General features: G+C 59.0%; 49 protein-coding genes. 25 read left to right on the forward strand and 24 right to left on the reverse strand.

What is annotated here, in order from left to right:
- Positions 1-135 precede the first annotated feature (135 nt).
- From AA309_RS03155 to AA309_RS03170, 4 genes are all read right to left on the reverse strand, one after another.
- Positions 136-1,416 (reverse strand): TRAP transporter large permease, encoded by a 1,281-nt coding sequence (locus AA309_RS03155; RefSeq protein WP_047187546.1) that lies wholly within the window; start codon positions 1,414-1,416, stop codon positions 136-138.
- 4 nt (positions 1,417-1,420) lie between these two features.
- Positions 1,421-1,960 (reverse strand): TRAP transporter small permease, encoded by a 540-nt coding sequence (locus AA309_RS03160; RefSeq protein ID WP_047187547.1) that lies wholly within the window; start codon positions 1,958-1,960, stop codon positions 1,421-1,423.
- Positions 1,961-2,032: 72 nt separating this feature from the next.
- Positions 2,033-3,013 carry a TRAP transporter substrate-binding protein gene (locus AA309_RS03165; protein ID WP_047187548.1) on the reverse strand — a complete coding sequence of 327 codons (981 nt, stop codon included), beginning with the start codon at positions 3,011-3,013 and terminating at the stop codon, positions 2,033-2,035.
- 240 nt (positions 3,014-3,253) lie between these two features.
- Positions 3,254-4,057 carry an NAD-dependent epimerase/dehydratase family protein gene (locus AA309_RS03170; protein WP_047187549.1) on the reverse strand — a complete coding sequence of 268 codons (804 nt, stop codon included), beginning with the start codon at positions 4,055-4,057 and terminating at the stop codon, positions 3,254-3,256.
- Between the two features lie 282 nt (positions 4,058-4,339).
- On the opposite strand from AA309_RS03170, the gene AA309_RS03175 reads away from it, so the two are divergent.
- The 12 genes from AA309_RS03175 to AA309_RS03230 all read left to right on the forward strand — a co-directional run bounded on the left by AA309_RS03175 (position 4,340) and on the right by AA309_RS03230 (position 18,149).
- Positions 4,340-5,062 (forward strand): FadR/GntR family transcriptional regulator, encoded by a 723-nt coding sequence (locus AA309_RS03175; RefSeq protein WP_047187550.1) that lies wholly within the window; start codon positions 4,340-4,342, stop codon positions 5,060-5,062.
- Between the two features lie 89 nt (positions 5,063-5,151).
- A complete protein-coding gene (gene kdgD, locus AA309_RS03180; protein ID WP_047187551.1) occupies positions 5,152-6,057 on the forward strand; it encodes a 5-dehydro-4-deoxyglucarate dehydratase in 906 nt (301 codons plus the stop codon).
- Positions 6,054-7,190 carry a mandelate racemase/muconate lactonizing enzyme family protein gene (locus AA309_RS03185; RefSeq protein WP_047187552.1) on the forward strand — a complete coding sequence of 379 codons (1,137 nt, stop codon included), beginning with the start codon at positions 6,054-6,056 and terminating at the stop codon, positions 7,188-7,190. Before kdgD ends, AA309_RS03185 begins: the two co-directional genes overlap by 4 nt.
- A 2-nt stretch (positions 7,191-7,192) precedes the next feature.
- A complete protein-coding gene (locus AA309_RS03190) occupies positions 7,193-8,056 on the forward strand; it encodes an amidohydrolase family protein (protein ID WP_047187584.1) in 864 nt (287 codons plus the stop codon).
- Positions 8,057-8,164: 108 nt separating this feature from the next.
- The gene (locus AA309_RS03195) at positions 8,165-8,551 is read left to right on the forward strand and encodes an acyl-CoA thioesterase (protein ID WP_047187553.1); all 387 of its coding nucleotides are present in this window, start codon (positions 8,165-8,167) and stop codon (positions 8,549-8,551) included.
- Positions 8,552-9,013: 462 nt separating this feature from the next.
- A complete protein-coding gene (locus AA309_RS03200; protein ID WP_342027923.1) occupies positions 9,014-10,564 on the forward strand; it encodes a UbiA family prenyltransferase in 1,551 nt (516 codons plus the stop codon).
- A 3-nt stretch (positions 10,565-10,567) separates the two neighbouring features.
- A complete protein-coding gene (locus tag AA309_RS03205) occupies positions 10,568-11,035 on the forward strand; it encodes a GtrA family protein (protein WP_084730825.1) in 468 nt (155 codons plus the stop codon).
- Entirely contained in the window at positions 11,032-12,366 is a 1,335-nt protein-coding gene (locus tag AA309_RS03210; RefSeq protein ID WP_200901933.1) for an FAD-binding oxidoreductase, read from the forward strand. The genes AA309_RS03205 and AA309_RS03210 overlap by 4 nt, the downstream gene beginning before the upstream one ends.
- Positions 12,366-13,109, forward strand: a complete 744-nt coding sequence (locus tag AA309_RS03215) for an SDR family oxidoreductase (protein WP_047187555.1) — start codon at positions 12,366-12,368, stop codon at positions 13,107-13,109. The genes AA309_RS03210 and AA309_RS03215 overlap by 1 nt, the downstream gene beginning before the upstream one ends.
- 188 nt (positions 13,110-13,297) lie before the next feature.
- Entirely contained in the window at positions 13,298-14,902 is a 1,605-nt protein-coding gene (locus AA309_RS03220; protein WP_047187587.1) for a hypothetical protein, read from the forward strand.
- Positions 14,899-16,470 (forward strand): hypothetical protein, encoded by a 1,572-nt coding sequence (locus AA309_RS03225; protein WP_047187556.1) that lies wholly within the window; start codon positions 14,899-14,901, stop codon positions 16,468-16,470. Before AA309_RS03220 ends, AA309_RS03225 begins: the two co-directional genes overlap by 4 nt.
- A gap of 50 nt (positions 16,471-16,520) precedes the next feature.
- A complete protein-coding gene (locus tag AA309_RS03230; protein ID WP_047187557.1) occupies positions 16,521-18,149 on the forward strand; it encodes a hypothetical protein in 1,629 nt (542 codons plus the stop codon).
- Between the two features lie 4 nt (positions 18,150-18,153).
- Here AA309_RS03230 and AA309_RS03235 read toward each other — a convergent pair whose 3' ends face one another.
- The gene (locus AA309_RS03235; RefSeq protein WP_047187558.1) at positions 18,154-19,320 is read right to left on the reverse strand and encodes a glycosyltransferase family 87 protein; all 1,167 of its coding nucleotides are present in this window, start codon (positions 19,318-19,320) and stop codon (positions 18,154-18,156) included.
- A 179-nt stretch (positions 19,321-19,499) separates the two neighbouring features.
- Here AA309_RS03235 and AA309_RS03240 point away from each other — a divergent pair, with 179 nt between their 5' ends.
- On the forward strand, positions 19,500-20,681 hold the full coding sequence (locus tag AA309_RS03240; protein ID WP_084730827.1) for a YihY/virulence factor BrkB family protein: 1,182 nt from the start codon (positions 19,500-19,502) through the stop codon (positions 20,679-20,681).
- A 160-nt stretch (positions 20,682-20,841) separates the two neighbouring features.
- On the opposite strand, the gene AA309_RS03245 is transcribed toward AA309_RS03240, so the two are convergent.
- From AA309_RS03245 to AA309_RS03275, 7 genes are all read right to left on the reverse strand, one after another.
- A complete protein-coding gene (locus tag AA309_RS03245) occupies positions 20,842-21,876 on the reverse strand; it encodes a UDP-glucuronic acid decarboxylase family protein (RefSeq protein ID WP_047187560.1) in 1,035 nt (344 codons plus the stop codon).
- 115 nt (positions 21,877-21,991) lie between these two features.
- Positions 21,992-23,101 (reverse strand): CgeB family protein, encoded by a 1,110-nt coding sequence (locus AA309_RS03250; RefSeq protein ID WP_200901934.1) that lies wholly within the window; start codon positions 23,099-23,101, stop codon positions 21,992-21,994.
- Positions 23,098-24,192 carry a CgeB family protein gene (locus AA309_RS03255; RefSeq protein WP_047187561.1) on the reverse strand — a complete coding sequence of 365 codons (1,095 nt, stop codon included), beginning with the start codon at positions 24,190-24,192 and terminating at the stop codon, positions 23,098-23,100. The genes AA309_RS03250 and AA309_RS03255 overlap by 4 nt, the downstream gene beginning before the upstream one ends.
- A complete protein-coding gene (locus tag AA309_RS03260; RefSeq protein ID WP_047187562.1) occupies positions 24,189-25,301 on the reverse strand; it encodes a CgeB family protein in 1,113 nt (370 codons plus the stop codon). Before AA309_RS03260 ends, AA309_RS03255 begins: the two co-directional genes overlap by 4 nt.
- Complete coding sequence (locus AA309_RS03265; protein ID WP_047187563.1) at positions 25,298-26,434, reverse strand: glycosyltransferase family 4 protein; 1,137 nt, start codon at positions 26,432-26,434, stop codon at positions 25,298-25,300. The genes AA309_RS03260 and AA309_RS03265 overlap by 4 nt, the downstream gene beginning before the upstream one ends.
- 69 nt (positions 26,435-26,503) lie before the next feature.
- Positions 26,504-27,622 carry an NAD-dependent epimerase/dehydratase family protein gene (locus AA309_RS03270; protein WP_047187564.1) on the reverse strand — a complete coding sequence of 373 codons (1,119 nt, stop codon included), beginning with the start codon at positions 27,620-27,622 and terminating at the stop codon, positions 26,504-26,506.
- Entirely contained in the window at positions 27,619-28,731 is a 1,113-nt protein-coding gene (locus AA309_RS03275) for an NAD-dependent epimerase/dehydratase family protein (RefSeq protein WP_047187565.1), read from the reverse strand. The genes AA309_RS03270 and AA309_RS03275 overlap by 4 nt, the downstream gene beginning before the upstream one ends.
- Before the next feature lie 425 nt (positions 28,732-29,156).
- On the opposite strand from AA309_RS03275, the gene AA309_RS03280 reads away from it, so the two are divergent.
- From AA309_RS03280 to AA309_RS03305, 6 genes are read left to right on the forward strand one after another with little or no spacing between them, the layout of a single operon-like run.
- A complete protein-coding gene (locus AA309_RS03280) occupies positions 29,157-30,245 on the forward strand; it encodes an inositol-3-phosphate synthase (RefSeq protein ID WP_047187566.1) in 1,089 nt (362 codons plus the stop codon).
- A 13-nt stretch (positions 30,246-30,258) separates the two neighbouring features.
- A complete protein-coding gene (locus AA309_RS03285; RefSeq protein WP_047187567.1) occupies positions 30,259-30,858 on the forward strand; it encodes a histidine phosphatase family protein in 600 nt (199 codons plus the stop codon).
- Entirely contained in the window at positions 30,855-31,964 is a 1,110-nt protein-coding gene (locus AA309_RS03290; RefSeq protein ID WP_047187568.1) for a CgeB family protein, read from the forward strand. The genes AA309_RS03285 and AA309_RS03290 overlap by 4 nt, the downstream gene beginning before the upstream one ends.
- A gap of 1 nt (position 31,965) precedes the next feature.
- Positions 31,966-32,778 (forward strand): sugar phosphate nucleotidyltransferase, encoded by an 813-nt coding sequence (locus AA309_RS03295; RefSeq protein ID WP_047187569.1) that lies wholly within the window; start codon positions 31,966-31,968, stop codon positions 32,776-32,778.
- Positions 32,779-32,786: 8 nt separating this feature from the next.
- Positions 32,787-33,560: a TIGR04290 family methyltransferase gene (locus tag AA309_RS03300; protein WP_084730829.1), complete on the forward strand. Its 774-nt coding sequence runs from the start codon at positions 32,787-32,789 to the stop codon at positions 33,558-33,560.
- A complete protein-coding gene (locus AA309_RS03305) occupies positions 33,557-34,486 on the forward strand; it encodes a glycoside hydrolase 5 family protein (RefSeq protein WP_047187570.1) in 930 nt (309 codons plus the stop codon). Before AA309_RS03300 ends, AA309_RS03305 begins: the two co-directional genes overlap by 4 nt.
- A gap of 98 nt (positions 34,487-34,584) precedes the next feature.
- Here the strand turns inward: AA309_RS03305 and AA309_RS03310 are convergent, their stop codons facing one another.
- The 7 genes from AA309_RS03310 to AA309_RS03340 all read right to left on the reverse strand — a co-directional run bounded on the left by AA309_RS03310 (position 34,585) and on the right by AA309_RS03340 (position 42,508).
- The gene (locus AA309_RS03310) at positions 34,585-35,613 is read right to left on the reverse strand and encodes a Gfo/Idh/MocA family protein (protein WP_047187571.1); all 1,029 of its coding nucleotides are present in this window, start codon (positions 35,611-35,613) and stop codon (positions 34,585-34,587) included.
- Positions 35,613-36,566 (reverse strand): MDR/zinc-dependent alcohol dehydrogenase-like family protein, encoded by a 954-nt coding sequence (locus AA309_RS03315; RefSeq protein WP_047187590.1) that lies wholly within the window; start codon positions 36,564-36,566, stop codon positions 35,613-35,615. The genes AA309_RS03310 and AA309_RS03315 overlap by 1 nt, the downstream gene beginning before the upstream one ends.
- Positions 36,567-36,762: 196 nt before the next feature.
- A complete protein-coding gene (locus AA309_RS03320; RefSeq protein ID WP_047187572.1) occupies positions 36,763-37,056 on the reverse strand; it encodes a hypothetical protein in 294 nt (97 codons plus the stop codon).
- A gap of 77 nt (positions 37,057-37,133) precedes the next feature.
- Entirely contained in the window at positions 37,134-37,595 is a 462-nt protein-coding gene (locus AA309_RS03325; protein ID WP_047187573.1) for a hypothetical protein, read from the reverse strand.
- Between the two features lie 97 nt (positions 37,596-37,692).
- Complete coding sequence (locus AA309_RS03330; RefSeq protein WP_047187574.1) at positions 37,693-39,237, reverse strand: SpoVR family protein; 1,545 nt, start codon at positions 39,235-39,237, stop codon at positions 37,693-37,695.
- Positions 39,234-40,532 carry a YeaH/YhbH family protein gene (locus AA309_RS03335; protein WP_047187575.1) on the reverse strand — a complete coding sequence of 433 codons (1,299 nt, stop codon included), beginning with the start codon at positions 40,530-40,532 and terminating at the stop codon, positions 39,234-39,236. The genes AA309_RS03330 and AA309_RS03335 overlap by 4 nt, the downstream gene beginning before the upstream one ends.
- A 29-nt stretch (positions 40,533-40,561) precedes the next feature.
- Positions 40,562-42,508, reverse strand: coding sequence for a PrkA family serine protein kinase (locus tag AA309_RS03340; RefSeq protein WP_047187576.1), 1,947 nt, complete (start codon positions 42,506-42,508; stop codon positions 40,562-40,564).
- A gap of 537 nt (positions 42,509-43,045) precedes the next feature.
- Between AA309_RS03340 and AA309_RS03345 the strand changes: the two genes are divergently transcribed.
- The 3 genes from AA309_RS03345 to AA309_RS03355 are packed head-to-tail and all read left to right on the forward strand — an operon-like array spanning position 43,046 to position 46,837.
- Positions 43,046-44,110, forward strand: a complete 1,065-nt coding sequence (locus AA309_RS03345) for an NAD(P)-dependent alcohol dehydrogenase (protein WP_047187577.1) — start codon at positions 43,046-43,048, stop codon at positions 44,108-44,110.
- Positions 44,111-44,120: 10 nt separating this feature from the next.
- Positions 44,121-45,914, forward strand: coding sequence for a protein kinase family protein (locus tag AA309_RS03350; RefSeq protein WP_047187578.1), 1,794 nt, complete (start codon positions 44,121-44,123; stop codon positions 45,912-45,914).
- Between the two features lie 59 nt (positions 45,915-45,973).
- On the forward strand, positions 45,974-46,837 hold the full coding sequence (locus AA309_RS03355) for a YihY/virulence factor BrkB family protein (RefSeq protein WP_047187579.1): 864 nt from the start codon (positions 45,974-45,976) through the stop codon (positions 46,835-46,837).
- A 365-nt stretch (positions 46,838-47,202) separates the two neighbouring features.
- Here the strand turns inward: AA309_RS03355 and AA309_RS37165 are convergent, their stop codons facing one another.
- The 4 genes from AA309_RS37165 to AA309_RS03365 all read right to left on the reverse strand — a co-directional run bounded on the left by AA309_RS37165 (position 47,203) and on the right by AA309_RS03365 (position 48,858).
- On the reverse strand, positions 47,203-47,787 hold the full coding sequence (locus AA309_RS37165; protein WP_280136871.1) for a catalase: 585 nt from the start codon (positions 47,785-47,787) through the stop codon (positions 47,203-47,205).
- Positions 47,788-47,962: 175 nt separating this feature from the next.
- The gene (locus AA309_RS37170; protein ID WP_200901935.1) at positions 47,963-48,175 is read right to left on the reverse strand and encodes a catalase; all 213 of its coding nucleotides are present in this window, start codon (positions 48,173-48,175) and stop codon (positions 47,963-47,965) included.
- Positions 48,118-48,336: a catalase gene (locus AA309_RS37565; RefSeq protein WP_425286847.1), complete on the reverse strand. Its 219-nt coding sequence runs from the start codon at positions 48,334-48,336 to the stop codon at positions 48,118-48,120. The genes AA309_RS37170 and AA309_RS37565 overlap by 58 nt, the downstream gene beginning before the upstream one ends.
- Positions 48,337-48,561: 225 nt before the next feature.
- Positions 48,562-48,858, reverse strand: coding sequence for an HlyU family transcriptional regulator (locus AA309_RS03365; RefSeq protein ID WP_047187580.1), 297 nt, complete (start codon positions 48,856-48,858; stop codon positions 48,562-48,564).
- A 220-nt stretch (positions 48,859-49,078) separates the two neighbouring features.
- Between AA309_RS03365 and AA309_RS03370 the strand changes: the two genes are divergently transcribed.
- From AA309_RS03370 to AA309_RS03380, 3 genes are read left to right on the forward strand one after another with little or no spacing between them, the layout of a single operon-like run.
- Positions 49,079-49,432: a DUF6152 family protein gene (locus AA309_RS03370; protein WP_047187581.1), complete on the forward strand. Its 354-nt coding sequence runs from the start codon at positions 49,079-49,081 to the stop codon at positions 49,430-49,432.
- A 4-nt stretch (positions 49,433-49,436) separates the two neighbouring features.
- Positions 49,437-49,904 (forward strand): hypothetical protein, encoded by a 468-nt coding sequence (locus AA309_RS03375; protein ID WP_052954457.1) that lies wholly within the window; start codon positions 49,437-49,439, stop codon positions 49,902-49,904.
- Between the two features lie 48 nt (positions 49,905-49,952).
- Positions 49,953-50,804: a lytic transglycosylase domain-containing protein gene (locus tag AA309_RS03380; RefSeq protein WP_047187582.1), complete on the forward strand. Its 852-nt coding sequence runs from the start codon at positions 49,953-49,955 to the stop codon at positions 50,802-50,804.
- A 41-nt stretch (positions 50,805-50,845) separates the two neighbouring features.
- Here AA309_RS03380 and AA309_RS03385 read toward each other — a convergent pair whose 3' ends face one another.
- A complete protein-coding gene (locus AA309_RS03385) occupies positions 50,846-51,619 on the reverse strand; it encodes a CYTH domain-containing protein (protein WP_047187583.1) in 774 nt (257 codons plus the stop codon).
- Positions 51,620-52,012: the final 393 nt, after the last annotated feature.

Below are 52,012 nucleotides of genomic sequence, written 5' to 3' on the forward strand. Positions count from 1 at the left end.
ATCGCCGCACGCAAGCCCGACCAGGCCGAGACGCTCGCAAGGTCGCATATTCAAGAGGCCCTGCGCTCCCGGTTGAAGCTGATGCAGGGCCGCTAGTTAGTATCGCGGACGTCAGAAAGGCTCCCAACGACACGCTCAGTGGAACAGGGCGGGAAGCCAGAGTGACAGACCCGGGATATAGGTGACGAGCAGCAGGACCAGGATGCTCGCGCCCAAGAAGGGCCAGATCGTCTGCATGGCCTCGCCGATCGAAATCTTGCCGACGGCACAGCCGACAAACAGAACAGATCCGACCGGCGGCGTATTAAGGCCAATGCCGGCATTGAGGATCAGGATGACACCGAAATGCACCGGATCAATGCCGAATGCCTTGATCACCGGCAGGAAGATGGGCGTGCAGATGATGATCATCGGCGCCATATCCATGAAGGTGCCGAGCACCAGCAGGATAACGTTGATCAGCAGGAGGACAACGATCGGATTGTCAGAGACAGCCTTCATCATGTCGATGGTCGCCTGCGGCACCTGCAGGAAGGCCATGAGCCAGCCGAAGGCACTCGCCGTACCGATGACGAGGAGCACCATGGCGGTCGTACGTACAGCGCCGAGCGTCGCCTCCACGAAACCCTGCCAGTTCAGCTCGCGGTAGACGAAGAGCGTGACGAGAAGGGCATAGACGACCGCAATGCAGGAGCTTTCTGTGGCCGTGAAGATGCCTGAGCGAACTCCGCCGAAGATGATGAAGATGAGCAGGATTCCAGGAACGGCCGAAGCGAAGAAATAGGCCAGCATCCGAAAACCGGGGAAGGGATCGGCGGGATAGCCGCGGCGCACCGCAACCCAATAGGCCGTGATCATGAGGGCTGCAGCAAGGAGCAGCCCCGGCACCACGCCGGCCGTGAACAGATCTGCGACCGAAATCGTCCCACCCGCTGCGATCGAATAGATGATCATGTTGTGGGAGGGCGGAATCAGGAGCGCGATGATCGCCGCATTCACAGTGACGTTGACGCTGTAGTCTTTCGCATAACCGCGCTTCTCCATTTGCGGGATCATGATGCCGCCAATCGCCGATGCGTCCGCGATGGCAGAGCCGGAAATTCCGCCGAACAAGGTCGAAGCGACAACATTGACTTGCCCCAGGCCACCGCGAAGATGGCCGACGAACCCGGCCGCAAGGCGAATGAGCCTGTCGGCAATGCCGCCGCGCATCATGAGGTCGCCGGCATAGATGAAGAACGGAATGGCCATCATGGCGAAAGCGTTCATGCCGGAGTTGACCTGCTGGAACACCACGACAGGCGGCAATCCCATGTAAAGCACGGTCGCGAGAGAAGCGATGCCCAAACAGAACGCAACCGGCGTTCCGATCAGCAGCAGCAGGGTGAAGACGCCAAAGAGAACCCAGATCGTCATGGCATCATTCCTTCACGACAACGAGATGAGGCTCGTCGACCCGAACCAGGGGGACGCTTTCTCCAGCGAGCAGAAGCCTGACGAGCTTCTCCAGTGAGAACAGCGCAATCAGGAGTCCACCAACTGCGAGCGGCACATAATCCATGCCTTGCGGGATCGGCAGGCCCGGCATGGCAGCAGACCATGTTTCCATCGCCAGCTGCGTGCCGTACCACGTCATTGCCAAACCGAAGCCTGCAACCAGCACTTCTGTCATGATGAGCATCACTTGACGCAAGAATGCCGGCGCATGGTGAAGCGCGCTTTCGAAACCCAGATGATTGGCTTCCCGAACGCCGACTGCCGAGCCCAGAAGAATGAACCAGCTCATGAGCAGAAGCGACGCCGGTTCCGTCCAGCTCGGCGACTGGTTCAACACATAACGGCCGAACACCTGCCAGCCGATAAAGGCTGTCATCAGGATTAGGCCGATCCCCGCCAACCAGAGTGCCGCCCTGTTGACGATGGAGAGGATGCGAGACAAAGCGGCAAGGTGGGCGCGCATCGGTTGGAATCTCCCTCGAGAGAAGAGGTGGGCTGGCCTTCCGCCAGCCCGACGGTGCGTTCACAATCGAGATCAGTTCGTCGCCTGGATCCGCGAGACGAGATCCTTCACCTTCTCGCCCTTCACGTATTTGTCATAGACGGGCTTCATCGCATCGATGAAGGGCTGCTTGTCGACCGTGTTGATCTGGCTGCCGCCGGCCCGGATCTTCTTCTCGGCTTCCTTTTCGCGGGCCTCCCAGAGTTCACGCATCTTCGCAACCGACTCCTTGGCCGATTCCCGCACGGCCTTCTGGTCTTCGGGAGAGAGCTTGTCGAAGGCCTTCTTCGACATCACCAGCACTTCTGGAGACATGGAATGCTCGGTCAGAGAGTAGAACTTCGCCACCTCGGCGTGACGGAACGAGTCGTAGCTCGGCCAATTGTTCTCGGCGCCGTCCACGACACCGGTCTGGATGGCCGAGTACACCTCGCCGGGCGGCATCGGTGTCGCGTTGGCACCGAGCGCATTCACCATGTCGAGAAAGAGATCCGACTGGATCACGCGAACCTTCATGCCTTTAAGATCTGCAGGCGTGTTGATGGGGCGCTTGGAATTGTAGAAGGAGCGCGCACCGGAATCATAGAAGGCGAGAGCCACGAGGCCGTGCGGCTCGAAGGCCTTCAGAATCTCGTCGCCGACCGGCCCATCCATGGTCTTGCGCATATGTTCGACCGACCGGAAGATGAAGGGAAGCGATGGAACGACGGTTTCGGGGATCAGATTGTTGAACGGCCCCATGTTGATCCGGTTGAGTTCGATCACACCGAACCGCGTCTGCTCGATCGTGTCCTTCTCACCTCCCAACTGGGACGAGTGGAAAACCTGCACTTTGTAGCGGCCGTTGGTTCTCTTTTCGAGCAGAGAGCCGAAATATTTGACCGCCTCGACGGTGGGATATCCATCAGGATGGACATCTGCCGATTTCAGGACCGTCTGCGCGCTCGCAGCACCGCCGGCGAATGCGGCCAACAAGCCTAAAGCGGCGGCCGCCAGAGTTCTTCTCGTGACCATAGAGCTCTCCTTGGTTTCCTCATGATGTTATTCGCCGTGTCGTGTTGGTCCGACTTGGGCTTTGGAGGCGAGAGCACGATTTGAATCGTTGCCGTCCCGCCCATTGAGCAACCAGGCGCCTCTTGTCGCGTCGCTCTGGTGCAATTCGTCGTCACTCCAGCCTCGAAGAAACGGGACGCTTCGGAAGATGAAGGCTTCTGAAACATGCTGGAGAATTGTCCCGTCATGGCAGAGCGATCCTTACGCCTCGTCCGACGGGTGGCCGATCGTCACGAAGGCGCCGCCTTGATAGATCACTGCCGGATCCTTTGGATCCTGCGCGCCCGCCTCGGCAAGGACTTCGGCCCGCCACTGAGCCGAACTGTGCTTCGGCTTCCAACCCAGGAAAGCTGCATGGCGATTGTCCCACCAGGTTTCGTCGTTGCCGGATGCGCCATAGATGATCGTGTGGCCCAGGCGCGGAGCCTCGAATGCGCGGGCGCAGAGATCGAGAAGATCTTCCACATGAAGCCATGTCGCGAGCATGCGCGGGTTCGCAGGCTTCGGAAAACAGGACCCGATGCGGACCGATAGACATTCCTGCCCGAACTTGTCGAAGTAGAAGCTTGCCATGTTCTCGCCGAAGGCCTTGGAAACGCCGTAGAGCGAATCCGGCCGGGGCACCGCGGTGCTGTCGAGATACTGATCGCGCCGGTAATACCCGACGACATGGTTGGAACTGGCGAAGATGATACGCGGCTTTCCGTGGTGACGGGCCGCCTCGAACAGATTGTACACACCGACGATATTGCCGTTGAGAATAAGGTCGAACGACTTCTCGACCGAAATCCCGCCGAGATGGATGATGCCATCCACCCCGTCCACAAGTTCGTCCACGGCGTGACGATCACCGAGATCGCAGCGCCGGAAGCTCTCGTGAACCGCCACATCCTGAATGTCGTTGATATCCGAAAGCAGGACCGTTTGCGCGATCCGCGGCAGCAGCGGCCGAAGAGCTTTGCCAACTCCGCCGGCTGCGCCGGTCAAAAGAAGCTTTCCTAGCATGCGTATCCACTCGCCTCATTCGGCCGAATGAGGCCGCTTGAAGAACGAGGAACCGCTGCGCACGAGCCTTGGCGAGCCATGAACCTCCCCCCAGTTGTCGTCATCTGGAACTTGTATTATGTTTGTATTAAGTCATCATACAATGGCAAGACGACCCGTCAACAGTTTTTGTCTAACCAGCATTGCGCAGCCTCAAGGCGCTCGGATAGAGCAAGGAGCATCAGCGTGGGACGCCCGGAGTCTTCGATGCGAAGCCCATCCAGCCAGAACCAGAGTCAACCCATGCAAAGCGGTGACACCCTTGCACGCGGCCGCAAGAATCTTGTCGAGACGGTCAGCGAACATCTTCGACATTCTATCTTGAGCGGAGACCTCCGGCCGGGAGACAAACTGCCGAGCGAGGCGGGCCTGACCCAGCAATACGATGTGAGCCGAACCGTGGTCCGGGAGGCGATCGCGTCCCTACGCGCCGATGGGCTGGTCGAAGCACGACATGGGGTCGGCGTCTTCGTCCGCACGCCCCCGACCCAGCCGGCTCTTCCCTTTCAAGCCATTGAACTTTCTAAGATTTCCTCCATCATCGAGATGCTCGAGCTGCGTATGGGGGTCGAAACGGAGGCTGCGGGCTTGGCCGCGACCCGGCGCTCCCCGGCCCAGGAGGAGGCGATCTGGGAGCGATATGATGACCTGAGCCGCCTGATTGCCAGCGGACAACCGACGACAGCGGCGGATTTTGCGTTCCATCTTGCCATCGCAGATGCCGCCAACAACCCACGTTTCCGGGAGTTCCTGGAGATGATGGGCCGCCCGATGATCCCGCGGGCCCAGCTGGAGGACAGCAACCCGGAGCCCACGCCCGCCGACTACCTCAGGCAGCTTCAGGCCGAGCACAAGCAGATCGCCGAGGCGATTTCGGCCCGAGACGAGGAAGGCGCGCGCCAAGCGATCCGGACCCATCTCAGGCACGGCCAGGAGCGGTATCGCCGGCTTATCAGGGGCAGCTGATATTCAAGTCATCATATCTCTTGTTGACAGAGATATGATGTTGTCTATGATCCTTCGCATATTCTCATCAGCGAAGGACCCCACCGCCCATGGAACCGAATGCTCTTAAGGCGGCTCTTGGAGCCGGCCTCCTGTCGTTTCCCGTGACTCCGTTCGACAGGGATGGCGCCTTCAACGAGCGGGCCTATTCCGGGCATGTCGGCTGGCTGTCGGGATTTGACGCGAGCGTTCTCTTTGCTGCCGGCGGGACGGGAGAATTCTTCTCGCTCGCGCCCGAGGAAGTCCCCATCATCATCCGGACCGCGAAGGCTTCTGCCAGCAAGACGCCGATCGTGTCAGGCTGCGGCTATGGCACTCGCATTGCCGTGCCATTGGCGAAGGCTGCCGAGGAAGCGGGCGCGGACGGCATCCTTCTTCTGCCCCACTACCTCATCGATGCAGGACAAGAAGGGCTCTATGCCCATGTGAAGGCGGTCTGCGATGCGGTGAAGATTGGTGTCATCGTCTACAACCGCGACAACTCCATTCTCTCGGTCGAGACGCTGGCTCGCCTTTGCGAGGCTTGCCCCAACCTCGTCGGGTTCAAGGACGGCTCCGGCGATATCGGGCTCGTCCGCCAGATCACGGCCACCATGGGCGACCGCCTCACCTATGTCGGCGGCATGCCGACGGCAGAGCTTTTTGCAGAGGCCTATCTCGGCGCGGGCTTCTCCACTTACTCGTCCGCCGTGTTCAACTTCGTGCCGAAGCTCGCTCAGGAGTTCTACACGGCTCTGAGAGCCAACAACCGCGAGCACACTGAAGCCATCCTGAAGGATTTCTTCTATCCCTTCATGAAGATCCGCAATCGCGGCAAGGGCTATGCCGTCTCCGCCATCAAAGCCGGCGTCCGCCTCGCCGGCTTCGATGCCGGCCCCGTCCGCGCACCTTTGACGGATCTCACCGAAGTAGAAGTTGAAATGCTGGCCAATCTGATTGCACCCTACCGCACATGAAGATCGAAGCTGTCAGAACCCATATCCTCGATCATCGTCTCGATCAGTCCTTCGAGAGCGCATCCATGCGCTTCGACCGCAGGCAGCATTGCCTAGTCGAGATCATTTGCGAGGACGGCACTGTCGGCTGGGGCGAGTGCCTCGGCCCGGCGCTGCCCAATGCCGCTGTCGTTAGGGCCTATGCCTCCGCGCTCATCGGACGAAACCCGCTGGAAACGGAGGTCATCTGGAGCGAGCTCTACAATCTTCTGCGGGATCAGGGGCAGCGAGGATTGACGGTAACCGCGCTCAGCGGCATCGACATCGCGCTTTGGGACATCAAGGGCAAGCACCTGGGCGTCCCCGTCTCGCTTCTTCTCGGCGGACGTTTTCGCGAATCGGTGCGAGCCTATGCGACAGGCTTCTTTCGAAAGGACGGCGTTGATCGCGCCGCCGATGTTGCGCAGGAAGCGGCCCGTTATGTGGACGAGGGCTTTCACGCAGTCAAAATCAAGATCGGCTTCAATGTCGAGGAAGACTTGAGGGCCATCGAGGCTTTGCGCGAAGCGCTCGGTCCCGACATTCGCCTGATGATCGATGCCAACCATGGCTACGATGTGCTGGAGGCGATCGAGCTCGGCAAGCGCGCGGCTGCCTGCAAGGTCGATTGGTTCGAGGAGCCTGTCGTTCCGGAGCAGCTCGGCGCCTACAGAGCCGTGCGCGAAGGCCAACCGATTCCCGTCGCTGGCGGCGAAACCTGGCATGGTCGCCATGGCATGCTGGAGCCGCTGGCCACGCGCGCTGTCGATATCATTCAGCCGGATATCTGCGGTACCGGCGGCTTTACGGAGATGCGGCGCATCGCCGATCTTGCCGCTCTCTATGGCGTGCGGTGCGTGCCGCATGTCTGGGGAACCGGCATCGCGATTGCGGCAGGTCTGCAATTCATCGCAGCGCTTCCGCCCAACCCCCAGCGGGTCAACCCGATTGAACCGATCCTCGAATTCGACCGCACACACAATCCCTTCCGGCAAGCAGTGCTGACTCGAGCAATCGAACATCAATCCGGCGTGGTGCGCATTCCAGATGGGCCCGGGCTCGGTATCGAGATCAACCGTTCAGCTCTCGAAGAATACGCTCTGAAGGATACATGATCATGGGATCGATCCCAGCCAATACGAGACCTCTCACCGGGCCAGCCCCCGCGCTGAAGGCTCCAGCCGGTGCAACGGATTGCCATATTCATCTTTACCTCCCAGGATTCGAGCCGCAGCCCGGAGGCCCTCCGGTTGCAGAACTGGCGACGGTGGAGGATTACGCTGTCGTCCAAAAACGGCTGGGGCTGGAACGCGTCATCCTCACACAATCGAACGCATACCAATTCGACAACGGATCGACCTTGGCGGCTCTCGAACAGATCGGACCGGAGCGAGCAAGAGCGGTCATTGCCGTCTCGCCCAACATGACAGTGTCGGAGCTGGAGCGCCTTCATGCACGTGGCGTTCGTGGCGCACGTATCATGAACCTGCCCGGTGGAGCGGTGAAGATCGCCGATATGAAACCTGTTGAGCGGCTCTGTCGATCTGTCGGCTGGAGCATGATCGTGCAGTTCAATGGGCGGGAGATTGACCGACACATCGATGCACTTCGCTCGATTGAGGCTGATTACGTAATCGACCATATCGGCAAATTCATCGACCCCGTTCCCGCCGACGATCCACGCCTGGACGAGATCCTCCGCCTGATTGACCGTGGCAATGCGTGGTTCAAGATCTGCGGATGCTATGAGACCAGTCTCACGGGAGCGCCGGACTTTGCGGATGTTGCGGCCATTGCCACGCGTGTCGTCAATCATGCGCCGGAGCGTATCATCTGGGGGTCGAACTGGCCGCATGTAGGTGTTCCGCGAGAACGCTATCCAGACGACGCCGTTCTTCTGGACATTCTCCTCGGCTGGGCCACCCCCGATCAGCGCCAGAAGATCCTAGTCGATAACCCGGCACGCCTCTACGGCTTCTGAGCACCCAGCCTTCTCAGCTGCGACGATCCTCAAGTCTATTGAAATCCGCACGAAACTCAGGCTCACTGGGCGTAGATCCTGGGGCCTGTTCAAGGATTGAGGGTGTTCATGAGTGCTGATCAGCCTGAAGGACGCGAGGCCGTTATTCGGACGATTGCCATGCCGTCCGACACGAACCCCGCAGGGGATATCTTCGGCGGCTGGTTGATGTCCCAAATGGATCTGGCGGCCGGAAATGCAGCGGCCCGGCGCGCCAGGGGGCGCTGCGTGACGGTTGCCGTTGACGCCATGACTTTTCACAGCCCGGTCCATGTAGGCGACGAGGTCTCCGTCTATGCTGACTTGACCTCGACAGGGCGGACATCCATGAAGTTCCAGGTCGAAGCCTGGCGTCGCTCCCGCGACGGGGATGAGCAGATCAAGGTTACCGAAGCCGTGTTCACGTTCGTCGCTATCGACAGCGGCTCCCGCCCGCGCCCGTTGCCGCCGGAATAGCCATTGCATCAGAGCAGCAAGGTCTAAATCCTTAGCGGAACCCCGCCCGTTCCGTAGGATAAACCTTAACAATATCTATATCAGCTCTCGCCTGAAGCGTTGCAGTTTCTAGATTTGCAGCGGCTGTCTTCACGCAACAAGATATTATTTAGAGTTGCCTGACCGAAGACTTATCAATAGCCAACATATCAATGGGATCATGAGACTTGGAGTTGCGCTCGACAGAAACAGAGTTACAGCGCTTATGCCGTAAGCGGAGGCATCGTTTCATGGCCGACATGCTCTTGTGCCACCCCATTCATCTCACTCGGTAGGACTTCATCTCGCCAATAGGAGTTTGTAGTAGATTTGATGACCCTGAGCGCTAACTGAGAACGTTCGGATTGCATTCATGTCTTATGGCTAATCTACCGGTACGCTTGCTGGAAAATCGCTCACGTTCGTTTGAAGGAGCATGGAGTCTTGGCTCGATTTGATACCCAATCTCAGCTCCAGAGCGGCACGACTCTTGATGACAGCGCCCCACGGCAACCGGCAAAAGTACACCAGTCTTCCAGCGCTCTGATAGAGACGTACGCCGACAAGGCCGTTCTGGAAGGCAAAAAACGGCCATTGGTTGTCGATCTCGACGGCACGCTCATTGCATCCGATCTCCTGATTGAGACCGCCTTCTCGGAGTTGGGCCAGCGCCCCCATTCTCTGGTCGAGATACTGGCGGCCCTCAAGCGCGGCAAGGCTGCAGTCAAGCATCGGCTGTGCGAACCGATCGATTTCGATCCGAGCACCCTACCCTACGATCCCGAGGTTCTCGCCCTCATCCAGCAGGCCAAGGCAGAGGGCCGCCAAGTCTATCTAGCCTCTGCCAGCCACGAGAAACTCGTTGGCCGTATTGCGGACCATCTCGGGGCATTCGACGGCTGGTTCGCGACGAATGCGACCGCCAATTTGGCAGGCGAAAAGAAGGCCAAGAAATTGGTCGAAGTCTTCGGGGAAAAGAGCTTCGACTACGTCGGCAATGACGCGGCCGACCTACCGGTCTGGCAGAAAGCAGCCAAGGCCTTCGCTATTCGTGCACCTGCCGGCGTACGAAAGAAGCTCGTTGGCAGAGACGGTGAAATCGAGCATTTACCCCATACGCGCCCGACGTGGCGCACCTGGGCAAGGATGCTCCGCGTGCACCAATATGCGAAGAACGCTCTGATCTTCGTGCCGCTGCTGACCTCCCATCTGTTGACTGCCGGCGCGATTGCTCATGCCCTGATGGCCTTCGTCGCGTTCTCGCTCTGCGCATCGAGCGTCTATATCCTCAATGACCTGGTCGACTTGCAGGATGACCGGCGGCATCGGACAAAGTGCAACCGTCCCCTGGCCTGCGGCGCCATCCCCCTCATGCACGGTCTGATTGCGATCCCGCTCCTGTTCCTGAGCGCCATCGCCCTCGCGTCCGCGGTCTCCCTTTCTTTTCTGGGGGTACTGCTTGGATATTTCGCTCTCACGACGGCGTATTCGTTTGCTCTCAAACGCATGATGATCGTCGATGTGATCACCTTGGCCGGGCTCTACTCTGCCCGAGTCTTCGGTGGTGCGGTTGCCACGAGCGTCGTGATCTCGGAATGGCTCTTGGCGTTCTGCATGATGATCTTCATGTCGCTGGCTCTGATCAAACGCTATGTAGAACTTGCAGGTCGGCGCGATGCCAATCTGCCCGACCCGACGAGCCGCGACTACAAGAACAGCGATCTCGACATCGTCGCGGCGCTCGCAGCCGGGGCCGGTTTCAACGCCGTGACGATCTTCACGCTCTACATCTCAAGCGATGCCGTGAACCAGCTCTACACGCGTCCACAGATCCTGTGGCTCGTGGGGCCGCTCCTGATGTATTGGATCGCGCGGATCCTGATGCTGGCCAGCCGCCGCTTGGTGGATGACGACCCCGTGGTCTTTGCCATCAAGGACAAGGTGAGCTTAGGCATCGTCGGCCTCACGGCTCTTTTCATTGTCGCGGCGATCTGATCCATGGCGTCGCAACACAATGAACGTGATGCGGCTCGTGTGAGCCCCTCCTCTCGGTCAGCCGGCAATACGGCTGGAATGTTCGTTCGGTACGTCCTCTTTGCAATCCTCGCGACGCTCGCCAACCTGCTGACGCAAGAGGTGACAGTACGCCTGGCCCCGGTGGCCCCTTTGGCGTTGTCGATCCTCATGGGCACGGTGGCAGGCTTCGTTCTCAAGTACCTGCTCGACAAAAAATGGGTCTTTGACGACGGTTACGACGGGCATAAGCAGGAACTGCAGAAGATCACCCTTTATGGGGCCTTCAGCGTTCTGACGACTCTGGTCTTCTGGGGTTTCGAGATTGCCTTCTGGGCTATCTGGCGGACAGATTTCGCCAAATATAGCGGTGCCGTGCTGGGGCTCGCCGTCGGCTATGCGGCGAAGTTCATGCTCGACCGGAGCTTTGTGTTCAAGGAGCGACAGGCATGACGGAACTGTTCGGCTGGGGGCGCTATCCCCGCCATCCGTCAGAGGTGCTCAATCCCGCCTCTCCGACGGCGTTGCCGTCCCTCATGGCCTCGCATTCGGGAATCGTCACCCGCGGGAATGGGCGCGCCTATGGTGATGCGGCGATCGGTGCGCGGGCGACCCTCGTCACCCGAGGGCTCGACCGGATCCGCGCCTTCGACCCCATGACGGGCCGCGTTCGCGTCGAAGCGGGCCTTCTTCTCGCGGATCTCTTGGACGTGATGGTGCCAAGAGGGTTCTTTCCGCCCGTCGTACCCGGCACGAAATTCGTGACCGTCGGCGGCATGATCGCCTCGGATGTGCACGGCAAGAATCATCACCGCGATGGCGGCTTCGGCGATCACGTGGAATCGCTGACTCTCGCATTGCCCGATGGCAGCCTCCTCACATGCTCGCGGACAGAGAATGCCGATCTCCTCTCCGCCACCATTGGCGGCATGGGCCTGACGGGCACGATCATCGACGCCACATTCCAGCTCCGCCCCATTGAAACCGGATGGATGCGCCAGCAGACGATTGTTGCTCCCAACCTCAAGAACGCCCTTGATGCATTGCAGGCGAGCCGCGAAGCAACCTATTCGGTCGCATGGATCGATTGCCTGGCCCGGGGCAAATCCATGGGCCGCTCCCTGGTTTTCGCAGCCGAGCACGCCACGCAGAAGGATGTCGAGGCGCTTCGCCCCGGAGGAGAGCACTTTCCGTCCTTGCAGACCGGTCGGCTGTCCGTGCCTATGGACTTACCGTCGTTCATCCTCAATCGGCACTCGGTCGCGGCTTTCAACGAGATGTACTTCCGCGCAGGTGCCATGAAGGCGGGATATCCGTTCCTCGTGCACTGGAACCCTTACTTCTTCCCTCTCGATGGAATTGGGAATTGGAACCGCATCTACGGACGTCGTGGCCTTCTGCAATATCAATGCGTCATCCCGACGGCTCACGCGAGCTCTGCGTTGAGCAGCATCCTCGATCGCATTTCGCACCGGGGCATCGCCTCCTTCCTTGCCGTTCTCAAGCAGATGGGCCCCAGCCACGGCGACATCGCCTTTCCCATGGAAGGCTTCACGCTTGCCCTCGACATGCCCGTCAGCAATGCGGCGTTTCCCTTGCTCGACGAACTCGACAAGACGGTGGTTGAGGCCGGCGGCCGGCTCTATCTCGCCAAGGACGCGCGTCAATCCCCTTCCACGTTTGAAGCCGGCTATTCCGGATTGACCCGTTTCCGCGATCTGCGGCGGGCGATCGGGGCAACCGGCCGGATCTCTTCTCGTCTCTCGATCAGGCTCGGCATCTGATGACCTCCTCCAAAACTCTTCTTCTCGTCGGCGGCACATCCGATATTGGGCGCGCAACCGCGCTCTGCTACGCAAAAGCCGGATGGCGCGTGCTGCTGGCGGCCCGCAAGGAGGATGAAGCGCGCCGCAATGCGGACGATATTTCCGCTCGCACTGGTACCGAAGTTACGACTCATCGGCTCGACGTTCTCGAGACGAACAGCTTCGATGCCTTCATCAACGGACTGCCCCAGCTTCCCGATACAGTCGTGTGCGTGGTCGGCGAATTGGGCGATCAGGCAAAGGGGCAGAAGGATCCCGCCCATGCCACACAACTCCTGCGCACCAATTTCGAAGGCCCTGCCCTGCTTCTCGGCCTTTTCGCCGAGCGCTTCCTGGAGCGCGGGTCCGGCACCATCGTCGGCGTGAGCTCGGTGGCTGGCGATCGCGGGCGTGGTTCCAATTATCTCTACGGTGCTGCCAAGGCCGGCTTCTCGGCCTTCTTGTCGGGGCTTCGCAACCGGCTCGCCGCTGCAGGACTGCGGGTGATCACCGTCAAACCCGGTTTCGTACGCACGCAGATGACCGCAGGCATGAAACTGCCGCCCGTTCTCACGGCAGAGGCCGAAGAAGTCGGACGCGCCATCTTCACGGCAGCCGAAAAAGGGGGCGGCGATATAATTTACGTTCGCCGCATCTGGCGGCCGGTCATGATGATTATAGGTAGTATCCCGGAGCGCATCTTCAAACGTCTGCGCCTCTAGCGGATCGTGCGGAAAAGGGACCCGGTTATTCGCTGGCGCGGCCCTTCGGGTCTCTGACACCGACCTTCGGTTCGCAGCCAACGATGAGCCGCTTGAAGAGACAAGCATCGGGTGATCGCAAAAGTGTATTCCACTTTTCGGTCCGATGCTCTAGCCACAGGAGCACAGTGGAGCCGATGGAAGCCCTGATGCATCGACGCATACCGGTGAGGGCTCTCCTGTTCGTTGTAGCCGCTTCATGCGCGCTCCTGCTCATTCTTCCGGGACAAACCGTTACGACACGCTACCTGAATGACCTGTTCGTCATTCTCGACGGCGCCTACCGCGTTGTCTCGGGCCAGGTTCCAAGCCGCGACTTTCATACGCCTCTGGGGCCTCTGGCCTATTACCTTCCGGCCGCAGGATATGCCCTCTCCGGTACCTTGGGCGGCGCCATGCCTGCTGCCATGGCGCTCGCGATTCTCGCATTCTCTGTGCCGTTACTCCATATCCTCGGCTCGCGGCTGCATCCTGTCCTTGCGCTCCTCTTTGGTGTTTTTCTTCTGCTCATTCTCGCTGTGCCGATCAATCTTGGCGAGGGTATCACCGCTCTGTCCTTCGCGAAGTTCTATAACCGGATCGGGTGGATAGCGTTGAGCATTCTTATCATCATGTATCTGCGCCCCATACGCATGCAGGAGCAGCAGGACCTGTTGGATACGCTCTGCGCAACAGGTCTAGCCCTAGTGATGATCTATACGAAGCTCACCTATGGCATCGCTGCCGTCGCCTTTCTCATTTTCATGCTCACGGATCGGCATCAAAGGCGCTGGGTCGTCGCAACCCTAGGGCTTCTCGTCATCACATGCATCGCGGTCGAAATAATCTGGCAATCGTCCCGAGCCTATCTCGACGATCTTCGTCTGGCTCTTAATGTCGGCGGGCGCTTGCGTGGCACGTGGGGGCAGATTACGGATCACATCCTGGGCAACCTGACCGATTACGTGCTTCTCACCATATTCGCGGGGCTCGCTCTCGCGCGCACCCGCAGTATGCGCGATGGTCTGTTTTATCTCTTCTGCGCCCTCGCAGGCTTCCTTATCATCAATCAGAACTTTCAGGTCTGGGGAATCATCATTCTGCATGCTGCCTCGGCAGTCGCGGCAGAAACCATCCTGCGTTTCGAGGACAAAGACGTCGCGAATCCTATCGAGCGGCACTGGTCTATTCGTGGAGGCACCAAGCTCCTCTTTCTGGCTCTTGTCCTGCCTACGATCGTGCATTGTACGGCAGCGCTTGGACTTCACATGATCTCAGCGAGCATCCGCGCCGGGCAATCCATTGCACTTCCCCATCTCGAGCAAGTTCGGGTAGCGAACTTATGGACATGGGGCGAATACGATACGGCCCACTTGTATCTGACGACGCTACGCGACGGCGCCAAGCTGCTTTCAGAAATGAACATGGACGATGAGAAGATCTTTGTTCTCGATCTCGCCAATCCATTTCCCATGATCCTCAATACCCCGCCTCCCAAGGGAGACATGCCCTGGCTCCAGTGGGAGCGCACTCTCAACACGTCGGCGTTCATCCCTGCCGGAACCCTTATGACCGACGTCACTATTATGATGGAGCCCAAACCTATCGGAGATGCAACTCAACCTGAGCCCGATAGCGAAGGGCTTAAAGCCCTCTATGGCAGCTATATCGCCGATCATTTCGAGATTGCACGAGAGACGGATCATTGGAAGGTCTACCGTCGCCGCCCTCAGCCGAGCCCCGGAGCCTTTTTGAACCATATGGGGTCTTCATGAAATTGGCGCAGAATGGATCATCTCAGCCGGCAGGAGCCATTCTGTTTGCAGCAATCGTCTTTGCTGCTCTTCTCGCCGCACCGGGCGTCACCATCGCCGCATCTTATGTAAACGATCTCTTTATCTTTCTTGATGGTGCACACCGCATCGCTTCGGGACAGATCCCCAACAGAGACTTTCATACAGCCCTGGGTCCTCTCTCATTTTATATACCGGCATGGGGGTATTGGCTGTCTGGAACCATGGGCGGAGCCATGCCGTCGGGCATGGCCTTGGCCACCCTCGTTCTTGCCATGCCCATAGCTCATGTTCTGAGCTCCCGCCTGCACCCTCTTCTTGCGCTTCTTTTTGGCTTGTTCCTGCTTCTCGTGCTGGCTGTTCCTCTGAACCTTGGCGAGAGCATCACGGCGCTGTCCTTCGCCATGTTCTATAATCGGATTGGCTGGGCAGCCTTAGGGGCGCTTCTCGTGATGTATCTGCGTCCGGAGCGATGTCGTCCATGGCAGGAAGGCATCGATGCTCTCTGCGCTGCCGCGCTGACCCTGGTGATGCTTTATACGAAAATCACCTATGGTCTTGTCGCCCTTGCCTTCTTGACCTTCCTCCTCTTCGATTCTCGCCAACGCCGGTGGGTAGCAACTGCCATTGCTCTCATTCTGATTTCCGGCATCGGGATTGAAGCATTCTGGCGATCCACGTCAGCTTATATCGCCGACCTCGTCATGAGCGCCCAGGTGAGCGGATCGCGACGCCCTGCTGATCTCACCGTCACGTTCATCCGACACCTTGCCGATTACACCTTACTTGGCATTTTCATTTCTTTGGTTCTGCCGCGGACTCGCAACCTGCGCGACCTTCTGTTCTTTGGCTTCTGCGCCATTCCTGGCCTCCTGATCCAGAACCAGAATTCCCAGCCTTGGGGAATTCTGACCATTCATGCCGGCGCGACGGTGGCCGCGGAAATGGTCCTACGCCTGCAAGTGCAGCATTCGTCTAAAAAGCTTCCTTCCTCGTCATTTGCCACAGGAGTTCCCCTGCTTCTGATGGCGATGATTCTGCCGACCATCCTTCATAACTTCATGGCTCTCGGACTGCATTCCGCTTTGGCTATGACGCGCACCGGCAGGGTATTCGATCTCCCCAGATTTGCAGAGATCAGACTTATCTCTCCTTGGATGGCGAACGAGAAAACCTTGATGCATATCTATCTTGAAAGCATCGAGAGTGGCGCCCGTGCTCTGGAGAGCCTTCCGGAAGCCCCGATAAAAGTATCTGTTCTCGATTTCGCGAACCCGTTCTCGGCCGGTCTTGGGCTATTGCCGCCCCGTGGCGACAGTGCGTGGCTGCATTGGAATCGGAATGTCAACGCAAGCCACTTCACCCCGCCGGAACAGTATTTCGCGGATGTGAACATCCTGATGCAGCCCAAGTGGGGTATCAACCCTGCGCCGCTGCGTGAACTCTATCGAGCGTACGTTGATACAGCATTCGAACCCCTTCGCGAGACTGAAGGCTGGGCTATTTACCGACGTAAGGCCCAAGAAGTTGCAACCAAGGCTCCTTTCTAGGGGAACCTCAACGCGCATTCCTGGTTGTGGCTTGGGGGTAGGCCTTGACCATGACAGCTTGGACGCAACGCCCAGTCTCTGTCGCGCTGCTTGTGATTGCCATAGCTGCAATTTGCTCCCTCATGCTCGCTTGGCCTGGGCAAACGGTCACAACCAAGTATGTGAACGATCTCTTCATCTTCCTTGACGGCGTTCACCGTATCCAGCTTGGCCAAGTTCCCAACCGTGATTTTCACACGGCTCTTGGACCGCTCGTTTATTATGCGCCCGCTGTTGGCTATTGGCTGTCGGGAAACTTCGGAGGTGCCATGCCGGTAGGCATGGCGCTCCTCGTCGTCGCTCTCGCGCTACCGGGGGCTCATATTCTCAACTCGCGCCTGAGACCGGCCATCGCCCTTCCGCTGGCCTTCTGCCTTATTCTGATTGCCGCCGTTCCGATCAATCTTGGCGAGAGCATCAGCGCCCTCTCCTTCGCCATGTTCTATAACCGCATCGGATGGGCAGCACTTGGTTTTCTGCTCATTATGTATCTCCGTCCTGAGCGGCCCTACCGCTATCAGCACAGCCTAGATGCTTTAAGCGCGGCCTTCCTCGTGATCCTGATGCTGTACATCAAGATCAGCTACGGGATTGTCGGTATAGGCTTTCTCGTCCTTCTCCTTCTCGACACACGCCAGCGCCTGTGGGCGCTTGCCTCGCTCGGCCTTGTGACGGGTACCTGCCTTGCCGTTGAAGTCTTCTGGCAGGAGACGAGAGCTCATATCGCCGATCTCCTTCTCGCCGGAGAGGTAAGCGGCAGCTTGAAGACGCTTGATGAAATAGCCCAGGTTCTGTTTCGAAACTTGGCCGATTTCGTGATCTTCGCTCTGTTCGTCGGTCTTGTCCTCTGGCGCACGAGAAGCATCCGCGATCTGTTGTTCTTCGGCTTTTGTGCAGGATCCGGCTACCTGCTGATCATGCAGAACTATCAAAACTGGGGTGTGGTGACTCTTGCAGCTGGCGCTGCGGTTGCGGTGGAGCTGTTGGCTCGCGCCGACGGTCCGGCTGCGGAGAAGTGGCGATCGTCCTTGGCTGTCGGCGCTCAGCTCCTCCTCTTTGCCTTTGTTCTCCCAGGGAGCCTCCACAATGCGGCAGCCCTAAGCCTCCATACCGGGCTAGCGAGCCTGGATCAGGGAGAAGCCGTACCACTTCCTCACTTTCGCGGAATCAAGCTGGCCCACCTCTGGAATGAGGGAGATTATGGTGCCTTCGCCCGGTATCTCACCAGCCTTGCGGATGGCGCGAACGCCTTGTCGAACCTGGAGCATGAGAGGGACCACGTGCTGGTTCTCGACTTCGTCGGTCCCTTCTCTGCTGGTCTTGGCCTCACGGCACCTCAAGGAGACAGCACTTGGCATCATTGGGGGCGCACGCTGAATGAGGATAGCCACCTACCTGCAAAAGCGCTCTTCCGCGATGTTCGGATCGTGATGGAACCCAAATGGCCTGTCGATAGTGCCACGGCTGAAGGCCTCAAGGCTATCTATGCCGAATATCTCGAAGATCGCTATGAGCTTGCACGGGAAACGGCGGATTGGAAGGTCTATGTCCTGCGCGCGCCACCTGCCGAGACGGTCAGCCGATACCGGGGCTTTTCACCCGACGATCCGAACATCAGGCTTCTGCCCAATGGGGGCTGACCTCTTACGAAGGAGCGGCAACATCGCGCAGGCGAGGCAGAGCCGATTTCTCCTGCGAGTTCATACGCTGCCCACGCCATTCATTGGCTATAAGGACGATAAGGCAGAGCACCATGGCCCAGCCGTAGACAGATCCGGCGGTGAGTTGGATCCATCTCGGCTCGGTGAGCTGATCGATAACGAGTGGCACCGGCACAAGGAGCAGCAGGGCGACGATGCGCATCACTGGCTTATGCCAGTAGCTCCAAATCACCGGCAGCAAAAAAAGCGTGTAGTGGATCCAGCCGAGAGGCGAGGCCAGGAGCGATGCCACCAAGCCAAGAGCACTAGCTGCCATGACGCCAGGACGCAGCCAATAAGCCCATATCGCCAGGGCACCCAAGAGGGCCAATCCTGCAAGCATGCCGAGCATCGGCACACCCGCACGCGTGGCAAGGCCCGAGAAGGATGCATTGGTCAGAAAGAAGGCCCGCGCGCTGTCAGATGCGATCAAGGCAAACCATTGCTGATAGATCTGGGGACCGTACAGCACGAGGGGTATGGCGCTGACAATCGCTGCAGTTCCAACGGATACGAGCGCTGAAACGCGATATCCGGATAGAAACAGCAAAGCAGGCCAGACCAGAAAGTTCGGCTTCAGAGAGACGACGACTCCTATGAGGATTCCAGCAGCAACAGCATGGCTCCGTTCCAGCAACAGCCAAGCTGCGACGCCTGCAAACACCAAAGGCAAATAGATCTGCCCAAGAAAGAGCGTGTCCCAAAAGCCTGCGAGGGCGAAGGCCCACACGGCGAGGATAGGAGCTTGCGGATTCCAGAAACGCCAGATGAGGAGGAGTACGGCCGCAGCAAAAAAAGCGATCGAGATCCACCGCCAAGCTTCGAATGCTGTTTCTGGATCCGCCACATCGAAAAGCTGAAAGAGCAGTGCTGAAATGGGAGGATTGAGATTGGGATTCCAGGATTCGAAGCCTGGCAGTTCAACGCGAAGAGTCAGTGGATAGATGCCGTAAGGGTTCAATCCCTCCGCGGCGGCCCGGCCGGAGGCCACGAAGGAACCGAAATCCCACAGGCCATCTCCATACGCGATGCGAGGGAATTCGGACCGGATCGCAAGAAAGGCGAGAACCAGAACAAGTCCATTTGCAGCCCATCGTTCGGATGCCGTCATCAGCCTATCCCAACTTAAAAGAACCTGAGCCGCTGGATCTAGCGCTGTGCATTGCTGCGCCCAGCCCATCCGCAGGACCACCCATCCTCCGGCCGTGGAACTCGTGACTTCGCAACGAGGTTTACGGATGAGCCAAGCCCTGTCCGGCTAGCGAACAACAAGTGAGGTCCAGTTCAACGATGGCGAACAATCCAGCCGTTCAGCAACCAGGTTCATCCCAAACCCCTTCCGCGATGGCTACCATGGCCGCGGTCGTCGTCGGCTGGGCTCTCATCAGGCTGGTCGCTGGCGGCGAGCGCCATCCCACTCCTGGCTCGGGCCGGTCTATGGGTCGGCGAACAGACCAGGTTCGGCAACGGCCTGATACCGGCTTTTCCGAGAAGCAGCATGCCAGCCCCAACGCTGCGGCAGCGGAGACGGGCCGAGGGCGTGAGGCCGACAAGCCGACGGAGATTCCCTCAAAGGGCTGGAAGGACATTCTCTGGCGAACCTATGAGGAGTTCGGCAAAGATCGCATCACCTCTGTTGCGGCAGGCGTCACCTATTATGCGCTGCTGGCGATCTTCCCAGCCATTGCCGCCCTGGTTTCCATCTACGGCCTCTTTTCCGATCCGGCTACGATTCAGGATCATCTTAATGCAATGTCAGGTGTTCTTCCGGGTGGTGCACTCGAGATTATCGGCGAGCAGGTCAAACGCATTTCCTCTCAAGGCGGCGGCGCACTTGGTTTCGGCTTCATCTTCGGCCTCGTTCTCTCCTTGTGGAGTGCCAACGCCGGCATGAAGGCGGTCTTTGACGCGCTCAATATCGTCAACAACGAGGACGAGAAGCGAAGCTTTATTCGTCTCAACCTGGTTTCACTCTCATTCACCCTTGGTGCGATCCTCTTTATTCTCGTTGCGCTTGGCGGCATCGTCGTTCTGCCGATTGTTCTCAACTTCATCGGCATTGGCGGCGGGGCCGAATGGCTCCTTGCCATCATCCGCTGGCCGGTTCTCCTCATTGGTGTGACACTTGGTCTGTCGCTGATCTATCGCTTCGGTCCGAGCCGCGACAAAGCGGAATGGCGCTGGGTCACGCCCGGAGGTCTTATCGCCGCCGTTCTATGGATCGCGGTGTCGATGCTTTTCTCCTGGTATGTCTCGAATTTCGGCAGCTACAACGAAACTTATGGCTCGCTGGGCGCAGTTATCGGCTTCATGACCTGGATCTGGTTGTCGAGCATCGTCGTTCTGCTGGGTGCCGAGATTAACGCCGAGATGGAACATCAGACGGTGAAAGACACCACCGAGGGAACCCAGCAGCCCATGGGCACCCGCGGTGCGAAGATGGCCGACACGGTTGGCGTCGCAAAGGCCTGAATCTTCCTCCAACATTTAAGAAAGAGCGCTCCTCAGAGGAGCGCCTTTTACATTCGTCCATAAGGTCGATCTGCTTTTCAAGAGAGCAGCAATGTTGGGAGCAATGAAAAGGCGCCGGTTCATACCGGCGCCCAGTGCGCTCATAAAAGAGGCGCTTACTCTAAGCCTGCCCCGCCGCGACGGCCCCCTGGAGCATCGTTGGAGCGCAAGCCGCCTTGCTGCCATCGGAGCGTTCATCTGCGAACCAAGCAATAGTTTCCCTCAACCCCACATCGAGAGAAGTCTTCGGGGACCATCCCAGAAGCTGCTTGGCGAGAGCGATATCAGGCCGCCGTCGCCGGGGATCGTCTACCGGCAGGGGACGGGTGACGATTTGCGAAGGTGAGCCTGTCAGCGCCAAAACCTTCTGCGCCAGATCGCCTACGGTGAGTTCCACCGGATTACCGAGATTGACGGCACCCGGGAAAGCTCCCTTGTAAGCCATGAGACGCATGAACCCCTCCACGAGATCCGACACGTAGCAGAAGGAGCGTGTCTGGCTTCCATCGCCATAGATCGTGATGTCGTCACCGGCGAGTGCTTGGCAGATGACATTGGAGATAACACGGCCGTCGTCCGCGCGCATGCGAGGTCCATAGGTGTTGAAAATCCGCGCCACGCGAACATCGGCACGCTCAGCGCGGGCAAAATCAAACGTTAGGGTTTCCGCTGCACGTTTTCCTTCGTCATAGCAGGCGCGCGGCCCTGTGGGGTTCACGTTCCCCCAATAGCTTTCTTTCTGCGGATGCACTTCGGGATCGCCGTAAATTTCACTGGTTGAGGCCAGGAAGAAGCGCGCTCCGATAGCCTCAGCGAGCGTGAGAAGATTGTGCGTTCCAACGACGCTGGTCAACATCGTGTGCTCAGGATCAGCCTGATAATGAGGCGGTGATGCAGCACACGCGAGATTGAAGATCTCATCGAACTTCATCCTCCTGGAGCGTAAGTGGGACGGCAAAGGCTTAATGATGTCGCTGTCCACCAGATCGAAACGAGGCTCACGCTCAAGGTGTCTTAAGTTCTGCTTTCGGCCCGTTTGAAAATTGTCGAGAGCGATCACATGAGCGCCTTCGCTCAGAAGGGCGTCGCACAAGTGCGATCCGAGGAATCCGGCTCCACCCGCGACAAGGACGAGCTTGCTCTTGCCATTCTTCATGAAGACGATCTCCTTATCGGACCACCAACGACGGTCCGGAGGTACAAACCTTTATCGGTCCAACGTCCGAAGCTTGGCTTGGTTCACTGCCAAGCTCAGAATCTATTCACGACATTCATACCCCTACTTCCATCGCGAGACGAAGTTCCTGCTGCCGCCGCTCCATAGCCTCGACTAAATCCCGCTCCATCGCGGCAGCCCGATGGAAAGCCGTATGCTCGGCAAGAATTCTTTCCCGCGCAGCCCACCCCATGGTGGAGCGCCGCGCCTCATCCCAACCTTCGAGCATCTGAATGACCTCGGCCGCTTGTCGAGCGAGAACGATCTCACATCCAGGCTCCAAGAGGGTCTCGATTCCGTCCCAGCTGTCGGAAATGATCGGCGTCCCACAGGCTGCTGCCTCGAACAAGCGCACGCTTGGGCTGTACCCCGCGCGGATCATGTCGGCGCGTGTGACATTGAGGGTGTAGCGGCTCGCGGCATAAAAGGCAGGGTGTTCGCTGGGAGGCACGTGATCGATACGCTCAACGTTCTCCGGCCACATGATGTCAGCAGGATATTGAGGCCCCGCAACGACGAAGCGCAGATGAGGCGCCCGCTTGGCCGGCTCGATCAGAAGCCGTTCGAGGGTCGGCTGCCGATCCGGGCTATATGTGCCGAGATAGCTTAAGTCCCATCGCTTCTTCTGGTCGAGCACGGGATAAAGCTCCGGATCGACAGAGCAATAGAGTGCCCGCGCCGCCGGCGAGCCGTATCTCTCCATCAACAGGTTGAGTGTCGGACCACCCGTGAAGGAGAAATAAGCGTCATAGTTCGGGATCAGCTGGGGTGAGAGATATTCGTAGTCGCCTCGCTCGAGCTTCGCCAAGGTCACCGGAGTATCGATATCGTAGAAGGCAACGACACCTCTGGCCGTCTCCTGCACCCAGTGCCCGACAGCCACACCTTCAGGTACGTAGGACCCTACGATCACCGCATCAGCAGCAGCGATCGTTTCCCTATAGCGCTCAAGGTCTTCAAGGCTCGTGTAGAACTCGAGATCGCAGAACTCCGGATCCGTGAGATCCCGGTGCGCCGCATACCAAGGCACATCGCGCTCCAGAAAAAGCACACCATGTCCACGCGCCGCGAAAGCCTTCAGCAGGGCGCGGAATGTCGTGGCATGCCCGTTGCCCCAGGAGGACGAGAGACTCAAGCCCAAAACGATGACACGCAGCCTGCTCACGCCACGTTCCTCTCTCGCCTCTGGGAGGCGGCTTCACGCAGGATCGTATCGACTTCGGCTCCTCTGCGGGCATAGGTATGCTCAGCCATGACGCGCCGGCGCGCGGCATCGCCGATGGCCTTGGCGTGCTCGGGCGTCAGGGTCTCCACATGATCGGCCACATCCTTGCCGTCGCGAGCGACGAGAACCTCTTCCCCTTCTCTCAGGAAAAGCTCCAGGCCAACCCAAGCATCCGTGATCAAGCACGCGCCTGCGCCGGCTGCCTCGAAAACGCGGGTCGCAGGAGAGTAGCCCGTCGTCGCCATGGAGTCGCGTGCGACGTTGAGGACCGCGAGCGGGCTCGTATTGAAAGCGTTGTGATCGCGTGTATAGACATGTCCGATATGACGCACGTTCGACGGCATGCCTTTCGTTTCCCAGCCGTTGCCGCCAATCAGGAAGCTGCGCCCGGGCAGGCGCACCGCAGGCTCCAGGAAGAACTGTTCAACACGCACCTCGCGATCCGGCAAGCGGTTTCCAAGGAAGGACAGATCCGCCTTGAAGCGTTCATCGGCTGGAACGGGATGATGGGTCGAGGGATCGAGCCCGTTGTAGATCGGAATGCACCGACGTGCACCTAAACCTTCATAAGCCTCGATGATCGGTGGACCGCCGCCATAGGTCAGCACGAAATCGAGAGTGGGCAACGTGCGTCGCAAAGGGTGATCCGGGCTCTCGCGCAATTCCGCGAGCGTTGCCGGCGCATCCACATCCCAGAAGATGCGGATGGCATCAGGTCTAGAGGCCACAACGATACCTTCGAGCAATTCATTGTCGAAGACACCGACGCCGGAGGCCTTCACCACGACGTCAGCTTTTGCCGCTTCGGCCACGACAGCGCGCATGGCCTCTTCCGTCGCAGGATAGACCTTCACCTCCGCCCATTCCGGCGGCTCGATGTCGCGGTGCTTCTGGCGATCAAAGGCATCGGGCTCGTAGAAAGTGATGCTGTAGCCGCGCCGGGCGAGCTCGCTCAACATGCCTCGGTAATAGGTCGCCGCGCCATTCCAATAGGAGGAGAGAAGGCTGGAGCCGTAAAAGGCGATTTTCATGCGGACATCTCCGTTGGCGTCGCAGCACCGTAGGTTTCGAGAATGGTGAGAAGCTGTTCTGCGCGATGCGCACAGGAATGACGGTCGTGAATGGCAGCGAGCCCGTTGGTCACGAGCGAGCGTCGAAGGTCGGCATCCTGACAGACTGCCGTGAGATGACGCACCATCTCGCCCTCATCGCGTGCCACGAGAAAATCAGCACCAGGATTGAAGAGCCCCTCCGAGTCACTCCACGGCGCAGAGATGAGAGGAATGCCGCAGGCAAGTGCCTCGAAAACACGGATCGTGGGGATGCCGGGGAGCATATCGACATAGAAGCGGCGCGGCACATGCACGGTAGCCAAGTGCCTGGCAAATACCTCCGGCGCTTGCGCGTTCGGCAGCCAGCCACGATAGGTCACGCCGTAGCGGGAAAGTGTTTCACGTGCGTGCTCAGGATACCGAACGCCGTATATCTCAAGTGGCAGGCCAAGGGTTTGTGCTGGCCGGAACAGAAACGTTTCCAGCTCCGCACTGCGCTCGTTATCGCCCCAGTTACCGATCCAGACCAGTCCCTCGCGCTCTGTCTCGACAGCAGGTGGATGAAAAAGCCGGGTGTCGGCGGCTTCATGCCATACGTGAACTCGGTCTCCCCATCCCCATCGCCGATAGACCTCTGCGAGAGTTTCGCCGAAAGCGAGCACGCCGTCATAGCCACCGAGATCGAACTGTCGGATCGCATTCGGATCGCTGACGGCCCGGTGATGCGTATCGTGAAAGAGAAGCGTGAAACGTGCACCCTGACGTCGCAACTCGCCGATTGCGGCGACGAGCCACGGATCGTTCCATTCGTGCACGATCACCACATCGGCATCAGACACCATTTCTCCGAGATCAGCATCTGCACCGAACGTTGTTGACGACAATTCGGGATAAAGTTTGCGGTAGATGTCCAGCCCGGCTTCGCCGTGATCTTTCAGGAGATTTCCAAGGCTCCAGGCTTCCCGGGGCTCATAGGCTATAACCTCATGCCCACGATGGATGAGATCACGCAGAACACCTCTCAAGAAGTGAGCGTTGCCGTGGTTCCAGCAGGATGCGAGAGAATGCGTAAAGTAGGCAAACTTCATGCAGCAGCCCCATTCAGGGAAACGAGTTCGAATCGGGAGGGAAGCAGCGACCGGTAAGCCTCCAGAACGCCCGCGCTCATGGCTTCCACGCTATAGGCAGCCGCCCGCTTCCTGGCGGCTTCTCCCAGTTCGCGGCACGTCGCGTCGTCAGATGCAAGATGTTCGATGGCCTGCGCCAATGCCTGATCGTCGTCAGGATCCACGAAGACCGCCTCACCATCCCATAACTCTCGGAAGGTCGGGATATCGGAGAGGACGAGGGCGCAGCCGGCCTGTGCGGCCTCAAGCACAGCGAGACCAAAGGGTTCATACTTGGCCACCGAAACAAAGATTGGCTGCGCGCTCAGATATTGGGCAATTTCATCATCGCTCAATCGGCCAAGCGAAATGGCGTAATGAGCTTCAACCTGCGTTCCGTTTGGCCCCTTGAGGGGACCTGCCGCAAGAGTTGGGAGAGAAAGGCGCGCAGCAGCACGGTCAATCGCGGCGAAATTCTTGCCGTCATCCCATAAGCGCCCAGCCGTGAACACAAAGACATCGCATGGCACACAATCCCCTGCCGCGATGGCTCGACGTCCGTTCCGCACGACTGTAGGTGCTACTGCGAGGTTATAGGTACGAGCTGTGGCATCTGCAAAAGCTGCCGTTGGAGCCAGTAGCTTATCGGCAGCATGATATCCCTTGCGCACCAGGTCCGCCCGCCATACGAACTCTTCCGGCAGAGAACCGCCACGCACGGCTTCCCACCATGTCGCGACACAGGAATGGCAGATGGCGACGACCGGGCAGCCATGCTGGCCGCTCGCGGCAAGCGCCGGGCTGTTGAGATGGACAATGTCCGGCTTGATCTGTGCGGAGATATGCACGATAGCTCGCCCGGCCTCCTCCACCTCTTGTGGCCTCTCTGCCGTCCAGTCGAGAGGGAGGCGTGTCGTGATCAGATCAACGCCCGCAGTCTCGGCCCGTTTTATTTGATCGTCCGAAGGTGCAGGACCAAGTACCACTAGAGTTGTTTCGACACCGTACGTGCGCAGACCCTCAGCAACGTCCAGCGCATACTGCCAGACGCCGCCGACCGCATCCGCTGTCATGAGCACGCGGAGAGAGGATGCGCCCTGTGCCGATACAGACATATCTCTTCCAGCTCCTTCAGAACGAGCGGGCGTGACTAAGGTCGATCAGTGAGACGCTCGATGCGCCTCTCATGACAGAGCGGCTGCCTCCTGAAGGCGAGAGCTTGGCCGAATTGCGCCGGCAAGCCCCCTCTCCTCCTGCAGCCATTGCGCTAGGGCAGCCACGCCCTTGCGCCACGGTGTCGGCGTTTTCAACCCAAGCTCACACGCGATCTGGCGCGTGTCGGACACGTAATAGCGCTGATCGCCCGCGCGCCAATCCGAGTAGTGCGTCTCCACCGGGCGGCCAATGACATCCTCGATATGGACGAGAAGTTGCCGCAGACTGATTGCGTTCGACGGGCCGCCGCCGAGATTGAAGGCGCGCCCTTGAACAGCATCGATGCGCTTCCAAGCTGCCCCATAGGCATCGACTGCATCGGAAATGTTAAGAATATCGCGCACCTGACAGCCATCGCCGTAAATGGTGATCGGCTGCCCCTCCAGAGCGCGAATCAGGAAATGGGCCACCCACCCCTGGTCTTCGGTTCCCATCTGGCGCTGGCCATAGATGCAGCTCATGCGCAGAACGCAGGTCGGAATGCCGTAGGAGCGTGCATAATCCAGCACGTATTGATCAGCCGCGCCTTTGGAGCAGCCATATGGCGTGTGAAAATCGAGAGGACGCGTTTCACCGATTCCAGCGTCGCGAATGGCAGGATCACGCGGCACGTAAGCATCGTTCGTCATGTCGAGTTCGACATCGGCAAGGTCGCCATAGACCTTGTTGGTGGACGCAAAGACGAGAGGCACCATCCCGTTGAGCCTGCGCAGGGTATCGAGCAGGTTCAGCGTGCCACGGATGTTGATTTCGAAATCGTTGCGAGGATCGGCAAGGCTAGTCGTGACTGCCACTTGAGCGGCCATGTGAAACACTGCCTGCGCGTCAGACGCCGCATCAGCCACAGCCGTCTCATCGCGAATATCGCCGATGACGGCGGATATCTTTGCCGGATGCCGCTTCTTCAGCCAATCTAGATTGCGGTCAACTCCAGGGCGTGCCAGTGCGTCATAGACGAGAACGTCATGGCCCTCGCTGGCAAAGCGATCTGCCAGATTCGAACCGATAAATCCCGCACCGCCTGTCACCAGAACGGGACGGCAGCGAAGAATGGCTGGTGCGCCAGTCTTTGGATCTGCGTCCTTCATGCCACAAGACCTCGTGCCTCGAGTTCCTTGCGGGCCTCCTGAACAAGGTCCTTGGCCTCTTGATTGGCAACCCATTCGGCGAGTTCGGCCAATCCTTCCGAAAAATCCTTCTTCGGCTTGTAACCTAGCTCCTGGCTGATCTTCGTGATATCCGCAATACAGTGGCGGATGTCGCCAATGCGCGCCTTGCCGGCGATCTCGGGAGCAATCGGCTTGTTCATCGCTTTGGCCAGAAGCTCGGCCACTTGCGAGACCGTGCGGTCCACGCCGCTTCCCACGTTGAAGACACCTCCCGGAGCCTTTTCATGCTCTAGCGCCAGCACGAAAGCCTGCGCCACATCTTCCACATGCACGAAGTCACGGCGTTGCTGACCATCTTCGAAGATCATCGGCGGCTGACCGTTGTGGAGGCGCGATGCGAAGATGGCGAGGACACCGGTATAGGGGTTGGACAGGGCTTGGCCCGGGCCATAGGCATTCCAGAGCCGAAGCGCCACTCCTTCCATGCCATAGGCGGGACAGAGGGTGAGCGTCAGACGCTCCTGCACATATTTCGAAAGCGCATAGACGGACGCAAGCGCCGGCTTCTTCCACTCAGGCGTCGGCACCGGAACGAGCGGACGTCCTTGCGCGTCCAACGGGTCCCAAGGATCGCTCTCACTGGTGCGAGGGACACGCACCACATCTTCCATGATGGCCCCATCGGCATCACGGTAGAGACCCTCCCCATAGATGCTCATGGACGAAGCGACGACAACGCGCTTTACAGGGTTGTCGATGAGCTGCTGGAAAAGAACCGCCGTGCCGTAATCGTTGACAGAGACGTAGCGGTCGACCGCATACATGCTCTGGCCAACACCGACTTCGGCCGCGAGGTGGACCACCTTCGTGGCTCCCTTGAGCGCCTTCAGGATCGCGGTCTCGTCACGCACATCGCCGACAATGACCTCTACTTCCGGGTCGAGGCTATCGGCCTGAGTCTTATCGCCGTGAACCTGCTCAATGAGACTGTCGAGCACGCGAACACGATGTCCACGCTCCAAGCAGGCTCGCGCAACATAACGGCCAATGAAGCCAGCGCCGCCAGTAATGAGGATCGTATCCGTCACGAGAGGTCTCCGGATCGGTTGAGGGCACGGCACCAGAACTTGAGATGGAGAAACCTGCTCCTCCGGCTGGAGAAGCGACGCGGGACATGCGCATTTTCCAGGCGGACGCAGGGCTTCAGGGCAGAGCATGGCGCGTGGCGGCCGCCCTAAGCATCCCTCTCATAGCTTGGCATTTCACGGAGCAAACGCTCCATCATCATCTTTGTTCCTTAGGCTAGGACCTTGGCCGCTCGGGCCTATCTCTAGCTTGGGCGCATATTCCTGAAGACAAGAGTCTCAAGTCAGGGATCGCAGAGGGAACAACAAACACTTTTGCTGCGTTGACGGCCAAGCTTCGGGAAAGTGACCGGGCCCGCTGCCTGCCGCCTGCGCCGGAATACTGCCGGAAAACGGAGCCAGCGAAGGCCTCATCAAGGAGATCCGCCATGAGCTCACGAAAGGTCCGCGTCGGAATTGTCGGCGTCGGCAATTGCGCCTCATCCTTCGTGCAGGGTCTTTCCTATTATCGGGATGCCAAGAGCAATGAACCCATCCCTGGCCTGATGAATGCCGAGCTTGGCGGTTACCATATCAGCGATGTGGAGATCTCCGCAGCCTTCGACGTGAATGCCTCGAAAGTGGGACGGGATGTCTCCGAGGCGATCTTTGCCGAGCCCAACAACACGCAGCGCTTCGCCGCGGTCCCTAAAAGCGGCATCATCGTCAATCGCGGAAAAACCCTTGACGGCCTCGGCAAGTATCTGCGCGACGAGATCGAGGAATCGCCAGAAGACGAAGCGGACGTCACTGAAGTTCTGCGCCAGTCCAAAACGGATGTGCTCGTCTCCTACCTTCCGGTCGGATCACAGAAGGCAACCGAGTGGTATGCCGAGCGCGCTCTGGAGGCAGGATGCGCTTTTGTGAACTGCATTCCCGTCTTCATCGCGTCGAATCCAGGATGGCGAAAGCGCTTCGAGGATCGCGGCCTTCCGATCGTGGGCGACGACATCAAGAGTCAGGTCGGGGCCACGATCGTGCATCGCGTTCTCGCCAACCTGTTCCGGGAGCGTGGCGTGCGTCTTGACCGAACCTATCAGCTCAATTTCGGTGGCAATATGGACTTCCAGAACATGCTCGAGCGCGAGCGTCTGGAATCGAAGAAGATCTCCAAGACACAAGCTGTGACGAGTCAGCTCGATATCCCTCTTCCTCCAGAAGATGTGCATGTGGGCCCCAGCGATCATGTGCCGTGGCTCACGGACCGCAAGTGGGCCTATATCCGCATGGAGGGCACATCCTTCGGCGGCGTTCCGCTGAATGTGGAACTGAAGCTCGAAGTCTGGGACTCGCCCAATTCCGCCGGCATCGTCATCGACGCCGTGCGCTGCGCCAAGCTCGCCATGGACCGCAAGATCGGCGGAGCGCTCACCGGACCGTCCAGCTACTTCATGAAGTCTCCACCGCAGCAATTCACCGACAATGAGGCACGCGAGAGAACCCTCCGCTTCATCGACGGCGTTGACGAAGAGACCTGAGGAGACGTCCGGCGTGACCACCACCTTTTTCCTCGTGCGCCATGCGGCCCATGACAGGGTGGGGACGGTGCTGTGTGGCCGGATGCCCGGCGTGACACTCGGCGATCTGGGCAAGACTCAGGCACGCCGCCTTGCGGAACGCTTTGCGAATGAGAAGGTGGCGTGCATCTGCACGAGCCCGCTCGAAAGAGCCGTCGAGACGGCGGAACCCATAGCGACCCGGCTAGGAAGACCCCTCGAGCAATCTGAAGGCATCGTCGAGATCGATTTCGGTAACTGGTCAGGCAGGAGTTTCGACGATCTCTCCGACGACCCACGTTGGCATGCATGGAACAGCAGCCGCAGCACCAGCCGCCCACCTGAGGGCGAGACGATGCTTGAGGCACAGGCGCGTGTCGTTCACGCCATGGAGCGACTGCGAAATCTTTATGCCGAGCGCTCTGTCATTCTTGTCAGCCATAGCGACGTGATCAAGGCAGCTCTCCTCTACCATCTTGGCATGCCGATTGACGCCTATTCTCGCTTCGAAATTTCACCCGCTTCCATCAGTGCGCTCGTCGTCGGCGACTGGGGCTCAAAAGTTCTTCGCATGAACGAGGTGATCGCCGCATGAAGCTGGTCGTGTTCGGGCTCACCATCTCCTCTTCCTGGGGCAACGGCCATGCCACTCTTTGGCGGGGCCTGTGCCGGTCGCTCGCGCGTCAAGGGCACAGAGTCATCTTCTTCGAGAAGAACGTGCCCTATTACGCCTCGAACCGAGACCTTTTTGTGATCCCGAGCGGCGAACTCATTCTCTATGATAGCTGGAGTACGATCAGAGACCGTGTGAAGGCCGAGTTGGCCGACGCCGATGCAGCGATGGTGACCTCTTACTGTCCGGATGGGATCGAGGCTACGGATCTCGTCCTCGATACGCCGCGTGTGGTGCGAGCGTTTTATGATCTCGATACGCCCGTCACCTTCTCAAAGCTTCAAGCCAAGGAGTCGCTTACCTATATCGGCTCGCGGGGTTTGGGCGAGTTCGATTTGGTACTCAGCTACACAGGTGGAGGTGCCCTGGAGAAGATGCAATCGGAGCTTGGGGCGCAGCGTGTAGCGCCTTTGTATGGACATGTGGATCCGGATGTTCATCACCCCATCTCTCCGCTGTCTCATTACGTCTCTGATCTCTCCTATCTCGGCACCTATGCCGCCGACCGGCAGGCAGCTCTGCAACGGCTCTTCATTGATCCGGCGGGCATTCGCCCGCAAAAGCGTTTCTTGATTGGCGGCGCGCAGTATCCGGACAACTTCCCGTGGCAGCCGAACATCCATTTCGTGCGGCACTTGCCTCCATCGGAACATCCAGCCTTCTTCTCGTCATCACGCTTGACCCTCAATATCACGCGTCATGCCATGGCCGAGATGGGGTGGTGCCCTTCGGGACGCCTCTTCGAGGCCTCGGCCTGCGGCGTTCCTATCCTCACCGACGATTGGGAGGGTCTCGACAGCTTCTTCGAGCCTGGCAGCGAGATCCTCATTGCACGCACGACCGAGGATGCAGTCGCTGCGCTCGATCTCTCCGATGCGGAGCTCAAGCGCATCTCACGTGCGAGCCGCGAACGCACGCTGACCGAGCACACGTCCGAACATCGCGCCCGGGAGCTTGAGGCTCTGCTGGCGGGCGCCAGTTCTTCCTCGCCATCGACCGGAAGATCCACCGCTATGATGGAGGCTTAAGATGTGGGGCATCATACCCGCAGCCGGACTCGGCAGCCGCATTCAGCCGTTGGCCTTCTCGAAGGAGCTTCTTCCTGTCGGAAGCCGCCTCGACAATGGCGTAGAGCGCCCTTGCGCCGTCAGCGAATATCTCGTGGAACGCATGATCTATGGTGGAGCGGACAAGATTTGCTTCGTCATCTCTCCTGGCAAATCCGACATCATGGAATACTACGGTGCGAGCTATGGTAGCGCCTCCATTGCCTATGTCGTTCAACCCCAAGCGAGCGGCCTATGCGATGCGATATTCCGAGCAACACCGCTCATCCCGCCGAACGAAAGCGTGATCGTCGGGTTGCCTGATACCGTCTGGTTCCCTGAAAAAGCCCTGACGGAGCTGCCTGAAGACCAACTCTCATTCCTTCTCTTTCCTGTCGATAATCCGCAAGTCTTCGATGCCGTCGTTCTGAATGAGGCCATGCAGGTTCAGGAAGTCCAGGTGAAGCGGGAGGATGCTTCATCCCAATGGATCTGGGGCGCCTTCAAGATGCCTGGATACATCCTTGAAGCGCTGCGTCAGCTCTGGCTCTCTCGCGATTGCCAGGACGAATATTTCGGTACGCTCGTCAACGCTTATCTGGCCCAAGGCGGCAAGGCTCTCGGCGTCAAGGCGGGGGAATCCTATGTCGATGTGGGAACCTTGCACGGCTATCGCTCCGCCATCGGCCTTTTGAGCGAAGCCGCCCAGCACGACACCATCACCGGCGCGCGTGTCGCCCTTGGTTGGCCAGCGGGGCGCATGCCTCGCGGCCTTCATGATTTGAGCAGGGAGTAATTTTTGCGATGAATGCCATGGACCCCTTATCTCCCGACGAGATCCGAAAAAAGGCCGAAGCGCTCGGACCCTGGTTCCATAACATGGAAATCAGAGAAGGCATATGGACAGCCCCCGACCACTTCCTCGGCAACTATCCCGCCATCAAGTGGAAGAACTTTTCCGACGCGATCCCTCAGGATCTAACGGGCAAGAGTGTCCTCGACATTGGCTGCAATGGCGGTTTCTATTCGATCGAGATGAAGAAGCGCGGTGCAGAACGCGTTCTAGGCGTTGACTTCGACGACACTTATCTTGCCCAGGCGCGCTTCGCGGCCGAGGCGACAGGACATGATATCGAATTCCGCAAGCTCTCTGTTTACGACCTTGGCCAGCTCGGCGAGACGTTCGACGTCGTGATCTTCATGGGAGTCCTCTATCACCTGCGCCACCCGCTCCTCGCGCTCGATCTGATCCATGAGCATGTGGCCAAGGACATGCTGGTGTTTCAGTCGATGCAACGTGGCTCGAGTGAGACGATGACCGTGGAGGAGAACTACACCTTCTGGCAGACCGATCATTTCGATGATTCGCGCTATCCGAAGATGCATTTCATCGAGCATCGCTATGCAGACGATCCCACGAACTGGTGGGCGCCCAATGCAGCCTGTGTCGAAGCCATGCTCCGCAGTGCCGGGTTCGAAATTGTCCAACATCCAGAATCTGAAGTTTACATTTGCCGTCGCGTCGATGCACCGCCCGGAGCGGGAGCAGTCTACCCGGCTCAAAGGAGAACCGCATGATTGAGGCAGCAATGATCTGGAATGAGCCGAACAACAAGTCCCATTGGGACCCAGAAATCGATCCGGATTGGCGGCTCTTTTCCGAGATGGCGATTGCCGCAAGCCAGGCGATCAAGGAGGCGAACCCCAACCTGCCACGCGTCCTCGGCGGTATCTCCCCTATCGATCCCGGCTTCATCAACAACTTGAAGGAGCGCGGTGTTCTCGATCACGTCGACGTGGTGGCGGTTCACGGCTTCCCGCTCGACTGGAATCTTTGGCAGATTCACGAATGGCCAGCGAAGATTGATGAAGTTCGCGCTGTGACCGACAAGCCGATCTGGGTGACGGAGGTCGGCATCTCCACCTTCGGTGCCGAGGAGGTGCAGGTCTGGGGCTTGAACCGAACGGCGGAATTGCTCCTCGGTCAGGTGCCCAAGATTCACTGGTACAGTCTTTATGACCTCCCCCGCGCTTGGGAAGCGACGACGCGCCACCGCGAGGCTGAAGGCTCCTCCTATTACCGTCATTTCTACATGGGTCTTCTGCGTGAAGACGGCACGCCGAAGCCGGCGCTTGAGGAATATGCGAAAGTGGCATCGCAGATGGGTCTTTGCCAGTGGTTTCACTTCGAGGACCATCGCCTCGACGATGCTGTCACCTGGATGAAGCGCCTTGGCGTGAAGTATCTGCGCACGGGCCTCTCCTGGGCCGACAGTTTCCGCCCCAATGCCCTCGACTGGTTCGACCGCCAGATGGAAGCGCTTGCGGACTTCGACGTGACGGTCACTTTCTGTTTCACGCCGGAGCATCGCGGGATCGCGCCGCATCACACCAGCCCGCCGCAGGTCAAAGAGGAATTCGCGGAGTTTTGTGCCGGTATGATCCGGCGCTATGCGCCCCATACGGAAGCCTCTTCCGCGCAGAAGGTTCTCGAGGCGCTCTGATTTCTCTCTTCACGGCCAATCGCAACGGGAATGCGGGCCCAAGAGAAAGGCGGCTGAACTCTCAGCCGCCTTTCTTTATTGCCTTTCGTTAATGTATCTTACCGGCCATAGATGCGATCCAGCACACGAGCCACGGTGACAAGCTCCTGTGCAGCCGGATCGAAACGCTCACCGGCCGCTAAGCGGGATGCCCAATCAGCCGCAGCACGTCCACCCCACTCGTCGGGAGGCGTCGTGAGCGTCTCGCGCGACGTGCCCCAATAGCGCTCCGCCGTGAAGTCATAGAACGAGCCGTTCACGTTGCGCATCGCGACACCGCCTTGCGTCCCGTAGAAGGTTGCGGAGATCACGGCGTCACACCCAGCCTGCAGCTTCCAGGAGCACGCGAGCTGAACCACGGCACCAGTCTCCACCTCTACAGTTGCAACCGCGTAGTCCTCGACCTGGGATGCGGTGTTCTTGAGCGGCGCACCACCCGAAAAGAGCTTTCCGGAGACAGCGCCCACGCCGGGATTATTCAACGCCCACAGGGCAAGATCGACCAGGTGAACTCCGAGATCCATGACACAGCCGCCGCCGGAGAGTGCGGGATCATAGAACCATGGCTTGTCTGGGCCATAGGCGTTATGGAACACGAGATCGACCGCATAGACATGGCCCAATTCACCGGAGTTGATGATCTCGCGGATGCGGCGCATGCCTTCGGTGAACCGGTAGGAGAGATCGACACAGAGCAGGCGGTCGGCCTTGCGTGCCGCATCGACCACCGCCTGAACTTCTGCCCCGTTGCGCCCCAGCGGCTTTTGGCAGAAGACGGCAACACCACGTTCCAGAGCCTGGATCGATTGGTCGGCGTGCATGGCGCTGGGCGTGGCGATGACCACGCCATCGACACCAAGGTCGAGAATGGCATCGAGCGATGAGACGAGCTTCGCCTCCGGTGCAAGCTTTCCCGCCTCTGCTGCCATATCGGGGGAAGGGTCGGCAATCGCGGCGACATCGACGGATCCCGTACCGAGAACGGCCTGCATACGATGCCTGCCAATCCAACCGATACCGAGGAAGCCAAGGCGTGGACGAGCCAGGGCCGTCTCTGGGGATGTTTTGAAGAGAGCCTGCTGTGTCATCAGAAGGTCACCAGCGCTTTGAGGAATCCATCCGGCCGGTCGCGGGTCGCGTTGAGCGCTTCATTGAGACGATCCAGGGGATAGGTGTGCGTATAGAGCGAGCTCGGATCGAGCTGTCCGGATGCGATGGCGTCAATCGCCTCGCGTAAGCCCTGCATATAGATCTTTGGGTCTCGCTCGTGAGCATTGATCACGTCGAGCCCGCGCCAGTTCCACAGCCACATATTGACCTGCCGCGGACCATCCTGATGATAGCCGGCCACGATCAGCTTGCCGCGCTCTCGTGTCAGCTCGGCAGCAAGATCAAGCGGCCATTGCTTGCCCACCGCCTCGATCACGCGCTCACAAAACGCGCCACCAGTGAGTTCCTTCACCCTCTCAATGATGGCGTAGTGATCCTCCATCGGGATCACTTCGTCTGCCCCCATCTGACGCGCAAGATCGAGCGAGAAAGGACGGCGCGAAATGGCGATCACCCTCGCCCCGGCATCTTTGGCGAGCCTGGTGAGTATCGCGCCGAGAAAGCCGATACCGACAATCGCGATTGTCTGCCCGGCCTCGATCTCGCTGCGCTGGAAAATGTTCATGGCGCAACCAAGAGGTTCCCCTGGGAAAGGCTGGCCGGAGAGAGCGTCCGGCAAGCGTGCGACGAAATCGACATCGGCGATGTCGTATTCCGCATAGGACTTGTAGGTAAGAGCCGCGACCCTGTCGCCGACAGACAACTCTTTGACACCCTCTCCCATAGCATCGACAACACCCCAGGCCTCGTGTCCAAGCCCGCCTGGCTCGGTGGGGAACTGCATCCAGTCCGGCCCTGCCCAAGGTGTGAGGTTCGAAGCGCAGACGCCGCATCCTTCAAGGCGGAGGCGCACCTGCCCAGGACCGGGCTCAGGCAGCGCTACCTCCTTGATTTCCATTTGTCCGGGGCCGGTGAGAATGGCCGCCCGCATGGTCTGCGCAGTGTTGCGGGACTGGCCGCCCGCAACGCTCTGGCGGGCCTCAACGGAAGCGGCAAATGCGTCGTTGTTCAATGGCTTATCGTTCAACAAGTCTTCATCTCCACCTCTATGTCCGAGCAACTAGAGACAGGGTGTGAGACTTCAAGGCTTGGCTGTTTCAGCGCGGGTTCCGGATGGTGATGAGAGCTCAGGCGCCAGAGTTTTCCTGCCTCTGCTTTTCAGCGACATAGCGCATGCGTGCCTCACTATCGGGCACGAGGCCCTGCGCAGCACACCAACGCGCGAAGGTTGACGGCTCGATCAGGATGCGGACGATCTCCAGGCCCGCCTGCCGCCCGACACTTTCGTTGTTCTCGGCTGCAACGAGCCATTGCTCGTAAGTCGGAGCAAGGTTATGGCGGTCTGCCATCATCTCGCGAATATCAGGATAATCCTGGCGGCTGTACCACGGCAGACCGATTTTCCGCTTCTCTTCCTGCACGCAATTTCCCGGGCAACAGCAGGCATCGAGCCCTCGCTTCCCGCTAAAGAGCAAGGGTTCGATGCAGTCTTGGATGATCAGCTCAAAAGGTAGAGCACCGCAGGAGCCGCGACCAGAAGGCTGACGGAGGTGACGAACATCAGACGATGATCGGGATCGGCAATGCGGCGAACTTTCCTTGCGGTCACGCCCGCTTCCATGCTCCAGCCATTCATGCAGGAGCAGAGGAGTCGATGAGCCGAGCGCTCGGAGAGATCGAAATACTCCATGGCGTCGCCCAGCCTGTCACCTTTAAGACCATCCGCACGCAGGATAGGGTCCTCGTATGCAACCGTGATGGGGGATTCGTCTGATCTCAGTTCAGGTCGTTTTTCTTCGGGCGTAAACTCGATCTCGCCCAAGGAGCGCAGCCGCCGCTTCGGCTGACGCTCCAACAATTCGGCCCAACGCTCAAGACGCTCGCGCCGGGACAGGAAACCTTGCTTGAACTCATGTACCTCAGCAACGCCACGCAGTGTCTCTACAGGCTTATGTTCCATCGGTGTTCTCCGCAATGGGAGCCGGCCCTGAAGCCAAGGCCAAGCCCTGGGAGAGTGATGATGGAACGAGTCATAGGCTTTTTTACGTCAACACCGATCAAAAAAGCGTCTCATGGGGATGAGCCACGTGCTCCTGGAAGATAGCGCCCGTCGTGGCCTCCACCTCCTTGAGTAGGACGTCATAACCCCAAAGGTTCGCGATCATCTGTAGGACGCGCTGCGCATCGTCCTTGTGCAGCAGTGTGCGGTTGAGGACATTGTGATGGAGGATGAGGCGGCGATCGCCAGTGAGATCCACATCGACCACTTGGATGTCCGGATCGCTCCAACCCACATCGTATTGGCGTGAGAGTGCGCGGCGCAGACGCCGATACCCGCGCTCGTCGTGGATTGCTTCGATCACCAGCTCCGGCCGGTCAGGATCATCAACCAGATGGAACATACGCCATTGCCGCATCAGATGCGGGCTCAGGAATTGTGAGATGAAGCTCTCGTCCCGGTAGTTCGCCCATACGCCGCGCAAGACGCCCATCGTGTCGTCGCATCCTGCGATATCCGGAAACCACAGCCGGTCCTCGGCTGTCGGCTGTGTGCAGATGCGCTCGATATCCTGCATCATCCCGAAGCCGAGGGCATAAGGATTGATGCCCCCATAATGCGGGTCATCATATTCCGGCTGCCGCGTGACATTGGTATGCGATTGCAGAAATTCGAGGAAAGCGCCGTCACTGATCTGCCGCGTCTCGTGCAGCCGGGTCATAATACGATAGTGACAATACGTAGCGCACCCCTCGTTCATCACCTTGGTTTGGCGCTGCGGATAGAAATATTGCGCGATCTGACGAACGATGCGCAGGATCTCGCGCTGCCACGGCTGGAGGCGCGGCGCGGATTTCTCCAAAAAGTACAGGATGTTCTCCTGCGGCAGCTCCAGAAGAGCGCGCCGACGGTCGTCGCTTAGAGCAGGTTTGGCAACACCACTCTTTGAAGGGACGGTGCGCCATAGATCATTGAAGGTCTGCTCTTGGTGGATCTGGCGCTCCCGCTCGCGCCGTTCCTCGGAGCGCAGATCCGGCCGCTTCTTGCGGGGATAACGGTGAACGCCATGCGACATGAGCGCGTGGGCCGCATCGATCACCTTCTCGACCGCACTCTGACCATAGCGCTCCTCACAGCGGGCGATGTAACTTTTGGCGAATTCCAGGTAATCGAGGATGCCGTCTGCATCCGTCCATTCCTTGAAGAGATAATTGTTCTTGAAGAAGTGGTTATGGCCGAAGGCAGCGTGGGCGATCACCAGTGTCTGCATCGTCGCCGTGTTCTCCTCCATAATGTAGGAGATGCACGGGTTCGAGTTGATCACGATCTCGTAGGCGAGACCCATGAGCCCCTGCCTGTAGCCAGCCTCATGTGTGGCGAAGCGCTTGCCAAAGGACCAATGCTTGTAGAACAGCGGCATGCCAATGGAGGCATAGGCATCGAGCATCTGCTCGGCCGTGATCACCTCGATCTGGTTGGGATAGACATCGAGCCCCATCTCGCCGACGGCGATCTGCTCGACGGCATCGTAGACACCCTGGATAGCACCAAAGTCCCAATCGGCGCCATGGAACAGCAGGGTGTCTTTGTCGATCAGGCTCATGGCACCCTTGCCTCAGCATCGCGACGCCGGAACAGCTCACGGAAGACGGGATAGATTTCGCGCCGGTGATTGACCTTGCGCATGGCGATGCTGGCACCATCCTCCTGCAGCGTCTCGTAGGTCTGCCACAGTGCTGTCTTGTGGTTGATAAACCCCGCCTGCATCCGGTCATGATCGCTGCCGACCTCGAGGTAGGCGTAGTATTGGCAGGCTGGCAGGATTACATCCCGCAGCAGGGCCGCACTCGTTGCCCCGTCATTGGGCGAGTTGTCGCCGTCGGAGGCCTGTGCTGCATAGATGTTCCAGTTCTCCGGCGGGTAGCGCTCGGCCACGATCCGCTGCATCTCGCGTAGCGCCGACGAGACCACCGTGCCGCCTGTTTCCGGGCTGTGGAAGAAGGTGTCCTCGTCCACCTCCTTCGCCTCGTGGGTATGACGGATGAAGACGATCTCCACATGCTTGTAGCGCCGGGTCAGGAAGATGTAGAGCAGCATGTAGAAGCGCTTGGCGAGGTCCTTCATGTGCTCGGTCATGGAGCCGGACACGTCCATGAGACAGAACATGACCGCCTGAGCCACCGGCCGCGACACCGGCTCGAAGCGGCGATACCGTAGATCGAACGGATCGATATACGGAAACTTCCGTGTCCGAAGCCGCAATCTCTCGAGCTTTTGCCGCAGTTCTAAGAGCTGCTCGCTCTCGCCCTCCTTCTCAAGAAGTTCGATCTCCTCCTCGAGCTTCAACAACTCGCTGGGTTTTGGTCGGCGCATGGCAATGCGGCGGGACATGGCGTTGCGCATGGAGCGCAGGAGCGCAAGATTTACCGGCGACCCGCTGACGGAATAGCCTGCGCGGCGCATACCCTGCACCTCTACTGTCGCAAGGCGACGCTTGGCGAGATCGGGCAGTTCCAAATCTTCCAGGAAGAGGTCGAGGAATTCCTCGCGGCTCAAGGCAAAGCGGAAGTCATCCTCTCCTTCGCCGCTTGTCCCGGCAGAGGATCCTCCGCCGCCTCCGCCCGGCGGCCGGTCGATCGTGTCACCTTCGACGAAACGCTTGTTGCCGGGAAGGATGTGGTCATGCACGCCCCCCTCGCCGGACCGACGGAAGCTGGGCTCGCGCACACCATCGGCCGGGATCGAGACCTCCCCGCCCCTCTCGAGATCGGTGATGTCGCGGTCACCGGCCGTCTGGCGCACGGCTCGCTGGATCTGTGCTTTGGCACGACGAAGAAAGCGTTGGCGATTGGCAAGACTTTTGCCGCCTGGATTGAGGCGTCTGTCGATGATGTACATTGGAACGCCTGCTCTGCCTCCGCTTTCTGTCAGCCCGCCTGCTTCACACGCATGTACCATTCCACCAAGCGCCGCACCTGCCGCTCGGTATAGCCTCGCTCCATCATCCGCTGCACGAACTCGCCGTGCTTCTTCTCGGTCTCGCTATCCTTCTTGGAGCCGAAGCTGATGACGGGCAGCAGCTCCTCGACCTGGGAGAACATACGGCGCTCGATGACGTCGCGGATTTTCTCGTAGCTCGTCCATGAGGGATTGCGCCCGTTGTTGCCGGCTCGGGCTCGCAGCGAGAACTTCACGACCTCGTTGCGGAAGTCCTTCGGGTTCGCGATCCCCGCCGGCTTCTCGATCTTCGTAAGCTCCTGGTTCAGGAGTTCACGGTTGAGGAGTTGGCCGGTATCCGGATCTTTGAAGTCCTGATCTTCGATCCAGGCATCCGCATAGGCCACGTAACGATCAAAGAGGTTCTGGCCGTAATCGTGGTAGGATTCAAGATAGGCCTTCTGGATCTCGTGACCGATGAAATCGGCATAGCGGGGCGCGAGTTCGCCCTTGATGAACTCGAGATATCGGCGCTCCACATCCTGCGGCAGCTGCTCGCGACGCAGCGATTGTTCGAGCACATACATGAGGTGCACAGGGTCGGCTGCCACCTCGATGGTGTCGTGGTTGAAGGTGGCCGCCAAGACCTTGAAGGCGAAGCGGGTGGAAATGCCGTCCATGCCCTCATCGACGCCGGCGGCATCCTTGTATTCCTGCAGACTTCGGGCGCGCGGATCGACCTCGCGCAGGCTCTCGCCGTCATAGACTCGCATCTTCGAGTAGAAGTTCGAGTTTTCGTGCGGGCGCAGCCGCGACAGAACCGAGAACCGGGCCAGCATTTCGAGCGTGGCCGGAGCACAGGGCGCAGTCGCCAGCTCGGAGCCTCGGATCAGCTTCTCGTAGATCTTCTGCTCCTCGGTCACCCGCAGGCAGTACGGCACCTTGATCACATAAATGCGATCAATGAAGGCCTCGTTGTTCTTGTTCGACTTGAAGCTTTGCCACTCGGCTTCGTTGGAGTGGGCGAGAATTATGCCACTGAACGGAATGGAGCCGATATTCTCGGTCCCGACATAATTTCCTTCCTGCGTCGCCGTCAGGAGAGGATGGAGCATCTTGATCGGCGCCTTGAACATCTCGACGAATTCGAGAATGCCCTGGTTGGCACGGTTGAGACCACCGGAATAGCTGTAGGCGTCCGGATCGGCCTGCGAGAGCGTCTCAAGCTTACGGATATCCACCTTGCCGACGAGGGAAGAAATGTCCTGGTTGTTCTCGTCGCCAGGCTCCGTCTTGGCAATTGCGATCTGGCGCAGCCGCGAGGGATTGATCTTCACCACACGGAATTTTGTGATGTCGCCGCGAAATTCGTCGAGCCGTTTGACCGCCCAGGGGCTGAGCAGATTGGTCAGGCGCCGCCTCGGAATCCCGTAGCGCTCCTCCAGCACGGGCCCCATCTGCTCCGAATCGAACAGGCCAAGCGGACTCTCGAAGACGGGGCTGATCTCATCGCCGGCTTTCAGCACGTAGATAGGGTGCACCTCCATAAGTGCCTTGAGGCGCTCGGCGAGGGAGGATTTGCCGCCGCCGACGGGGCCGAGGAGATAGAGGATCTGCTTGCGCTCCTCCAGCCCTTGAGCCGCATGCCGGAAGAAGCTCACGATCATCTCGATCGTCTCTTCCATCCCGTAGAATTCGGAGAAGGCCGGATAGACGCGGATTGTTCGGTTCATGAAGATGCGGCCGAAACGGGCGTCCTTGGAGGTATCGACAAGCTGCGGCTCACCGATCGCCGCCAGGATGCGCTCGGGAGCGCTGGCATACATCATGGGATTGTCGCGGCACCCTTCCAGGTACTCCGCAAGGGACATCTCCGCCTCACGGCGGTTTTCGTAGGACTTCAGGAAACTCGAGAACAGGTCGTCGGAATGATGCATGGCGCCACCGAAATCAGATCCCTCTCAGAGATAACGATTCTGCACCGCTAAGGTTGCCCAGACCATGCCGTGCAATGATGAGTCAGAACGTGCCTATGGCAGCTTTCCCCTTTTCCATTGCGGCCTTCGCGATGCGATCATGAAGCCCGGATCTGCAGCGGAGCATCTGTATCGAGATAGCGAGCCGTCTTTCTCAACTAGCCTCGCGGATTGCTGCAGGCTCGGCAAGTTAAAGTTTCTTTCAAGCACCGAATTCTGATGTGCCGCTTTGCCGCCACTGCAATTCAAGCAGCATCCCTTCTACAGCGCATCAAAGGCTCTCTTTGTCAGTTAGATCGTTAGACAGCGAAAACCAGAAGCAGTGAAATAATTTTTGATGATATATTGTTATATTGCTGCGTGCAATAGGCTCGAGAAGGGACATATCAGGATCGAGACAACATGCATTGACGCCGACCCCGCCTAACCTATCGTTTGCAGCAGAAGGCTGATGGCCAACTCGCTGCCACACCTGTCATCCCCGCAACGGAGACTCCCGTGATCAAAGCTTTCGGTTACGCCGCCCAAGACGCCACGACCCCGCTCACTCCCTTCAGCTTCGAACGTCGCGAGCCGCGGGAAAGCGACGTTCAGATTGAGATTCTCTACTGTGGGGTCTGCCACTCCGACCTGCACACCGTCCGTGAGGAATGGGGCGGCACGCATTTTCCCAGTCTTCCTGGTCACGAAATCGTGGGTCGCGTCACACGGGTCGGAGATGGGGTGCAAAAATTCAAGGTCGGCGATCTTGTCGGTGTCGGCTGCATGGTGGATTCCTGCCGAACCTGCAGCAGCTGCCGCGAGGGTCTGGAGCAATACTGCGAGGTGGGCTTCACCGGCACCTATAACGGCCCCGAGCAGGGCACTGGTGCCAACACCTATGGCGGCTATTCTGATGTGATCGTCGTGGACGAGAGCTTCGTCCTCCGTATTCCGGACGGTCTCGATCCGGCCGCAGCGGCTCCGCTTCTCTGCGCCGGCATCACCACCTATTCCCCGCTTCGCCGATGGCGGGTTCAGCCTGGTCAGAAGGTTGGCGTCGTAGGTTTGGGCGGTCTTGGCCATATGGCCGTCAAGCTCGCCCGCGCCATGGGCGCCCATGTGGTGCTCTTCACCACTTCCCCCAACAAGCGGGAAGATGCTCTGGCGCTGGGTGCGCACGAAGTCGTGATCTCAAAAGACGAGGAGGCGATGGCAGCCCAGCGCAACAGCTTCGACTTCATTATCGACACGGTCGCAGCCCCCCACGATCTCGACTCCTATCTCGTGCTGCTGGCCCGCGACGGCGCCATGGTGCTGGTCGGCGCTCCCGCCGAGCCGCACCCGGCAACAACGGTCTTCAACCTCATCATGAAGCGGCGGCAGCTCGCAGGCTCCCTCATCGGTGGCATCGCCGAGACACAGGAGATGCTCGATTTCTGCGCCCAGCACGGCATCACCGCCGAGATCGAGATGATCCCGATCCAGAACATCAACCAAGCCTATGAGCGGATGCTCAAGAGCGACGTCAAATACCGCTTCGTGATCGATATGGCCTCGTTGAGACAGGAGGCGGCGGCATAACAGGCTTCCCATGCTGGTCTATAGTGACGTGGAATGCGTCGGGACGGTTGGCGAGAAGCAGACGGCGATCGCGAACCGTCTCGACGAGGTGGGCGCATTGCCACCGGGAAGCGAACGGCATGCGGCTCTCGTCTCGGCCTTCATCAGCACGAGCGAACTTGTTCAGGGGCTCATCGATTCTGACTCCCAGACGCGCGGATTCGATGCCCTCTCCCCCGTTCACATGAGCGGAATGGAATGCCTGTCGCTTCTGGCACAGAGCGTCTTGCAATCCTGGCAGAGCGGCTTTTCCCAAGCCCCTTTGCCTGTGTCCTTCCGGAACAAGCTCCTAAGCTTCAATCCTGACCAGACGATTCGCACCAAGAGAGCGGAAGGCTACGCTTTCTATGCGCTTTATCCTGAGACCTACGGAGAAGCCGCCCTCCGTTCAGGCCTCGGCTCGAGCGCAAGGGTCATCGGCATTCGCAGCATCGGCGCAGGCTTGAGTGCCATCGTCGCCGCCGCCCTCAACGCCTCGCCCGCTTTCACCGTCCGCCCCATGGGGCACCCGTTCCACCGAGAGATGAGGGTCGATCCTGCTGTGACAGCCATGCTGACCCAGGATCCGAATGCGGCATTTGCCATCGTCGATGAAGGCCCTGGCCTGTCCGGCAGTTCCTTCGGTGCTGTTGCAGATTGGCTGGAAGCCGCTGGCATAGCCCGCGAGCGCATCCACTTCTTCCCAAGCCACGCTGGGCCTCTGGGACCGCAGGCCAGCTCGAGTCATCGCGAGCGCTGGGGCAGTGCCTCGCGCCATTTCGTCAGCATGGACGAGCTGCTTCTCAATCATGAAAGCCATCCCCTCACCCACTGGGTGGAAAGCCTCACCGGAACCCTACGAAATGAGCTTGAGGAAATTTCTGGCGGCTCATGGCGCGCGCTGCGATACCGAGAGCACGACTCGTGGCCCGCTGCGAATATTCAGCAGGAGCGGAGAAAGTTTCTGGCGCGGACCGAAGACGCGGCATGGCTGGTCAAATTTGCCGGCCTCGGTGAGAGCGGATTTCGTAAATACAGGATCGCCCAGCAGCTCCATCAAGCAGGCTTCACGCCGGAAGTCGCAGGCTTCCGCCATGGATTTCTCGTGGAACGCTGGCATGGCGATGCACTCTCGCTCGATCAGCAGCTTAGCGAACAAGATGAACTCGTGAGGCAGATCGGGGCTTATCTCGGCTATCGGGCGCGCCACTTTCCAGCCGAGCCGCATCAGGGTTCATCTCTGGCCAAGCTTCGCGAGATGGCCCACTACAACACGGGACAGGCTCTAGGAGAGCAGGCGGCATCCACCCTTGATCGGGCCTTACCAAGCGTCGATGGTCTCGGCAGACATGCCCGTCGTGTCTTCACCGATAACCGCATGCAACCCTGGGAGTGGCTTGTGATCGGTGATCGGTTGATCAAGACCGATGCCCTCGATCATTGCGCAACGCATGACCTTATCGGCTGTCAGGACATCGCATGGGATATTGCCGGAGCCGCTGTCGAGTTCAGCCTGTCGGCTCAAGACATCGACCTCCTTTGCACCATCGTCGAGGAAGAGAGCGGTCATCCCGTTTCCCCTGCCCTGCTGTCTTTTCTGGTGCCTTGCTATCTCGCCTTTCAGATCGGCGCTCACGCGATGGCGGCTGATGCCCTCAGGGGTAATGGAGAAGAGACCCGCTTGCGCCTTGCTGTCGGGCGATATGGCCTCCTGCTGCGAAGCCAGCTTGAACATCCGGGTCGGCTTGGCTTCAACAAGGAACAAGACAGAGTTCCTGCCAGTTAACGGCCAAGGCAACTCATCGATACCTCGCCTGCCTACCGGCGGAGAGGAACGGCGCAGGCATGTTTTCCGAAACAGGGCGGCTTCTCAGGGCCGCGGCCGAAGGATGGTGGAACGATCGCGCCATGAGTCTCGGCGCCTCGATCGCTTTCTTCACCGTCTTCTCCCTGGCGCCCATGCTGCTTGCCGCCATCGCTGTCGCAGGGCTCGCTTTCGGTCGTGAGGCGGCGCAGGGTGCCATCGTCTCCGAACTCGGCGGCTTGATCGGTACGAACGAAGCCTCCGCCCTAGAGACCATGATCGCCAGCGCCAGCAATGTGGGTTCCGGTGTCATCGGCACGACAATTGGCATCGCCACTTTCCTGCTGCTGGTCACCGGCGCCGTCGTCGAGCTGCAGGACAATCTGAATATCGTCTGGAAAGCCAAACCCCCGGAAGGTTCCGGCCTCCTCAACTTCCTGCGGACACGGATGATCAGCCTCGCCCTTGTGCTGGGGATAGGATTCCTACTGCTTGTCTCGCTCATCATCGATGCCGGCCTGTCTGCCGTAGGTGCTTACATCGAACCCAATTTCTCTGGTGCGACGGCGATCCTGCGCTTCCTCAACAGCCTTGTCGCTTTTGCGATTGCTGTTCTGCTGTTTGCCATGATCTTCAAGCTGCTGCCGAATGTGGAAATCACGTGGAGCGATGTTTGGACCGGCTCCCTGGTTACAGGCCTCCTGTTCACAATCGGCAAGTTCCTGATCGGGTATTATCTCGGTAAGAGCAACGTCGCCTCAAGCTACGGCGCAGCAGCCTCCATCATCACGATCCTGCTCTGGATCTATTACTCTTCCCTGATCCTGCTGTTCGGCGCGGAGTTCACGAAAGTCTATGCCGAAAGCCGAGGGAGCCGAAGCGGCATGAAGGAAAGCAGCCCTTGAAACAGGAAGCGGGCCAGTGAACCCGGCCAGCCCTTGCCTGAATGCATCCGTTCTATTCGGCCGCCTGACGTGTTGCCGGATTCGTCGGGACGTTGCGCATTCCGTCCAAAACCTCCTCGGCCGAGGCTTTGTAGTTCTTCACAGAGTTCGTCCACTGTCCCCAGACGGTCTCGTCGATCTCTCGCCATTCTTGCCAGATTCTGCAGCCGGCGCCCCTCATCGTCCGTCAGCACCTGCTTTGGCAGAGGTGGGAGATGCCGGACATCGTCGGCCGTGATGCCGATCATCTGTCCGACCCGGCTGCCGTAATCGTCATGGACCATGGACAGGTGCCAGATCATCCGTTCCTGCACGTCGCGCTCGCACTAGCCGAGCAACGTGCCCATGTTGAGCACCAGATCGTCCCGTTCCCAATCCATCATGGTGCAATAGCGGCCGCGTGCATGAATGTAATCATTGCGCCGCTCGATCACGCTGCGCGTCAGACGCCCTCGGATCTCGGGAGGATTGTTCGGCTCCTCACGGGCTGCTTCGTGGAGGCCCTGGTGAATGGATGGCTCATAGGTCACATGTGGGTTCTGTCCCGGCGCCAGATCGCGACGGTACGACATTTGTCCGCCGTTCAGATTGGTCGCTACCCTGGCGTTCTTGGCTTGGCTCACCGGCAACTGGAGGTAGTTGGTGCCAACGCTATAGCGCGGGGTGTCCGAGTAGGAGAAGGTGCGGCCCACCAGCATCTTGTCGTCGGAGAAATCGAGGCCGTCGACCAGCACGCCGGTCCCTATGGCAGTCTGCTCGTTCTCGTTGAAGTGATCCTGGACGTTATGGTTGAGGGTCATCACGCCGACGTGCCGCAGCGGGAAATCCTTCTCCGGCCAGATTTTGGTATCGTCGAGCGGATCCCAATCGAGCTCTGGATGATCATGATCTTCCATGATCTGTACGTACATGTCCCATTGCGGATACTCACCCCGCTCGATGGCTTCATAGAGATCCTCTTTGACGCGGAGCCGAGATCCTGCCCCTGAACCTTGGCCGCTTCCTCTGCCGTGAGGCTCGCCAAGCCGCAGCGCGGATGGAAGTGGTACTCGACCAGCATTGTATCGCCTTGGGCATTGACCATCTTTAGGTGCTCACGCCAAAACCTTCCATGTGCCGGTAGCTTGCCGGAACTCCGCGCGGGCTGAACAGGTGCGTCAGCATGTGCATGGATTCGGGTATCTGGCTCATGAAGTCGAAGATACGGTTCGGCTCCCGGCGGAACGTGACGGGATCCGGCTTCAGCGAATGAATGACATCCGGGAACTTGATGGCATCGCGGATGAAGAAAACGGCCAAGAAACGAAACCGCGAGCATGGACCACGCGCTCAGGGATCCGCTCGCGGTCAAAATGGGTGATCTTTTTGAGGAACTGATAATTTTCCAGAGTTGCGGGACCACGTGCACCCACCGTGCGCTGCGACTGGTTGTTGGTAATGGGGTGACCCTGCCGGTTCATCAGAACCTGATCCAAGGCTCCCGGCGTAGAGGACTTGCCAGACTTGGGCTCTTTTCGGGTTGTTTGCCATCTAGTGCTCCCTTCCTGATGCGGCCAATGCCCGGCCCCTAGCCAACACTCGGCTCAAGCGTTGGTTTTGCAGCCTCGTTCGGATGCGGCGGAAGGGATTACCTGATGCAGGTGGCCGAAAGGGAATAGAGGCGAATTCTGAAATGCTCTTCGCAATCAGCCGAAGATGCGATCACCCTGCTCGTCGATGATCTGTTTGCCCTTAACAACGGCGAAGGCTTCTGCATCGGCTTTGCTCGCATGCGTCTCGGCGCGCACGAAGCGATGCTCCTTCAGGCCCGTTTCGGAATCTTTCTCGATGATCCCTGCCGTTTGATACTGCCCTTTGGATGGGTAAGGCGCAGGCCTGATGCGAAAGCCCTTGTACTCCACGGCCTCCGCCGCAGGCTCAGTGACGCTGCTGTCTCCGCCTCCCGTGAAGCGGGTCCAAAAGTCTTTAAAGAATGAGGCCATGGCGTCACCGGAACAGAATTATGATTCGTCAGGGGTCAGCATATCCTTGGAGATGGCCGGAGGGTCAACCCTGTTGCATTTGATCACAAGTCTCTGATCCAAGCCGGAAATCAGGTGATGCGCCTTGACGAAGACGCTCTTCGCGTGAACGTTAATGTGCAGAAAGGCTTAAGCTAGCCTGGATCAGGTACTAGCCTGGATCAGGTACAGGGGTTTCACCATGAAGCATCCTCTGTTCGTCTTATCTCTGTCCAGCACATTGCTGACCAGTGGGATTGCCTTTGCTCATCACGGCTGGGGCAGCTACGACGCATCCAAGCAGTTCTCCATTACCAGTACTGTCCAGCGCGCGGATTGGCAGAATCCTCATGTGATGGTCGTCGTGACCCACGCTAATAAGAATTGGGAAGCCGTTCTAGCCCCTCCTTTCCGCATGAGTGCCCGCGGCCTGGAACCAGACATGATCAAACCCGGGAGGCAGGTAACCCTCGAAGGATATCCTTCGACACGTGTCGAGAACGAGATGAGGGCGGAGAGGATCACCGTCGGCGGCAAGACGTTCGAGCTCCGCTAATCCGATGTATCTCGATATGCTCGCCGCTCTGGAATCGTCCTGGCTGGGCCATGCCGGACGTCATTCGGCCTGGCTCTACACGCTGGCAAACCTATTCCATGTTCTCGGAGCGGCATTCGTCGTGGGAGGCATTGCTGTCTTCGACCTGAATGTCTTAGCCGAGCATGGAAAGAACGCACAGCAGGTCGGCCGTTATGCGATTCCTCTCGCAGCAGCAGGGCTCGCAATACAAATTCCTTCAGGAATTCTTCTCCTGGCCGTCGAAGCGCGAGCCCTTGGAGCAAATCCAGCTTTTTACACCAAACTCATCTTCATCGCCGTAGGGTTTACCAACGTCATTCTCTTTCATACCCGTTTCAACGCCACCCTGCGCGCAGGTGCTCTGCCTCCGGAGGCCCGCATCTATGCTCTCGTCTCCCTGATCGCATGGATCGTCGTCCTCTTGGCTGGACGAATGATCGCCTATCTTTAGCCCTACTCTTCTCTCACGGTCTGTAACATCGCTTCATTTCAGGTCCTCATGCGCATCTGGCCGGCATTGTTTTGCGGATTCCTCCTGCTGTGCGCTCCGGCTTCAGCTTCTCAAGGAGCATCTGGAGAAACAATCGAGCAGGCCTTGTGCCGTCTCATCGAAGGAGCGGCGCGGAGGCAGGATATTCCACGTGACTTCCTGACGAAGCTCATCTGGCGAGAAAGCTCATTCCGCACGAGCGTCGAGAGCCCTGCAGGCGCGCAAGGCGTGGCGCAATTCATGCCGGGAACCGCAAAGGAGCGCGGGCTGACGGATCCGTTCGATCCTGAGCAGGCAATCCCTAAGGCCGCAGAACTGATTGCCGATCTCTCGGAAAAATTCGGTAATCTAGGTTTGGCGGCCGCAGCGTATAACGGCGGCCCGGCTCGGGTGTCGTCGTGGCTTGCAGGGCGCGGGGACTTGCCTGAGGAGACGAGAAACTATGTCGCCGCCATCACAGGACGTGCAGCGGAAGATTGGGCAGACGACTTGAAGAGCGCCGAGAGAGCAAGCGAACAAGATCAGACGAAGCCTGAGCCGGAGAGCTGCCGGCAAACCGTCGCGGCTCTGCGGCAGCCAGGGCGCGTCAACGACAACGAAGCCCCGTTCGCACCCTGGGGTGTTCAGCTGGCCGGCAATTTCTCGAAAGTCTTGGCACTGTCTTCATACAAGCGCGCCAGCCAGACCTACGCTTCCGTACTGAAGGATTTACGCCCCATGATCATTGGAACGCGGCTGCGCTATCGCGGTACGAGGACCTTCTATCGGGTGCGTGCTCCCGCGGATTCACGCAAGAGCGCAGAAAATCTTTGTCAAAGAATTCGCTCGCTCGGCGGCAATTGCATCGTGTTGCCGAGCTAAAGAAAAAGCCTGGATCGAGCAATCCAGGCTTTTTGGAAATCTTATCGCCGCTGAGGCCGCAGAGAGCGCGCTAGCTCGCGAATGACGTTGTCCTCTATGCTGAGATTGAGATCATTATTCTCGTCCTCGGCAATTTCGACATCGGTCGCCGCCGGACTCGGCTGCGCTTGCGATCTGCCTTGTACAGCGGGAGCGGCTCTCTCGGATGCTCCCGAAGCTGCGCCGCTTTGAACGAGCTCGACCTCAGCAGGGTTTCTCATCTGCTGCTGGGGCGTATAGGAGCGGCCGGTGCTGTAGCGGTTCTCAAGCGTGTCGAGCAAGCTGTTGAGCGCTGCGTTCGAGAGTGGAACTTCTGGTACCTGTGGTGGGCCGCTGAGCGCAATCGCACGGTTCTGATAGGCCTCCTCCGCCGTGACGTCGGGGCCGAACCAGGACAGGGGACGGAAATCCCGAGCCTCTTCCTCGCTCTCAAACGACACCGAGATCATGTCGAGTGGGCCTGGCGTAACAAAGCGGGCGATCTGGATGTCACGGGTGCCGACCGTCAGATGCGTGAGCAGGTAATCGAGCTTGCCTGGGGTCACATCGAGCAGCGCCTCCGCATGAGCGCGCGGCACATCCGTGCGTTCCTCGACAGGTCCGTTGGCTCCTGAATGCACCAGGACGAGGCTTCCTTTATCGCCATCCACGATCACGAAAGAGCTTCGGTCAGCCTGGTTGGGGAAATGGCCTTCCGTGACGCGGTTGCCGCCTCTCTCTTTTCTGATCAGGCGAGCAAGAGACGAGGCAATGAGATAACGTCGATAAGCAACCATTTTAAGCTTTCTGATACAATGCGCGGAATACTTGCCGGCCTTAGAACTCGCTGCGCCAATATTCAACGGAATGAAGTTGCAATTCATATCAATCATGCTGAACAAGCATGACTCGACAGGCAACAAGATTTCGGCGTTAGGCAGCTTGGTTCATCCGGGCCAACAATACTCAGTGAGGGCTTATGATGGCGTTCCCAAGGCAAACTTCAATGGAATAACCAAGAAGCTCTTAGCGATTTGCAAACGGAGTTAATTCAGACGCAACGGAATGATATTCACTGGTTGAGAGACGCATGAGCTATCGAGCCCCCGCATCTCTCAACCAGTGAGATTAGGGAGCCTCCAGCAGCCCGCGAGATGCCAAATTGCGCATGAGAGCGCGAAGGCCAAATG

The sequence above is a fragment of the Microvirga vignae genome (assembly GCF_001017175.1).
In the GTDB taxonomy this organism is placed as follows: Bacteria; Pseudomonadota; Alphaproteobacteria; order Rhizobiales; family Beijerinckiaceae; genus Microvirga; species Microvirga vignae.

Coding starts and splice junctions, on each gene's coding strand:
- AA309_RS03155 (WP_047187546.1), bottom strand. CDS start 1,416: ATGACGATCTGGGTTCTCTTTGGCGTCTTCACCCTGCTGCTGCTGATC.
- AA309_RS03160 (WP_047187547.1), bottom strand. CDS start 1,960: ATGCGCGCCCACCTTGCCGCTTTGTCTCGCATCCTCTCCATCGTCAAC.
- AA309_RS03165 (WP_047187548.1), bottom strand. CDS start 3,013: ATGGTCACGAGAAGAACTCTGGCGGCCGCCGCTTTAGGCTTGTTGGCC.
- AA309_RS03170 (WP_047187549.1), bottom strand. CDS start 4,057: ATGCTAGGAAAGCTTCTTTTGACCGGCGCAGCCGGCGGAGTTGGCAAA.
- AA309_RS03175 (WP_047187550.1), top strand. CDS start 4,340: ATGCAAAGCGGTGACACCCTTGCACGCGGCCGCAAGAATCTTGTCGAG.
- kdgD (WP_047187551.1), top strand. CDS start 5,152: ATGGAACCGAATGCTCTTAAGGCGGCTCTTGGAGCCGGCCTCCTGTCG.
- AA309_RS03185 (WP_047187552.1), top strand. CDS start 6,054: ATGAAGATCGAAGCTGTCAGAACCCATATCCTCGATCATCGTCTCGAT.
- AA309_RS03190 (WP_047187584.1), top strand. CDS start 7,193: ATGGGATCGATCCCAGCCAATACGAGACCTCTCACCGGGCCAGCCCCC.
- AA309_RS03195 (WP_047187553.1), top strand. CDS start 8,165: ATGAGTGCTGATCAGCCTGAAGGACGCGAGGCCGTTATTCGGACGATT.
- AA309_RS03205 (WP_084730825.1), top strand. CDS start 10,568: ATGGCGTCGCAACACAATGAACGTGATGCGGCTCGTGTGAGCCCCTCC.
- AA309_RS03210 (WP_200901933.1), top strand. CDS start 11,032: ATGACGGAACTGTTCGGCTGGGGGCGCTATCCCCGCCATCCGTCAGAG.
- AA309_RS03215 (WP_047187555.1), top strand. CDS start 12,366: ATGACCTCCTCCAAAACTCTTCTTCTCGTCGGCGGCACATCCGATATT.
- AA309_RS03220 (WP_047187587.1), top strand. CDS start 13,298: ATGCATCGACGCATACCGGTGAGGGCTCTCCTGTTCGTTGTAGCCGCT.
- AA309_RS03225 (WP_047187556.1), top strand. CDS start 14,899: ATGAAATTGGCGCAGAATGGATCATCTCAGCCGGCAGGAGCCATTCTG.
- AA309_RS03230 (WP_047187557.1), top strand. CDS start 16,521: ATGACAGCTTGGACGCAACGCCCAGTCTCTGTCGCGCTGCTTGTGATT.
- AA309_RS03235 (WP_047187558.1), bottom strand. CDS start 19,320: ATGACGGCATCCGAACGATGGGCTGCAAATGGACTTGTTCTGGTTCTC.
- AA309_RS03240 (WP_084730827.1), top strand. CDS start 19,500: ATGGCGAACAATCCAGCCGTTCAGCAACCAGGTTCATCCCAAACCCCT.
- AA309_RS03245 (WP_047187560.1), bottom strand. CDS start 21,876: ATGAAGAATGGCAAGAGCAAGCTCGTCCTTGTCGCGGGTGGAGCCGGA.
- AA309_RS03255 (WP_047187561.1), bottom strand. CDS start 24,192: ATGAAAATCGCCTTTTACGGCTCCAGCCTTCTCTCCTCCTATTGGAAT.
- AA309_RS03260 (WP_047187562.1), bottom strand. CDS start 25,301: ATGAAGTTTGCCTACTTTACGCATTCTCTCGCATCCTGCTGGAACCAC.
- AA309_RS03265 (WP_047187563.1), bottom strand. CDS start 26,434: ATGTCTGTATCGGCACAGGGCGCATCCTCTCTCCGCGTGCTCATGACA.
- AA309_RS03270 (WP_047187564.1), bottom strand. CDS start 27,622: ATGAAGGACGCAGATCCAAAGACTGGCGCACCAGCCATTCTTCGCTGC.
- AA309_RS03280 (WP_047187566.1), top strand. CDS start 29,157: ATGAGCTCACGAAAGGTCCGCGTCGGAATTGTCGGCGTCGGCAATTGC.
- AA309_RS03290 (WP_047187568.1), top strand. CDS start 30,855: ATGAAGCTGGTCGTGTTCGGGCTCACCATCTCCTCTTCCTGGGGCAAC.
- AA309_RS03295 (WP_047187569.1), top strand. CDS start 31,966: ATGTGGGGCATCATACCCGCAGCCGGACTCGGCAGCCGCATTCAGCCG.
- AA309_RS03300 (WP_084730829.1), top strand. CDS start 32,787: ATGAATGCCATGGACCCCTTATCTCCCGACGAGATCCGAAAAAAGGCC.
- AA309_RS03305 (WP_047187570.1), top strand. CDS start 33,557: ATGATTGAGGCAGCAATGATCTGGAATGAGCCGAACAACAAGTCCCAT.
- AA309_RS03310 (WP_047187571.1), bottom strand. CDS start 35,613: ATGACACAGCAGGCTCTCTTCAAAACATCCCCAGAGACGGCCCTGGCT.
- AA309_RS03315 (WP_047187590.1), bottom strand. CDS start 36,566: ATGCGGGCGGCCATTCTCACCGGCCCCGGACAAATGGAAATCAAGGAG.
- AA309_RS03325 (WP_047187573.1), bottom strand. CDS start 37,595: ATGGAACATAAGCCTGTAGAGACACTGCGTGGCGTTGCTGAGGTACAT.
- AA309_RS03330 (WP_047187574.1), bottom strand. CDS start 39,237: ATGAGCCTGATCGACAAAGACACCCTGCTGTTCCATGGCGCCGATTGG.
- AA309_RS03335 (WP_047187575.1), bottom strand. CDS start 40,532: ATGTACATCATCGACAGACGCCTCAATCCAGGCGGCAAAAGTCTTGCC.
- AA309_RS03340 (WP_047187576.1), bottom strand. CDS start 42,508: ATGCATCATTCCGACGACCTGTTCTCGAGTTTCCTGAAGTCCTACGAA.
- AA309_RS03350 (WP_047187578.1), top strand. CDS start 44,121: ATGCTGGTCTATAGTGACGTGGAATGCGTCGGGACGGTTGGCGAGAAG.
- AA309_RS03355 (WP_047187579.1), top strand. CDS start 45,974: ATGTTTTCCGAAACAGGGCGGCTTCTCAGGGCCGCGGCCGAAGGATGG.
- AA309_RS37165 (WP_280136871.1), bottom strand. CDS start 47,787: ATGTACGTACAGATCATGGAAGATCATGATCATCCAGAGCTCGATTGG.
- AA309_RS37565 (WP_425286847.1), bottom strand. CDS start 48,336: ATGAACCGGCAGGGTCACCCCATTACCAACAACCAGTCGCAGCGCACG.
- AA309_RS03365 (WP_047187580.1), bottom strand. CDS start 48,858: ATGGCCTCATTCTTTAAAGACTTTTGGACCCGCTTCACGGGAGGCGGA.
- AA309_RS03370 (WP_047187581.1), top strand. CDS start 49,079: ATGAAGCATCCTCTGTTCGTCTTATCTCTGTCCAGCACATTGCTGACC.
- AA309_RS03375 (WP_052954457.1), top strand. CDS start 49,437: ATGTATCTCGATATGCTCGCCGCTCTGGAATCGTCCTGGCTGGGCCAT.
- AA309_RS03380 (WP_047187582.1), top strand. CDS start 49,953: ATGCGCATCTGGCCGGCATTGTTTTGCGGATTCCTCCTGCTGTGCGCT.
- AA309_RS03385 (WP_047187583.1), bottom strand. CDS start 51,619: ATGGTTGCTTATCGACGTTATCTCATTGCCTCGTCTCTTGCTCGCCTG.